Annotated in this window: 53 protein-coding genes and 2 tRNA genes (2 of these 55 only partly in view); 38 read left to right on the top strand and 17 right to left on the bottom strand. The window is 63.3% G+C overall.

The genetic code is table 11. The features are described from left to right. Positions 1-202 carry the 3' portion of a MaoC family dehydratase gene (locus X730_RS158555; RefSeq protein ID WP_023681725.1) on the top strand. 296 nt of this gene lie to the left of the window's left edge, so 202 of the gene's 498 nt are visible here — the last part of the coding sequence; its start codon lies off the left edge, out of view; it ends in the stop codon at positions 200-202. A 15-nt stretch (positions 203-217) separates the two neighbouring features. On the opposite strand, the gene X730_RS158560 is transcribed toward X730_RS158555, so the two are convergent. Further along, complete coding sequence (locus X730_RS158560; RefSeq protein ID WP_023706044.1) at positions 218-1,687, bottom strand: MFS transporter; 1,470 nt, start codon at positions 1,685-1,687, stop codon at positions 218-220. A 131-nt stretch (positions 1,688-1,818) separates the two neighbouring features. Here X730_RS158560 and X730_RS158565 point away from each other — a divergent pair, with 131 nt between their 5' ends. Beyond that, a complete protein-coding gene (locus X730_RS158565; RefSeq protein WP_023691058.1) occupies positions 1,819-2,712 on the top strand; it encodes a LysR family transcriptional regulator in 894 nt (297 codons plus the stop codon). 4 nt (positions 2,713-2,716) lie between these two features. Here X730_RS158565 and X730_RS158570 read toward each other — a convergent pair whose 3' ends face one another. Then, positions 2,717-4,135 (bottom strand): PLP-dependent aminotransferase family protein, encoded by a 1,419-nt coding sequence (locus tag X730_RS158570; protein ID WP_023739060.1) that lies wholly within the window; start codon positions 4,133-4,135, stop codon positions 2,717-2,719. 106 nt (positions 4,136-4,241) lie between these two features. On the opposite strand from X730_RS158570, the gene X730_RS158575 reads away from it, so the two are divergent. Then, positions 4,242-5,105 (top strand): DMT family transporter, encoded by an 864-nt coding sequence (locus X730_RS158575; protein WP_023706042.1) that lies wholly within the window; start codon positions 4,242-4,244, stop codon positions 5,103-5,105. Between the two features lie 28 nt (positions 5,106-5,133). Here X730_RS158575 and X730_RS158580 read toward each other — a convergent pair whose 3' ends face one another. From X730_RS158580 to X730_RS158590, 3 genes are read right to left on the bottom strand one after another with little or no spacing between them, the layout of a single operon-like run. Continuing rightward, the gene (locus tag X730_RS158580) at positions 5,134-6,174 is read right to left on the bottom strand and encodes a zinc-dependent alcohol dehydrogenase family protein (protein ID WP_023825747.1); all 1,041 of its coding nucleotides are present in this window, start codon (positions 6,172-6,174) and stop codon (positions 5,134-5,136) included. A gap of 36 nt (positions 6,175-6,210) precedes the next feature. Further along, a complete protein-coding gene (gene maiA / locus X730_RS158585) occupies positions 6,211-6,861 on the bottom strand; it encodes a maleylacetoacetate isomerase (RefSeq protein ID WP_023710731.1) in 651 nt (216 codons plus the stop codon). A gap of 4 nt (positions 6,862-6,865) precedes the next feature. Continuing rightward, positions 6,866-7,585 carry a fumarylacetoacetate hydrolase family protein gene (locus tag X730_RS158590; protein ID WP_023825746.1) on the bottom strand — a complete coding sequence of 240 codons (720 nt, stop codon included), beginning with the start codon at positions 7,583-7,585 and terminating at the stop codon, positions 6,866-6,868. A gap of 210 nt (positions 7,586-7,795) precedes the next feature. Here X730_RS158590 and X730_RS158595 point away from each other — a divergent pair, with 210 nt between their 5' ends. Then, complete coding sequence (locus tag X730_RS158595; protein WP_023672627.1) at positions 7,796-8,479, top strand: response regulator transcription factor; 684 nt, start codon at positions 7,796-7,798, stop codon at positions 8,477-8,479. A gap of 124 nt (positions 8,480-8,603) precedes the next feature. On the opposite strand, the gene X730_RS158600 is transcribed toward X730_RS158595, so the two are convergent. Beyond that, the gene (locus X730_RS158600) at positions 8,604-9,947 is read right to left on the bottom strand and encodes a hybrid sensor histidine kinase/response regulator (RefSeq protein ID WP_023688174.1); all 1,344 of its coding nucleotides are present in this window, start codon (positions 9,945-9,947) and stop codon (positions 8,604-8,606) included. A 3-nt stretch (positions 9,948-9,950) separates the two neighbouring features. Continuing rightward, the gene (locus tag X730_RS0133270; protein WP_245261311.1) at positions 9,951-11,042 is read right to left on the bottom strand and encodes an FIST signal transduction protein; all 1,092 of its coding nucleotides are present in this window, start codon (positions 11,040-11,042) and stop codon (positions 9,951-9,953) included. Between the two features lie 342 nt (positions 11,043-11,384). On the opposite strand from X730_RS0133270, the gene X730_RS158605 reads away from it, so the two are divergent. From X730_RS158605 to X730_RS158620, 4 genes are all read left to right on the top strand, one after another. Further along, positions 11,385-11,885 carry a (2Fe-2S)-binding protein gene (locus X730_RS158605; protein WP_023681712.1) on the top strand — a complete coding sequence of 167 codons (501 nt, stop codon included), beginning with the start codon at positions 11,385-11,387 and terminating at the stop codon, positions 11,883-11,885. A 123-nt stretch (positions 11,886-12,008) separates the two neighbouring features. Then, entirely contained in the window at positions 12,009-14,354 is a 2,346-nt protein-coding gene (locus tag X730_RS158610) for a xanthine dehydrogenase family protein molybdopterin-binding subunit (protein ID WP_023688177.1), read from the top strand. Positions 14,355-14,480: 126 nt separating this feature from the next. Further along, a complete protein-coding gene (locus X730_RS158615) occupies positions 14,481-15,278 on the top strand; it encodes a xanthine dehydrogenase family protein subunit M (RefSeq protein WP_023825743.1) in 798 nt (265 codons plus the stop codon). 288 nt (positions 15,279-15,566) lie between these two features. Continuing rightward, positions 15,567-16,589 carry an acyltransferase gene (locus X730_RS158620; RefSeq protein ID WP_023825742.1) on the top strand — a complete coding sequence of 341 codons (1,023 nt, stop codon included), beginning with the start codon at positions 15,567-15,569 and terminating at the stop codon, positions 16,587-16,589. 66 nt (positions 16,590-16,655) lie between these two features. On the opposite strand, the gene X730_RS158625 is transcribed toward X730_RS158620, so the two are convergent. The 5 genes from X730_RS158625 to X730_RS158645 all read right to left on the bottom strand — a co-directional run bounded on the left by X730_RS158625 (position 16,656) and on the right by X730_RS158645 (position 19,589). Beyond that, the gene (locus X730_RS158625; protein ID WP_023825741.1) at positions 16,656-17,162 is read right to left on the bottom strand and encodes a GNAT family N-acetyltransferase; all 507 of its coding nucleotides are present in this window, start codon (positions 17,160-17,162) and stop codon (positions 16,656-16,658) included. Further along, a complete protein-coding gene (locus X730_RS158630; protein ID WP_023825740.1) occupies positions 17,162-17,917 on the bottom strand; it encodes a copper homeostasis protein CutC in 756 nt (251 codons plus the stop codon). The genes X730_RS158625 and X730_RS158630 overlap by 1 nt, the downstream gene beginning before the upstream one ends. A gap of 114 nt (positions 17,918-18,031) precedes the next feature. Further along, positions 18,032-18,463, bottom strand: coding sequence for a cupin domain-containing protein (locus tag X730_RS158635; RefSeq protein ID WP_023825739.1), 432 nt, complete (start codon positions 18,461-18,463; stop codon positions 18,032-18,034). 78 nt (positions 18,464-18,541) lie between these two features. Then, on the bottom strand, positions 18,542-18,928 hold the full coding sequence (locus X730_RS158640; RefSeq protein WP_023730737.1) for a hypothetical protein: 387 nt from the start codon (positions 18,926-18,928) through the stop codon (positions 18,542-18,544). Positions 18,929-18,992: 64 nt separating this feature from the next. Further along, entirely contained in the window at positions 18,993-19,589 is a 597-nt protein-coding gene (locus X730_RS158645) for an alpha-ketoglutarate-dependent dioxygenase AlkB (RefSeq protein ID WP_023672616.1), read from the bottom strand. Positions 19,590-19,737: 148 nt separating this feature from the next. Here X730_RS158645 and X730_RS158650 point away from each other — a divergent pair, with 148 nt between their 5' ends. From X730_RS158650 to X730_RS158690, 9 genes are all read left to right on the top strand, one after another. Continuing rightward, the gene (locus X730_RS158650; protein WP_023805420.1) at positions 19,738-19,965 is read left to right on the top strand and encodes a KTSC domain-containing protein; all 228 of its coding nucleotides are present in this window, start codon (positions 19,738-19,740) and stop codon (positions 19,963-19,965) included. A 136-nt stretch (positions 19,966-20,101) separates the two neighbouring features. Next, a complete protein-coding gene (locus X730_RS158655) occupies positions 20,102-20,482 on the top strand; it encodes a hypothetical protein (protein ID WP_023805419.1) in 381 nt (126 codons plus the stop codon). A gap of 416 nt (positions 20,483-20,898) precedes the next feature. Further along, positions 20,899-21,726: a phosphogluconate dehydrogenase C-terminal domain-containing protein gene (locus tag X730_RS158660; RefSeq protein ID WP_023825738.1), complete on the top strand. Its 828-nt coding sequence runs from the start codon at positions 20,899-20,901 to the stop codon at positions 21,724-21,726. A gap of 323 nt (positions 21,727-22,049) precedes the next feature. Then, positions 22,050-22,991, top strand: a complete 942-nt coding sequence (locus X730_RS158665) for a D-ribose ABC transporter substrate-binding protein (protein WP_023825737.1) — start codon at positions 22,050-22,052, stop codon at positions 22,989-22,991. 90 nt (positions 22,992-23,081) lie between these two features. Next, positions 23,082-23,726: a DUF2291 family protein gene (locus X730_RS158670; RefSeq protein ID WP_023825736.1), complete on the top strand. Its 645-nt coding sequence runs from the start codon at positions 23,082-23,084 to the stop codon at positions 23,724-23,726. Then, on the top strand, positions 23,723-25,270 hold the full coding sequence (locus X730_RS158675; RefSeq protein WP_023825735.1) for a sugar ABC transporter ATP-binding protein: 1,548 nt from the start codon (positions 23,723-23,725) through the stop codon (positions 25,268-25,270). Before X730_RS158670 ends, X730_RS158675 begins: the two co-directional genes overlap by 4 nt. Next, positions 25,267-26,331, top strand: coding sequence for an ABC transporter permease (locus tag X730_RS158680; protein ID WP_023730743.1), 1,065 nt, complete (start codon positions 25,267-25,269; stop codon positions 26,329-26,331). The genes X730_RS158675 and X730_RS158680 overlap by 4 nt, the downstream gene beginning before the upstream one ends. A gap of 2 nt (positions 26,332-26,333) precedes the next feature. Then, a complete protein-coding gene (locus X730_RS158685; RefSeq protein WP_023697641.1) occupies positions 26,334-27,368 on the top strand; it encodes a Gfo/Idh/MocA family oxidoreductase in 1,035 nt (344 codons plus the stop codon). Further along, positions 27,365-29,203: a hypothetical protein gene (locus X730_RS158690; protein WP_023825734.1), complete on the top strand. Its 1,839-nt coding sequence runs from the start codon at positions 27,365-27,367 to the stop codon at positions 29,201-29,203. The genes X730_RS158685 and X730_RS158690 overlap by 4 nt, the downstream gene beginning before the upstream one ends. A gap of 2 nt (positions 29,204-29,205) precedes the next feature. Here the strand turns inward: X730_RS158690 and X730_RS158695 are convergent, their stop codons facing one another. Then, the gene (locus X730_RS158695; protein WP_023672607.1) at positions 29,206-29,919 is read right to left on the bottom strand and encodes a transcriptional regulator NanR; all 714 of its coding nucleotides are present in this window, start codon (positions 29,917-29,919) and stop codon (positions 29,206-29,208) included. A 187-nt stretch (positions 29,920-30,106) separates the two neighbouring features. Between X730_RS158695 and oiaX the strand changes: the two genes are divergently transcribed. From oiaX to X730_RS158770, 15 genes are all read left to right on the top strand, one after another. After that, positions 30,107-31,357, top strand: coding sequence for a 3-oxo-isoapionate-4-phosphate decarboxylase OiaX (oiaX, locus tag X730_RS158700; RefSeq protein WP_023825733.1), 1,251 nt, complete (start codon positions 30,107-30,109; stop codon positions 31,355-31,357). A gap of 4 nt (positions 31,358-31,361) precedes the next feature. Beyond that, positions 31,362-32,696, top strand: a complete 1,335-nt coding sequence (locus tag X730_RS158705; protein ID WP_023825732.1) for a four-carbon acid sugar kinase family protein — start codon at positions 31,362-31,364, stop codon at positions 32,694-32,696. A gap of 235 nt (positions 32,697-32,931) precedes the next feature. Next, positions 32,932-34,455, top strand: coding sequence for an FGGY-family carbohydrate kinase (locus X730_RS158710; protein WP_023825731.1), 1,524 nt, complete (start codon positions 32,932-32,934; stop codon positions 34,453-34,455). Further along, positions 34,452-35,228, top strand: coding sequence for a DeoR/GlpR family DNA-binding transcription regulator (locus X730_RS158715; protein ID WP_031196642.1), 777 nt, complete (start codon positions 34,452-34,454; stop codon positions 35,226-35,228). The genes X730_RS158710 and X730_RS158715 overlap by 4 nt, the downstream gene beginning before the upstream one ends. A gap of 50 nt (positions 35,229-35,278) precedes the next feature. Further along, entirely contained in the window at positions 35,279-36,937 is a 1,659-nt protein-coding gene (locus X730_RS158720) for a glycerol-3-phosphate dehydrogenase/oxidase (RefSeq protein ID WP_245261310.1), read from the top strand. Positions 36,938-37,262: 325 nt separating this feature from the next. Continuing rightward, on the top strand, positions 37,263-38,276 hold the full coding sequence (locus X730_RS158725) for a sugar-binding transcriptional regulator (RefSeq protein WP_023825728.1): 1,014 nt from the start codon (positions 37,263-37,265) through the stop codon (positions 38,274-38,276). 118 nt (positions 38,277-38,394) lie between these two features. Then, positions 38,395-38,955, top strand: coding sequence for a DUF2291 domain-containing protein (locus X730_RS158730; RefSeq protein ID WP_245261309.1), 561 nt, complete (start codon positions 38,395-38,397; stop codon positions 38,953-38,955). Next, positions 38,952-40,490: a sugar ABC transporter ATP-binding protein gene (locus X730_RS158735; protein WP_023825726.1), complete on the top strand. Its 1,539-nt coding sequence runs from the start codon at positions 38,952-38,954 to the stop codon at positions 40,488-40,490. The genes X730_RS158730 and X730_RS158735 overlap by 4 nt, the downstream gene beginning before the upstream one ends. Positions 40,491-40,513: 23 nt before the next feature. Continuing rightward, a complete protein-coding gene (locus X730_RS158740; protein WP_023725668.1) occupies positions 40,514-41,647 on the top strand; it encodes an ABC transporter permease in 1,134 nt (377 codons plus the stop codon). Between the two features lie 33 nt (positions 41,648-41,680). Further along, positions 41,681-42,628, top strand: coding sequence for a D-ribose ABC transporter substrate-binding protein (locus X730_RS158745; protein ID WP_023672597.1), 948 nt, complete (start codon positions 41,681-41,683; stop codon positions 42,626-42,628). Between the two features lie 108 nt (positions 42,629-42,736). Beyond that, positions 42,737-44,296, top strand: a complete 1,560-nt coding sequence (locus X730_RS158750) for an FGGY-family carbohydrate kinase (RefSeq protein WP_023825725.1) — start codon at positions 42,737-42,739, stop codon at positions 44,294-44,296. Further along, entirely contained in the window at positions 44,293-45,810 is a 1,518-nt protein-coding gene (locus X730_RS158755) for a glycerol-3-phosphate dehydrogenase (RefSeq protein WP_023825724.1), read from the top strand. The genes X730_RS158750 and X730_RS158755 overlap by 4 nt, the downstream gene beginning before the upstream one ends. Continuing rightward, positions 45,810-46,748 carry a TIM barrel protein gene (locus X730_RS158760; protein ID WP_023691090.1) on the top strand — a complete coding sequence of 313 codons (939 nt, stop codon included), beginning with the start codon at positions 45,810-45,812 and terminating at the stop codon, positions 46,746-46,748. The genes X730_RS158755 and X730_RS158760 overlap by 1 nt, the downstream gene beginning before the upstream one ends. A gap of 70 nt (positions 46,749-46,818) precedes the next feature. After that, entirely contained in the window at positions 46,819-47,586 is a 768-nt protein-coding gene (locus tag X730_RS158765; protein ID WP_023701685.1) for a triose-phosphate isomerase, read from the top strand. Positions 47,587-47,612: 26 nt separating this feature from the next. After that, positions 47,613-48,050 carry an RpiB/LacA/LacB family sugar-phosphate isomerase gene (locus X730_RS158770; RefSeq protein ID WP_023672592.1) on the top strand — a complete coding sequence of 146 codons (438 nt, stop codon included), beginning with the start codon at positions 47,613-47,615 and terminating at the stop codon, positions 48,048-48,050. Between the two features lie 15 nt (positions 48,051-48,065). On the opposite strand, the gene dhaL is transcribed toward X730_RS158770, so the two are convergent. From dhaL to X730_RS158785, 3 genes are all read right to left on the bottom strand, one after another. Further along, the gene (dhaL, locus tag X730_RS158775; protein ID WP_023714405.1) at positions 48,066-48,707 is read right to left on the bottom strand and encodes a dihydroxyacetone kinase subunit DhaL; all 642 of its coding nucleotides are present in this window, start codon (positions 48,705-48,707) and stop codon (positions 48,066-48,068) included. Positions 48,708-48,731: 24 nt separating this feature from the next. Next, complete coding sequence (locus X730_RS158780; protein ID WP_023667709.1) at positions 48,732-49,739, bottom strand: dihydroxyacetone kinase subunit DhaK; 1,008 nt, start codon at positions 49,737-49,739, stop codon at positions 48,732-48,734. 207 nt (positions 49,740-49,946) lie between these two features. After that, a tRNA-Asn gene (locus tag X730_RS158785) sits at positions 49,947-50,021 on the bottom strand. 231 nt (positions 50,022-50,252) lie between these two features. On the opposite strand from X730_RS158785, the gene X730_RS158790 reads away from it, so the two are divergent. From X730_RS158790 to X730_RS158805, 4 genes are all read left to right on the top strand, one after another. Further along, positions 50,253-50,513, top strand: coding sequence for a PGPGW domain-containing protein (locus tag X730_RS158790; RefSeq protein WP_023667708.1), 261 nt, complete (start codon positions 50,253-50,255; stop codon positions 50,511-50,513). Between the two features lie 335 nt (positions 50,514-50,848). Next, positions 50,849-50,922: transfer RNA gene (locus X730_RS158795), tRNA-Cys, on the top strand. A 103-nt stretch (positions 50,923-51,025) separates the two neighbouring features. Further along, a complete protein-coding gene (locus tag X730_RS158800; protein WP_023825723.1) occupies positions 51,026-51,700 on the top strand; it encodes a protein-L-isoaspartate O-methyltransferase in 675 nt (224 codons plus the stop codon). Positions 51,701-51,885: 185 nt separating this feature from the next. After that, positions 51,886-53,271, top strand: coding sequence for a TolC family outer membrane protein (locus X730_RS158805; RefSeq protein WP_023667706.1), 1,386 nt, complete (start codon positions 51,886-51,888; stop codon positions 53,269-53,271). A gap of 146 nt (positions 53,272-53,417) precedes the next feature. Here the strand turns inward: X730_RS158805 and X730_RS1000000168075 are convergent, their stop codons facing one another. Next, positions 53,418-53,657, bottom strand: a complete 240-nt coding sequence (locus X730_RS1000000168075) for a hypothetical protein (protein WP_196814801.1) — start codon at positions 53,655-53,657, stop codon at positions 53,418-53,420. Between X730_RS1000000168075 and X730_RS158810 the strand changes: the two genes are divergently transcribed. Together X730_RS158810 and X730_RS158815 are read left to right on the top strand one after the other, a co-directional pair. Next, positions 53,599-54,495, top strand: coding sequence for a PopZ family protein (locus tag X730_RS158810; protein WP_023825722.1), 897 nt, complete (start codon positions 53,599-53,601; stop codon positions 54,493-54,495). The two genes, X730_RS1000000168075 and X730_RS158810, sit on opposite strands and share 59 nt — an antisense overlap. A gap of 268 nt (positions 54,496-54,763) precedes the next feature. Next, positions 54,764-56,779 carry the 5' portion of a valine--tRNA ligase gene (locus tag X730_RS158815; RefSeq protein ID WP_023825721.1) on the top strand. 768 nt of this gene lie beyond the right edge of the window, so 2,016 of the gene's 2,784 nt are visible here — the first part of the coding sequence; it begins with the start codon at positions 54,764-54,766; its stop codon lies off the right edge, out of view.

Genomic DNA, 56,779 nt, shown 5'->3' with positions numbered 1-56,779 from the left:
CAAGGTGCGGTTCCTGGCGCCCGTCAGGGTCGGCGCACGCATCCGGCTGCGCACGACGCTGTTGTCGGTGGAGGACAAGGGGCCGGGCCAGTATCTGATGAAGGCCGCCAATACGGTCGAGATCGAGGGCGAACAGAGGCCGGCGCTGACCGCCGAAACGCTGGTCATGCTTTATGAGCGGCGCAAGCGGGCGGGAGCGTAAGCTCCCTGTCTTCGGTCATGATGGCTGTTGCCGCACCGACAGCCTGCCGCCGGCGCGGGTCGAGAGCAGTGCCAGCAACAGCGCAGCCACCGCCAGGACCGTTGCCGTCTGAAAGGTAACCTGCATGCCGTGCGCGGCTGCCGCTGAGGTCAGCATGTCCTGGCTTTGCCGTTCTCCCGTCGAGGCAGCCGCAAAAATGGCGCCCATAAGCGATGCGCCGGTGATCAGGCCGAGATTGCGCGACAGATTGAGCAGGCCGGACACCACGCCGCGCTCGCCGGCAGCGACACCGCTCATGACGGCGGCATTGTTGGATGTCTGGAACAGGGCGTACCCGAAGCAGGTGACGGCGATCGGCACGATATAGCTGGCAATGCCGAGTTTTGTTGCGGCGAGCGACAAAAGCAAGGTGCCGTTGACCAGGCCGAATAGTCCGGCGATCATCATCCTGTTGGTACCGAAGCGATCGGTGAGGCGGCCGGCGATAAGTGCCGAGAGCGCGGAGACCAGCGGACCTGTCGACAGGACCACGCCGACCATCGCAGCATTGAGCCCCAGCCCTCGCGACAAATAGAACGGAGCGACCACCAGGGTCGCCATCATCACTGTGGCGACAACGAGGTTCGTGGCGAGGCTGGCGCTGAGCCGGATGTCGTACAACCGGGCAAGCCGGATCAAGGGATTCTTCGCCCTCTTCTGCGCGACGCCGAACAGAACGACGCCGATGCCGGCGGCAACCAGCAGGCCGGTGTTGAGGGCGCCGAAATGGCCGTGGCCGAGCGTCATGGCCAGTGCATAGGCGGCGAGCGTCAGGCCTAGCAAGACCGTCCCGATCGCGTCGAACCCGCCTTGAACGCCCGCAGCCTTGCCGCGGGCAGGCAGGGCCAGCCAGGCGAGGGCAAAGGTCAGGAGGCCGAGCGGCACATTGACGAGGAAGAGCGCCCGCCAGCCAAAGCCGGCGATCAGCAAGCCGCCGAGCGAGGGTCCGAGCGTCGTGCCGATCGCCGACATGGCGCCGAGCAGGCCCATGGCGCTGCCGGTTCTCTCCTTGGTCACGGTCTCCGCGACAAAGGCCAGCGTCAACGCCATCATCAGCGCGGCACCCAGCCCTTGCACGGCGCGCGCCGCAATCAGCAGCCAGAGCGTCGGCGCCAGGCCGCAGAGCACCGAGGCCAGTGTGAACAGCGCGATGCCGCCGAGCAGCAACGGCCGGCGGCCGACCATATCGGCCAGCCGGCCGGCGCTGACGATCAGGGCCGTGATGGCGAGCAGATAGGCGAGAACCACCCATTGCACGGACTGGAACGGCGCACCGAACGCCTGCATGAGGGAAGGCAGTCCGACGCTGGCAATGCTGGTTCCAAGCGACGACAGCAGCGTGGCGAGCGACAGGCTGGCCAATGCCAAGACAGGAGAGTGGGCCAGGCCTGCGGACCGGGTGTTCTGCGGCGCCGATGCGCACTCGTTCTGCTCGGCAGTTGCCATGGCGATTTCCTCCTTGTCAGTCCCGCAACCGGACCTGTCGGAGATCTAGTCGTCAGGGTGGAATGGCGGAAGGCGCAGCATTTGCATCTTATTCGTGCACCAAACGCCATGGCATGTGCTACAATCCGCCAATGACATCGCCCGACCTCAATCTGCTGTTCGCTCTCGACGTCCTGCTGACCGAAGGTAGCGTGGCTCGCGCGGCAACCCGGCTGCGGCTCAGCCCTTCGGCGATGAGTCGCACCCTGGCGCGACTGCGCGAAGCGACCGGCGACCCGCTGCTGGTTCGGGCCGGTCGAGGCCTTGTGCCGACGCCGCGCGCGGAGGCATTGCGGCAGCAGACCGGCCGTGTCGTCCAGGAAGCAGAAACGTTGCTGCGCCCTGCCAGGCCTCTCGATCTCGCGAAGCTGAACCAGATCTTCACGCTGCGCACCAATGAAGGGTTCGTCGAGGAGTTCGGGCCGCGTCTTGTCGCTCGCATCCAGGCCGAGGCGCCGGGCGTGCGGCTGCGATTTGCGCCGAAAGCCGACAAGGATGTCGCCTCGTTGCGCGACGCAGCGATCGATCTGGAAATCGGCGTTGCCGGCGAGACCGGACCTGAAGTGCTGATACAGGCGCTGTTCCGTGACCGGTTCGTCGGCGCCGTAGGAGCCGGCCATCCCTTGAGCGAAGGCGCGGTGACGCCTGAACGCTACGCGGCCGGCCGCCACATCAGCGTTTCACGGCGGGGTCGGGAAAGAGGGCCGATCGATCAGACTTTGGCGCTGCTCGGGCTGCAGCGAACCGTGGCGTGCATGGTCTCCGGCTTTTCAGCTGCACTCGCCATGGCGCGCGCTTCGGACCTTATTGCCAGCGTGCCCGAACGGCACACGCAAGGCGCACGCGCCGGCATGGTCAGCTTTCTGCTGCCGGTCGCCACGGTGGAGGTCACCATCTCGATGCTCTGGCATCCACGGCTCGATGCCGATCCGGCGCAACGCTGGCTGCGAGATTGCGTTCGGAAGGTCTGCGCGGCCTCCCGCTGAGCGCTCAGCGCGCCATTGCCGCCTTGAGCACCCTGAAAATCCGCTCGTCTTGGCATTGGGCAACGTTGAAGCGCAGGAACCGGCTGGCGGTTCCCGACAGGCTGAATGCATTGCCGGGCGCCAGCACGATGTTGTCGGCCAATGCACGGCGAGCAATTTCAGCCGCATCCACGCCATCCGGCAGGCTGCACCACAGGAACAAGCCGGCCGGTTGGTCGATCCAGGGCGTGATGCCGATCGCCTTCAGGCGCGCGCCCGTCTCACCCATGGCGCGGGAAAGCCGCGCGCGCAGCAATTCCATGTGCTTGCGGTAGCTGCCGTCCCTAAGCAGCGTCAGCACCAGTTCGGCCGCCAGCCGGCCGCCGCCGAAGGTGGTGGCAATCTTGAGGTCGGTGAGTTGCTCGATCCAGTCGCGCGGTGCCGCGATGAAGCCGCAGCGAACCGATGCCGATAGCGTCTTGGAGAAGCTACCGATATGGACGACGCGGTTGAGGCCGTCGAACGCCGCCAGCCGGGGCGCGGGACTGTGCTCGAAATCGGCGAAGATGTCGTCCTCGACGATGGTCAGGTCCGACTGGTCGGCGAGCTTCAGCAGCCGGTGCGCGGTGACCGGCGACAGGATCGCGCCGGTCGGGTTGTGGATGGCGGAATTGGTGATGTAGAGGCGCGGCCTGTGCTCGGCGAGCGCCTGCGCGAACAGCTCGATATCAGGCCCCGATGGCGTGTAGGGCACGCTGACGACCTTGGCGCGGTGGGCGCGCAGCAGCGCGTGAAAATTGAAATAGCAGGGGTCGTCGACCAGCACGGTATCGCCCGGTTCGATCAGGAAGCGGCACAGAAGATCGATGGCCTGCGTGCCCGATTCGGTCAGCATGATCTGTTCGGGCGAGACCTCGATGCCGTGGCCAGCCATGCGCCGCGCGAGCAATTGCCTGAGCGGCGGCAGGCCGAGCGGCGTGCCGTAATCGGCTAGGTCGACATCGTCGGCGCGCGCCACGGTGCGCAGCGCCCGGCGCAAGGCCCCCTGCGGCATCCATGAGGCCGGCATCCAGCCGCAGCCGGGTTTCAGCATCTCGTCGCCGGCTTCCAGTGACTGGCGCGAAACCCAAAGCGGATCGACAGCGCGGTCGAGCCGCGGGCCTATCTCGGCCAGCGACAGTGGCGCCAGCGATCCGGCGGCATAAAAACCCGAACCCGGCCGTGAGCGTATCGCGCCTTCGGCAGCGAGCCGCTCATAGGCTTCGACCACGGTCGACTTGGACACCTGCATGGCCTTGGCAAAGGCGCGGATCGAAGGTAGCCGCGCGCCTGGCGTCAGGCTGCGCGCCGATATCCGCTGGCGGATGGTCGCCATTACAGTTTCCACAAGCGTGGTCGCGACAGGAGGGTGCGCATTGCCGGTTTCCAAAATGAGTTCGGTCATCTGTATTGCTCTGATAGCCATTACAGTTTTGCGGAATTGTACTGCATTGTCTCTGGCTGCACCATAGGCACTTGCCCGATAGAGGGCGAAAGCAATGGAGCCTGGAATGGACAAAACCGCGAGCGGCTGGATGAACGGATTCATCGGCGTGCTGATCTTCTCAGGCTCGCTGCCGGCAACGCGCGTGGCCGTGGCCGATTTCGATCCCATATTCCTGACCTCGGCCCGCGCCGCGATTGCCGGACTTCTCGGTCTCGCCATGCTGATGCTGTTTCGGCAGAAACGCCCGGAGCGCGGCGATTTTCTGTCGCTGGTGATCGTCGCCCTTGGCGTGGTTGTCGGCTTTCCCTTGCTCACCGCGCTGGCGCTGAAGCACGTCACCTCCGCCCATTCCATCATCTTCGTCGGCCTGCTGCCGCTGGCCACCGCGATCTTCGGCGTGCTGCGCGGTGGCGAGCGTCCGCGCCCGGCCTTCTGGCTGTTTTCCTGCATCGGCAGCGCGCTGGTCGCCGGTTTTGCCCTGATGCAAGGCGTGACGGCCTCACCTGTCGGCGACGGCCTGATGCTGGCCGCCATCATCGTCTGCGGCCTGGGCTATGCCGAGGGGGCGGCATTGTCGCGCAGGCTGGGCGGCTGGCAGGTGATCTGCTGGGCGCTGGCGATCTCGCTGCCGATCATGCTGGTTCTGACCTTTGCGACGCTGCCGTCGTCCTTCGCCGGCATCGGCTCTCACGCCTGGATGGGTCTCGCCTATGTCTCGCTGTTCAGCATGCTGATCGGCTTCGTGTTCTGGTATCGCGGCCTGGCCCAAGGCGGCATCGCTGCCGTCGGGCAGTTGCAGTTGCTGCAGCCCTTTTTCGGCCTGGCGCTGGCAGCGTCGCTGCTGCACGAGCAGGTCAGCCCGCTGATGGTGGTCGTGACGCTCGGCGTGGTGGCTTGCGTGTTCGGGGCGAAGAAATTTGCGCGCTAGGAGTTTGGTGGTGGAGGGCGACTCCGCCCTAGAACTTCGTCACCACCCCAATGCCAATCCCCTCGAACCCGCCCATTGCCACCAGCGCCGCAGGCGCCTCATCAAGGCTGATCTTCTTGCCGACCAGCAGTTCGGGCTTGAGCTTGCCGGTGCGGATCATCTCCATCATGGCGGGGTAGCGGTGGGCCTGCATGCCGTGGCTGCCGAGGATTTCCAGCTCGAAGGCGATCACCTTGTCCATCGGCACTTGCGGGCGGGCGTGTTCGCCCAGCATCAGGCCGACCTGCACATGGCGGCCGCGCCGGCGCAGATTGGCAATCGAGTTGAACGATGTCGTGGGGTGGCCGAGCGCGTCCATCGACATATGCGCGCCGCCATTGGTGATCTGCTTGATCGCCTTGACCACGTTCGGCGTGGTCGAGGCGTTGATGGTCGCCACGGCGCCGATCTTTCTGGCGAAGTCCAGTTTCTCGTCGGTGAGGTCGATGGCGATGACATTGGCGCCCATGGAACTGGCGATCATGATCGCCGACAGGCCGACGCCGCCGCAGCCATGCACCGCCACCCATTCGCCCGGCGTCACCCGGCCCTGGTCGACAATGGCGCGAAACGAGGTGACGAAGCGGCATCCGAGGCTGGCGGCGGTGGCGAACTCCATCTCCTCGGGCAGGCGCACGAGATTGGTGTCGGCATGCTCGATGGCGACATATTCGGCAAACGATCCCCAGGCGGTGAAGCCGGGCTGCGTCTGGTGTTCGCAGACCTGATGATTGCCCGAATTGCATTCGAAGCAGCGGCCGCAGCCGACGCAGAACGGCACGGTGACGCGCTCGCCGGCCTTCCAGCGGGTCACCCGCTTGCCGACGGCGACGACGATGCCGGCCAGTTCATGGCCCGGCACATGCGGCAGCGTGATGCCGTCATCATGACCCATCCAGCCATGCCAGTCGCTGCGGCAGAGCCCGGTCGCCTCGACCTTGATGACCACACCGTCCGCGGCCGGTTTCGGATCCGGCACGGTCTGGATTCTCGGCGCCTCGCCGAATCTTTCGAAGACGACGGCTTTCATCGGCAACTCTCCGTGCTCTGCTCCGGCATTGTGAGCCTATTCGGCATCTATCTGATTCTCCGGCGCCGCCTTCTGAAAGGCCGGCAGCGCCATGCAGGCGGCGTGGATGCGCGAGATCTCGGGGTAGGGTGTCAGGTCGACGCCGAAGCGGGCGTTGCTGGCGATCTGGGCGACCAGGCAGATGTCGGCGAGGCCCGGTGCGTCGCCATGGCAAAATGTGCCGGTCTCATCCGATGAAGCCAGAATCTTTTCAAGCGGCTGGAAGCCTTCGTTCACCCAGTGGCGGAACCAGTTGACGACATCCTGGTCGCCTGCGCCGAACAAAGTGCGCAGCGAGGTCAGCACGCGCAGATTGTTCACCGGGTGGATGTCGCAGGCGATCATCTGCGCCAGCATTCGCACGCGCGCCCGGCCGAGCGCGTCCTTCGGCAGCAGCGGCGGTTCGGGATGGGTCTCGTCGAGATATTCGATGATCGCCAGCGACTGCGTCAAAAGCGTGCCGTCGCCCAGGATCAGCGCCGGTACCAGCCCCTGCGGATTGACCGCCAGGTAAGCCGGCTCCAGATGGTCGCCATGACGCAGATGATGCGGCACGTAATCGTAGGTCAGGCCCTTCATCTCGAGCGCAATGCGTGCGCGATAGGAGGTGGAAGAGCGGTAGTAGTTGTGGAGGACGAGGTCGCTCATTGGATCACGGCTTGTCGGAATCTTGGCCGACGGAATCTTGGCCGATGGTGATCTCGATGGTGCCGATGCCGTCGACGCCGCCGGTCATCGTCTGGCCCGGCGCCACCGCGCCGACGCCGGCCGGCGTGCCGGTGAAGATCAGGTCGCCCGGTTGTAGTACAACCGCACTGCTGCAGATCGAAACGATATCGGCGATCGGCCAGATCAGTTCGGCGAGGTCGCCCTCCTGTTTCACCGCGCCGTCGACGGCGAGCCAGATACGGCCCTTTTGCGGGTGGCCGGATTTGGCGGCTGATACCAACGGGCCGCAAGGCGCCGAGCGGTCGAAGGCCTTCGACCAGTCCCACGGCCGCGCCGCTTTCTTGGCCTCGTCCTGCAGGTCGCGGCGGGTGAGGTCGATACCGGCGCCGTAGCCCCAGACATGGTCGAGCGCTTGCGCGCGCGGGATGCGGAAGCCGGCCTTGCCGATCGCCGCGACCAGCTCGATCTCGTGGTGCAGGTTCTTGGTCAAGGGCGGGTAGGGGATCGTGGTGCCGGAACCGACCACCGCATCGGCCGGCTTGGTGAAGAAGAAGGGCGGGTCGCGCTCGTCATTGCCGAGTTCGCGGGCATGCGCGGCGTAGTTGCGGCCGACGCAGAAGATGCGGCGCACCGCAAAACGCTCGGCAGAGCCGGCGACGGCCACCGACGGGGTTGCGGGCAGGGGAAGGACGAAGTCTGTCATGCGCGGGTCTCTGCCTGGGTTGTTGCCGGCACATTCGACCGATTTGGACGGCCGGGCAAGGCGTCAGCGCCAGCAAAAGCATCGGCTGCGCCTTGATTGTCGGATAAAGTCGGCTTCGCCTCCGGGGGTTAAGATGGCGATAGACTATTTGCCAATAAGCTGGCCATACCAGCGGGAGTATCGTGCCCACGGAGAACTGAAACGAACACCATGACCGCAATTAACGATCGCGCCCGGTTTCTGATCATCGACGACCATCCGCTGTTTCGCGAGGCGCTGCACAGCGCCGTGCAGATGGCCTATCCGGAAGTCGACACCGTGGAGGCGCGCTCGATCGCCGAGGCGCTCGATCTCCTGGGTGGGATAAAACCGTTCGATCTGGCGCTGCTCGATCTCAACATGCCTGATGTCCATGGCTTCGATGGACTGCTGCAACTCAGGACCCGCCATCCGCGGCTGCCGGTGGTCGTCGTCTCGGGCTATGAGGAGCCGAAGATCATCTCCGAGGCGTTGTCCTATGGCGCTGCCGGCTTCATCCCGAAATCGGCGCGCAAAAGCGATCTTGCGGCCGCAATCCGCTCGGTGATGGAGGGCGCGATCTATGTGCCGGAGACATATGAGGGACAGCCGCCCGACGCCGACAGCGCCGACCGCGCCGATATGGTGCAGCGGCTGGCCAAACTGACGCCGCAGCAGCTGCGCGTGCTGCAGATGCTGCGCCAGGGCCTGCTGAACAAGCAGATCGCCTACGAGCTGCAGGTCGGCGAGACCACGGTCAAGGCGCATGTCTCGGAGATCCTGCGCAAGCTCAACGTCTACAGCCGCACGCAAGCGGTGATTGAGGTGTCGAAGCTGGACAATGCGGAGCTGTTTCGCGATCAGGCCGGGTTTTGATCTTTACCCTCCCCCTTTGTGGGGAGGGTCGATCCGCGAAGCGGAGCGGGGTGGGGGAGCTTGGCGCTGCACCCCGCCCCGGCGCTGCGCGCCGACCCTCCCCATCGAGGGGAGGGTATGGGGCTCAAGCCAGCAAATGCGCCAGCAGCGCCCTTAGCTGCGCCGGCTTTAGCGGCTTCCGCATCAGCTCTATGCCTGCGGCGCGGGCTGCCTTGGCGACGGCCTCCGATCCGTCGGCGGTGACGATCAGCGCCGGCACGGCGCGGCCGAGATAGTCGCGGACTTCGGCTATTGTTGCGGTGCCGAGGTCGCCGTCGTCGAGATGCTGGTCGGCAATGACGATGTCGGGCACCCAGTCGGTGTCGCCAAGCAGGCTGATCGCAGCCTCGGTCGAAGTCGCGGCGCGCACCAGGCACTGCCAGCGCTCGAGCAGGAAGGTCATCGCCTGCAACACGTCGGCGTCATTTTCGACCAGCAGGACCTTGGTGCCGAACAGGCCGTAGCCGCGCGGCCGCTCCATCTCGGCAAGGCTGGCGATGGCGTCGGCGCTGGCGCCGATGCCGACCGGCACGTCGATGTGGAAGATGGTGCCGCGCCCAACCCTCGAGGAGAACGTCACGGGATGACCGAGCGCGGCGGCCATGCGCCGCACGATGGCAAGGCCCAGGCCCAGCCCGCCGCCGGAGATCCCGGTGTCGGCTGGAATGGCGGAGCCGCGATGGAACTCCTCGAACACCGCCTCGCGCTGGTCGTCGGGAATGCCGCAGCCGGTGTCGGCGACATCGATGCGGATGGTATCGCCGCGATGCCTTGTGCCGACAAGCACGCCGCCCGAAGGGGTATAGCGCAGCGCATTGGACAGGATGTTTTGCAGGATGCGGCGCAAGAGCGTGCGGTCCGAACGCACCACGGCGCTGACCGGGCGGAACTTCAGCGCCAGCCCCTTCATCTCGGCCACGGGCAGGAAATCCGACCGCAGCGAGGAAAACAGCGTCTCCAGATTGACATCGCCGATGTCGGGCTGCACCACACCGGCATCGAGCTTGGAAATGTCGAGCAGCGTGCGCAACAGGTCTTCCATGGTCTCCAGAGAGCGCTCGACCTGACGGACGAGCTTCTTGCCCTCGTCGCTGGTCTGCACTTCGGCCAGCGCCGAGACGGAGAGGTGGGCGGCGTTCAGCGGCTGCAGCACGTCATGGCTGGCGGCGGCCAGGAACCTGGTCTTGGACAGGTTTGCCAGCTCGGCGTTTTCCTTGGCGGCGCTGAGGTCGATGTTCGACTGTTCCAGCCGGCGCAAGGTCGAGTGCAGTTCCTCGGTGCGCATGCGCACGCGGTTTTCCAGTGAAATTGCGGTCTGGAACAGCGAGAAGGCGTTGCCCTGCTGGTCCATCGAGCGCTCGACGCGGCTGACCAGAGCGGCGTTGATCTTCTTCAGCCTGTCGACGTCGTTGATGTCCCTGAGCGGCATGCGCTATTCCGCCGCCTGGCGTTCGCCGAAGGCGATGCCGGTGAAGGTTTGGTTCAGATGCATCGAACGGTACTGTTCGCCATAGGTGCCGAAGCCGATGACATTGTTGACCCGGTAGAGCTCCGAAATGTCGCGGAACACCTGGCGGTTGCGGGCGTCGAGCCGGCGCAGCACGCAATCGAAGCCGAGGATCATGTCGATGCCGCCGAGCCGTTGCTCGACGTCGCGCAGTGCGGCGCGCGTGGATTCCACCATGTCCTTGGGCTGGGCGATGGACAGCACGACGCCGTCGTCTATGGCGCAAAAGAATGACAGGGAACCGTCGGCATGCATCTTCTGGATCGAGCGGCAGTAATATTCGCCGCCCACTTTCACCACCACCGGGTGCGAGGCGAAGCTCATCGGCGTCAGGTTCTGCGCAACGATGCCGACCGAGGCTGCATATTCCTCAGCCGCGTTGGTGGCGTTGAATTCGCGCACGGTGCGGTGGTCCGGATCGGATGCCGTCACCACCAGCTTCTCGTCGGTTGGGATGAAATTGTCGGTCTTGAAGACATGGAACGGGATCTCGGTGGCGATCAGCACAATGATGGCGCTGTCGGACGCAACCTTGCCGTTCGAAATCAGCCTGGTGGTTTCGAATTTCAAATCGTCGCCCGCCGAACCGCCTATCAGCGGGATGTCGTCCAGCCCCCAATGGATGGCCGAGGTTACAGCTTCCTCGGCAAAGGACAGGCCGTCGATGAAGCAGAGCGCGAAGGTGCTTTTGGCATGGCAACTGCCGGTGCGTCCGCGCAGCAACCGCCGCAAGCCCTCGACTTCATCAGTGATCCTGTCCATGCCCGACGAGGAGAGATTGTCGACCATGGTGCTGACCGCCGAAAACGACGCGGAGGGAAAGAGCATGGCGAGCACATGACCTTCCTCCAGGCCTTGCGGGGTTATCTCGCCGGCGGTCGAGCAGGCGGCGTAGGCCAGCGTCGGCGCGTGGGTCTTCAGCGCTTGCGAAAGGACGCTCGCATCAAGCAGGCTCTGGGAAAAGAACAGCAGGGCAAAGCCGGCATCGATGGCTGCGGCCTCGACGGCGAACGCCAGGGCGAATGCATCGGCGTCGGGCTCGTCGGTGGTGAGCGCCGACAGACCGGATGCATAGCTCGTCCGTGAACTGGCCAGAGGCTTCCTCCCGATATCCTCCGACGCTTCCTGCGCGCGCCCGTTTTATGTCTCTCGGCGCGTTGGCGTCGAGGGCATTGTTGCCCCCTATTCGCTCTTTGGCAATGGGGCGGACAGGCCCATGATTTTCGTTTTCTCCATGACCGAAAGTACAATGAGCGCCGTGTGTTTTTTGCGCTTTTTGCAGTGTACCAATAGCGCATGGCCGAGCGCCAAAGCCGCATCGGCAGCATGACTACCAAGGTCGATACCCAGGGAGGATGCATGTCGGACGTTTCGTTTGTCGTGAACGGAAAACGGATCAGCGGCGCTGCCGAGGACCGAACGCTTCTGGTTCATTTCCTGCGCGAAAATCTTGGTCTCACCGGAACGCATGTCGGTTGTGACACCTCTCAATGCGGCGCCTGCGTCGTGCATGTCGACGGCAAGGCGGTGAAGTCCTGTTCGATGCTGGCCGTGCAGGCCTCCGGGTCGACCGTGGTGACGATCGAAGGGCTTGCCAATGGCGGCGACCTGCATCCGATGCAGGCCGCGTTCAAGGAACATCATGGGCTGCAATGCGGCTTCTGCACGCCGGGCATGATCATGACGGCGACCGACATGATCGCGCGCCATCCCGAAGGCCTTGACGAGGCGACGGTGCGCGCCGAGCTCGAAGGCAACATCTGCCGCTGCACCGGCTACCACAACATCGTCAAGGCGATCCTTGCCGCATCGCAGACGATGGCGAAGGTGCCGAAGGGCAGGGCGAAACAGGCAGCGTAAGAAAGAAGCGAGTAGTGAATAGTGAATAGCGAGTAGTCGGTTTAGCCGAACCGCTCCGAGCACAATTCCCTACTCACTGTTCACTATTCGCTACTCACTATTCGCTATTCCGGAGGAATTCCTATGGGCATTGAAGGCATCGGCGCTCGGGTCGTGCGCAAGGAAGACAAACGGTTCATCACCGGCGCCGGCCGCTATGTCGACGACATGGTGGTTCCCGGCATGAAGCATGCCGCTTTCGTGCGCAGCCCGCACGCGCATGCTCAGATCAAGAAGATCGACGTCAGACGAGCGCAGGCGATGCCCGGCGTCATCGGCGTCTTGACCGGCAAGGAGCTCAAGGCCGACGGCATCGGCAACCTGATCTGCGGCTGGATGATCCATTCCAAGGACGGCTCGCCGATGAAGATGGGCGCGTGGTCGCCGCTGGCCGTCGACAAGGTGCGCTATGTCGGCGACGCGGTCGTCATCGTGGTGGCGGAAACCAAGGGCCAGGCCCGCGACGCGGCCGAAGCGGTCGAGATCACCTACAAGGAATTGAAGGCGGTGGTCGATGCCACCAAGGCGCTGCAAAAAGGTGCGCCGCAGGTCCATGCCGAAGCCGAGGACAATCTTATCTTCGACTGGGAGATCGGCGATGCCAAGGCGACCGACGCGGCGATCCAGGCGGCGGCCCATGTCACCCGCATGAAGATCGTCAACAACCGGCTGGTTCCCAACGCCATGGAGCCGCGCGCGGCCCTTGGCCATTACGACAAGGCCGAGGACCATTTTACCTGCTGGACGACGTCGCAGAACCCGCATGTCGCGCGGCTGGTGATGAGCGCCTTCTACAATGTCGCGCCGGAAAACAAGCTGCGCGTCATTGCGCCCGATGTCGGCGGCGGCTTCGGCTCGAAGATCTACATCTATCCCGAAGAGATCGTCTGCCTGTGGGCGTCCAAGAAAACCGGCGTCCCGGTCAAATGGGTCGCCGACCGCACCGAAAGCTTCCTCACCGACGCACATGGCCGCGACCATGTCTCGACGGTCGAAATGGCGTTCGACAAGAACAACAAGATCACCGGCTTCAAAGTCGACACCATCGCCAATCTCGGCGCCTACATGTCGCTGTTCTCGTCTTGCGTGCCGACCTATCTCTACGCGACGCTGCTGTCGGGCCAGTACAACATCCCGACGATCCACGCCAATGTGCGCACCGTCTACACCAACACGGCACCCGTCGATGCCTATCGCGGGGCAGGGCGGCCGGAAGCCACGTATCTGCTCGAACGGACAATGGAGACCGCCGCGCGTGAACTTGGGGTCTCTCCGGCGGAGTTGCGGCGCATCAATTTCATCACCGAGTTTCCGCACCAGACGCCGGTCATCATGAACTATGACGCCGGCGACTATGGAGCTTCACTCGATGCGGCGACACAGGCGTCCGACTATGCCGGCTTTGCCAAGCGCAAAGCGGCGGCCGCCAGCCAGGGCAGACTGCGCGGCATCGGCATGAGCTGCTATATCGAGGCCTGCGGCATCGCGCCGTCGGCGGCGGTCGGTTCGCTCGGCGCCGGCGTCGGTCTGTGGGAATCGGCCGAGGTGCGGGTCAATGCCGTCGGCACGATCGAGGTGCTGACCGGCTCGCACAGCCACGGCCAGGGCCATGAGACGACCTTCGCGCAACTCGTCAACCAGCGTTTTGGCGTGCCACTGGACTCGGTCTCGATCGTCCATGGAGATACCGACAAGGTGCAGATGGGTATGGGCACCTACGGCTCGCGCTCGGGCGCGGTCGGCATGTCGGCAATTGCCAAGGCGCTCGACAAGGTCGAGGCCAAGGCCAAGAAAATCGCCGCCCATCTGCTCGAGGCCGACGAGGGCGACATCGTCATCGAGAATGGCGAGGTCAAGGTTGCCGGCACCGACAAGAGCCTGCCCTGGTTCCAGGTGGCTCTTGCCGCCTACACCGCTCACAATCTGCCGGCAGGCATGGAGCCGGGACTGAAGGAAACCGCCTTCTACGATCCGGCGAACTTCACTTTCCCGGCCGGCTGCTACATCTGCGAGGTCGAGATCGATCCGGAAACCGGCACGACCGAGATCGTCCAGTTCGTCGCCGCGGACGATTTCGGCAACATCATCAACCCGATGATCGTCGAGGGCCAGGTGCATGGCGGCATCGCCCAGGGCATCGGCCAGGCGCTGCTGGAAGGCGCTCACTATGACGATAGCGGGCAGCTTTTGACGGCGAGCTACATGGACTACACCATGCCCCGCGCGGACGACCTGCCGTCATTCAAGGTGTCGACCTCGAACACGCCGTGTCCGAGCAATCCGCTCGGCATCAAGGGCTGTGGCGAGGCCGGCGCCATCGGCTCGCCGCCGGCGGTCATCAACGCCATCACCGACGCTTTGGGGATTGTGGACATCGCCATGCCGGCCTCGCCGTCGACGGTGTGGGCGGCGATACGGGCGAAGAAATGAGTGAGTAGGGAGTAGTGAGTAGGGAATTGGCATTACCGGAGATGACAGCGTCCTTATTCCCTACTCCCTACTCCCTACTCCCTACTCACTACTCACTACTGCCTAACCACTTCAGGGGAGGATCCCATGTACGCAGTCAACTACCACCGCGCCGCCTCGGTCGTCGACGCCGCCAAGCTGGTGAAGAGCGGCGACGCCAGGCTTTTGTCAGGCGGCATGACGCTGATCCCGGCGATGAAGACGCGGCTCGCCGCACCGTCCGACCTGATCGACCTGTCGCGGATCAGGGAGCTGCAAGGCGTCAAGGTGTCGGGCAAGACCGTCACCATCGGCGCCGCCACAACCCATTACGACGTCGCCAATGACGAGAAGCTGCGGAAGGCCTGTCCGGCGCTTGCGCACCTTGCGTCGCTGATTGGCGATCCGGCGGTGCGCCACAAGGGCACGATCGGCGGCTCGGTCGCCAACAACGACCCAGCCGCCGATTATCCGGCGGCGCTCTTGGCGCTGGGCGCCACCATCGTCACCAACAAGCGCGAGATTTCAGCCGCGAAATTCTTCACCGGCCTGTTCGAAACGGCGCTGAAAGAAGGCGAGATCATCACCGCGGTGAGTTTTACCGCGCCGGCCAAGGCTGCTTACGAAAAATTCCGCAACCCGGCCTCGCGCTATGCGATCGTCGGCGTGTTCGTGGCCAAGGGCAAGGACGGGGTCAGCGTTGCCGTCACCGGTGCCGGCGATGACGGTGTGTTCCGCTCGAAGGAGATCGAAGCCGCACTGGCGAAGAATTTTGCCGCATCGGCGCTCGACGGCGTGAAAGTGCCGGCTAAGAATTTGATGACCGACCTCCACGCTTCGGCCGAATACCGCGCCAATTTGGTCGCCGTGATGGCCAAGCGCGCGGTGGCGGCAGCCAACGCCTGACATCATAAAGCTACTGACAAGGAAAGGGGCCATCGCGGCCCCTTTGTTCGTCTGCGGCGGGCTGTAACTGCCCAGTCCTTGCGGGTTCGCTGCCACGCGCAAATCCGTTGTTTCAGGTAATTCCCGTGCAAGAACAGGCGCATACTTCCCAAGGGACTGCCCAGCCCCATTCTCGCACTTGCACAATCTGATATTGCACTGCAATATGTATAGCTCGGCGGAACACGGGGTGGATTCTGCGCGCGGCGGTGTGAGCTGCGCCAAGATCTTGCGTCGTAGAGGATCGGCATGGCCGACATCTCCGCAGCGTCTGTTGCCCTGCCGCGGGCCACAGCCGACAAAGCAGCCAGAGCAAGACTGGCCTATCTCGATGGCTGGCGCGGGCTTTCGATCGCACTGGTGCTGATCGGCCATTTCTTCCCCGTTCCCGGGATCAATCTAGGCGTGCTCGGCGTCGAGTTCTTCTTCGTGCTCTCAGGCCGGCTGATGGGCGAAATCCTGTTCATCGAACGCTTTCCGCTGAAAAAATTCTTCAAGCGCCGCTTTTCGCGCATCTATCCCGCGCTTTTGGTGTTCGTGATATCAGCGATGATCGGGCTCTCCGGCAGCTTTATCGCCTTCAAATGGAAGGCGGCGCTGACGGCGCTGACATTCACCTACAACTATGCCGGAATTCTCATCACCCGCGCCGGCGCGCTCGACCACATCTGGTCGCTATGCGTGGAAGAGCATGCCTACATCATCCTGGCGCTGATCAGCGTGGTGGTGACCGGGCGGGGTAATGTCGTTCGGCTGCTGGTGACGCTGTCGCTGCTGGCGATGGCCAATGGCGCCATTTCGTACTGGGCACTCGGCATGGATTACGAGCACAGCTATTGGCGCACCGATGTGCATATCGCCTCGATCCTGCTGTCGGCATCGATCTGCCTGCTCAAGCACGATGACCGGCTGCCGGCATTCCTGACGAGCCCCTATGTCAGCCTCGTGTCGGCGGCGGCGGCTATATTGCTGTTCCTCGATCCGGTGCCGACGCCGATCCATTACCTACTGGCGGTGCCGTTGCTGGCGCTTGCCGTCAATACGCTGGACACCAGCAACTGGCATCTTACCGGCCTGCTTTCATCCAGGCCGATGGTGATGATCGGGCTATGGTCGTACTCGCTCTATCTCTGGCAACAGCCCTTCTACAAATTCGTCGCCGAGCAGGGCAGTGCGCCGATCCCGATGCTGGCGGCTGTCTTCGCCTGTGCACTATGCAGCTACTATCTGGTCGAGAAGCCCGCGCGGGCCTGGCTGAACCGGAATTGGTGAGGGCTACGGACTCCTAATCTTATGCTGCCGTGGCGATCTGCTTGCCGATCATCAGCCAGCGATGCGTCAGCCCGCAATCTGCCTGAGGTAGTAGCGCACGGTCTTCTGGCCGCCATGGATCGCCGCTTCGCCGACTTGCGCAAAGCCAAGCGCGGCATGGAAGGCGTCCGAAGCCGGATTGGGAGGTTCGGCATTCACCTCGCAGGTGACGATGCTGTGGCCCGCGCGGGCGACTTCCCCGAACAGATCCTCGTAGAGCCGGCGGGCATGGCCGCGGCCGCGCGCTTGCGCCGCGACGACGACGCGGTCGACATAGACGAAGCGTGGATAGCGCTCGCGGAACCAGAGGAAATTCGGGCTGTCGTAGCGCGCATCCTGGTCGAAGGTCATGATGAAGGCTTCGAGCGTGCCGATGCGCCTGACGTAAAACGCTTCGCCAAGCAGGAAGGACAGCCGTTCCGGCTCGAGCCATGACAGTTCGGCGGCGTGCTCATTGTTGAGTGCGAGGATGGCCGCTTCGTCCTGAGGCGAGACACGGCTGATCGGCGACGGCCCAGTCACGGCTTCGCTCATCATGCTCTGGCCGCCGCAATCGTCGCGGCAACCAGCGCCCCATCGGTGACTGTGGTGCGGTATTCGCGGTCGAGATCGCCGCCGCCCATGCCGACTTGCGGGTTGCGGTAGGCCATGGCGCTCGGTACATCCTTGAGCGCGGCGAAGTGCATTTCCGTCAGCCCGGTTGATGCCAGCACCCCGGCGATGTTTTCGGGGTCCAGCGCGCCACAGCCGAGGATGATGATGCGGCCGTCGGCCTGGCGGACGAGATCCGCCAACAGGCCGGCGCCTTCCACCGCGGTGTCCCTCTGGCCGCTGGTCAGCACGCGGCCGACCTTGCAGCGGATCAGCGCTTCCAGCGCCTCGGCCGGGTCGCGCGTCATGTCGAAGGCGCGGTGGCAGGTGACGGCGAGCGGACCGGCGGCATCGACCAGCGCGCCCATGCGGGTTTCGTCGATGGTGCCGTCGGCATTGAGGCAACCGACAACGACGCCGGCGACGCCGAGGTCACGAAGCGCTGCGACATCGGCGAGCATCGAGCTGTATTCGGCCTCGCTGTAGAGGAAATCGCCGCCGCGCGGCCGCACGATGACATGGAAGGGAATTGTCGCGCTCTCGAGTGCGGCGCGCACCGTGCCGAGGCTGGGCGTGATGCCGCCTTCGACCAGGCTGGCGCAGAGCTCGACCCGGTCGGCGCCGGCGGCCTGCGCAGCCAGCAGTCCATCGATGCCTTCGACGCAGATTTCGATCAGGGGGCGAGCATTTCCGGCCAAGGGGCGATCCTTCATGATAGCATGACGGCCAGCCCTAGCATCGGCTCGGTTGGTGGGGAAGCCGGAACAGCCAGTCGCTGCTTGGGCCAGCCCGGCAACCCGGCCGATCCGCTATTACTGGCGCAGCAGCGTGTTCTTGGCGCCTCGTTCGGCCTGGTCGATGACCAGCAGCTTGACCGGGGCGTCGCCGATGTTGGTGGCCTGGTGCCATTGGCCGATCATCTCGATGATGAAATCGCCCGTCTTGTAGGTGTTGCTGTTGCCGGTCTCGACATTCGTCACTTTGAGTGTCCCGGCCCCGACATAGGCGTAGCGGGCAAACGGGTGCTTGTGCACCGGCAGAGTGGCGCCGACCGCAATGTCATAGGTTGAAACCAGCACTTGGACATTTTTCTGCGGCAGCACGATCGGCTGGCCGGACGCCGTCTGGCTGCGATCGGCAAGCGGCGTGACGACAACCGGCGGGCTGGTACTGTCCAGCGCCCGAGCGGGGTTTGCAGAGAGCGCCGCCGCGAACAGCAGCATCGATGCCAGGATCTTTCGCATGGTTCCTCCAGGTTTTACCGCCACCGCGCGGGCGCGACGCCAAACTTCTATCTCTCGTCAGTTACTGGAGACACAACGTCATCCGCCGGTGCCGTCGTCCATCATCGTATTCGTGAGCGCTTCATAGATGTTGCTGCATACCTGGGACCGCGGACAGTGTTTTACGATGAATACCGGCACGACAGTCAGTGCGGCGGCGATCAGGATTTGCAGGAAGAGAGGAGCAGGCTCGAAGCGTTTGCCAAACAAGGCTCGGCAAGCGAAGTAGAGACTTTGAGCCAGGCATGCCCAGACAAGGACATGCAACAGCGTGCTCGTTGCTCGGGCATAGGGCGTTATGTATCCGTCGGGAAAGCCGACCATGCCAAGGTCGACGAGCCACTGCAGAGCCAGAACGCAGGACAGGCATGCCCACAGAAAGAGCGCCACGCGGGTAACCAAAACTCTGCTGCGATCCACGCTCATGTGCGATCGAAGCACAACTGCGCTCGGTCTTCCAGAGCGGCTGCTGCGTGGCTTGGAGTGTGGCCTATTTCAGAGTGCGCAGCGTGATCGAATAGCGGTGCCCGGCGACCGGCGGAATGCTGTGCTCCCACTCGTGGCGCGCCGGGCCGTCAATGAGATAGACAGATCTCGGCTGAACCTCGATCGTCTTGCGATCCCATTTCGAGCCGTTTTTTCGGCGCAGCCGAAAGCTGCAGGGCGCCAGCAGCGAGACGCCGGCGACGAGATCGAAATGCGGCTTGTCGCGATGCCAACCTATGCCCGCGCCCGGCCGATACTCGTTGATGAGCACTTGCGCGAATTCCGTGGCCTGCCTGCCGGCAAAATCCGCGACCTTGTCGCGAAGCGGCAGCAGGAATTTCGGGATGGGCGGCGCTTCGACGACCTGGCGCCGGTCGTAGTCGTAGCGCCAGCCGAAGCCGGCGACCTGCCGGTTGGCAAGGTGGCCGTGGAAATCGAACGGCTTGAAGGACAGTTCATTGAGGTGACGGACCAGTTCCGCCTCTTCGTCCGTTGTGATCAGGCTAGGCCGGTAAGAAAATCCTTCCGGCAGCGTGTCGGCCGCGCCGAAGAGATCGCCCTGGCTGGCATACGCTGTTGTACTGGATTTCGTCTGTGCCATCTGACGGAGAGATAGGAAGCCTCGCCACCCGGGCAAGATTCGGCGTTGTGGTGCGCCTCCCTGTCGGAACCTCCGCATCGTTGCGGCATTACGCATGTTCGAAGCAGGATTTGGGGCGAAAGATTTGGGGACGAAGCAGGATTTCGACATGCCGTCCACCGCCATCCGCAACACCCATTACGACCCGTCGACGAAAATCCTCTCGGTCTGGTTCGTCCCGAGCGGAGCCCGCTACGACTATGAAGAGGTCGAGCCCGAGACCTATGCGGCGTTCCGGGCCGCCTTCTCGAAAGGGCAATTTTTCAACGAGTTCGTGCGCGACCGCTACCGGTTTCAATTGGTTGAAGAAGGGCGTCCGCGAGCAACCGGGTTCTGAAGGTGCGGTGATCCGTATAAGGTCGCGAACCCCAATTGCTTTTCGAATTGACTTGTTTCAACCTGCTTTGTGGGGACGGACAATGCCGTGGTCGAGATGGCCATAACATTGGGGGAGGCAGCTTTTGAAATGCATATTGATTATACTCGGCGTGGTAGGTGTCCTGTCTTCCGCTGCGTCTGCAAAAGATAATCGACAACACATCGACCCTGCCTATCAAAAAAACATCAACTATCTGGCCGGGCTGTCCGACGCCCAGTTGAAATTGGTCGTAACATGGTCAGCCAACGTCATCGCCGTTACGACGCGATGCCCGGCGCTGCAGCTGACTCCAGACGGAAAATCCAAAATAACGGCGATATACATCTTGTACGATGTGCAAGATAAACACCTGATGCCCAATCCCCCCAAATTCAAGAGAGCCATCAGGTTTTATGAAGGCGCTTTCCGCACGGCGGCGCAACGCACGGACAGCTGTAGGGCGGAGAAAGCCAAGGACCCGGGAAGCTACCGGTAAATAATTGTCGGCATGATCGACTAGAAGTGATTTGGCTCGCCGGAACCCCGGCGAAGCGCTCTCTATAGCCCTTCGCCAAATCGCCGCGAGAACTCACGGCCCGAAAACGCGACCGGACCGCGCGGACGCGCTTCGCCTTGCTGGTGGCCCCCCACCGTCACCTCGCGACCGAGCCCCGCAAAAATGGACCTGGAGGCTTCTAACGCGGGCATCGAACGTCTGGAAAGGCAACGGCGCTCTGGCTTGGTTGAATTCTCGACCGCCACTGCGGAAATCGTGCGGACGGAATCCAAACGGGCGCCCGTATAGCCGCTCATCAAAGCCCTGTTCAACTCCTCAATTCGTGGTAAGGTGATTATACCAGTTAATAACATGACGATCGGCGCGGCCGTCGTTTAATGCGGGAGTAGGGATAGATGACGACGATTGCGCTGTTCGGTGCCGGCGGCAAAATGGGTTACCGCCTGTCGACCAATTTTCGCGGATCGCCCTACACGGTACGCCATGTCGAGGTCAGCGAGGCCGGCCGCGAGCGGCTGAAGACCGGACTGGGCTTCGACGCGGTCAGTGCCGATGCGGCGCTCGACGGGGCGGATGTCGTCATCCTGGCCGTTCCCGACACGCATATCGGCAAGGTGGCGGCTGATATCGAGAGCAAGCTCGCGCCTGGCACGATGGTGATAGTGCTCGACGCGGCCGCACCCTTCGCCGGCCATCTGCCCAACCGGCCGGACCTGACCTATTTCGTCACCCATCCCTGTCATCCGCCGATCTTCAACGACGAGACCGACATGGCGGCCAAGAAGGATTATTTTGGCGGCGTCAAGGCCAAGCAGCATATGGTCAGCGCGCTGATGCAGGGGCCGGAAGCGGACTACGCCAAGGGCGAGGCGGTCGCAAAAATCATCTGGGCGCCGGTCATGCGCTCGCACCGTGTCACCGTCGAACAGATGGCGCTGCTGGAGCCCGGTCTATCGGAGACGGTGTGCGCGTCACTGCTTGTCGTCATGAAGGAAGCCGTCGACGAGGTCGTCGCGCGAGGCGTCGACCAACAGGCGGCGCTCGACTTCCTGCTCGGCCACATGAACGTGCTCGGCGCCGTGATTTTCGGCGAGACCAAGGGCGTATTCTCGGATGCCTGCAACAAGGCGATCGAATTCGGCAAGCCGGTGCTGATGCGCGACGACTGGAAGCGGGTGTTCGAGCCCGAAGAGATCGCCGCGAGCATTCGGCGCATTACCTGAGACAGGCCGAGTCGGGCGCTTGCCGGAGCGCCTCGATGGCTCGACACACCCGCCATGACGAACAGATGTTTTGCTCAGTGGGAACATGTCACCTCAATTAGTGATTGACTCATCATACCAGTTGGCTTAGCTGTTGATGGCTTGGGCAAGGGTTCGCGGGAAGTACGAAGCCTGGGCGAGTGGAGGGACGGCGGGGGAGAACCGATCGTTTGGGAAGCCGGCACCGGCATTCAGCCTGAACCGATCGGCGGCCCGCGTTGCGCGATGAATTCGAATGCAGAGGCCTTGATTTATCAAGGCAATTTTTCAAACGGGAGGACATCATGAAACTCACACGCAGAATGACACTTGCGGCGTTCGCCGGCATGCTGGCGCTTGGCACGGCGGTACCCGCCTATGCGGCCGACCTCATTGCCATCATCACGCCCTCGCACGACAATCCGTTCTTCAAGGCGGAAGCCGTCGGCGCCGAAGCCAAGGCCAAGGAACTCGGCTACGAAGCGCTTGTGCTCGTCCATGATGACGACGCCAACAAGCAATCCGAATTGATCGATACGGCGATCGGTCGCGGCGCCAAGGCGATCATCCTCGACAATGCCGGCGCCGACGCCACTGTCGCTGCCGTGCAGAAGGCCAAGGACGCAGGCGTGCCGTCGTTCCTGATCGATCGCGAGATCAACGCCACCGGCGTCGCCGTGGCGCAGATCGTCTCCAACAACTACCAGGGCGCCCAGCTCGGCGCGCAGGAGTTCGTCAAGCTGATGGGCGAGAAGGGCAATTTCGTCGAGCTGGTCGGCAAGGAATCCGATACCAATGCCGGCATTCGCTCGAAGGGCTATCATGACGTCATCGACGATTATCCGGACCTGAAGATGGTCGCCCAGCAATCGGCCAACTGGAGCCAGACGGAAGCCTATTCCAAGATGGAATCGATCCTGCAGGCCAACCCGGATATCAAGGGCGTCATCTCCGGCAACGACACGATGGCCATGGGCGCGTATGCGGCGCTGGTTGCGGCGAACCGCAAGGAAGTCATCGTCGTCGGTTTCGACGGATCCAACGACGTGCGCGATTCGATCACCGCGGGCGGCATCAAGGCAACCGTGCTGCAGCCGGCCTATGCGCAGGCGCAGATGGCGGTCGAGCAGGCCAACGACTTCATCAAGAACAAGAAGTCGCCCGAGAAGGAAAAGCAGCTGATGGACTGCGTGTTGGTCAATGGCGACAATGCTTCCAAGCTGGAAACGTTTGCGCTGACCAACTGAGCCGGCGTGACATGAATAGCGAGGGGCGATCAAGGTCGTCCCTCGCCGCCATTTTCCGTGGGTGCCAATCACCATGCTCAACAGGCCATCATGCTGAACAACAAGCCGATCTGGCCGATGCTTGTCGTTGCAGTCGGCATCAGCCTGACCGCCTGCAAGATTTTGCCGACTCCCTCGGGGGATAGCGGCAATGCCGCCGTCTTCAACCCGGACAAGATGGTCGAGGAGATCTGGGCCGCGAAGGTCGTGCCTTACCTCCAGCAGAAGGCCGGGCCTTTTGCCGAGGTCCACGCTCTGGCAAAAACCGATCCTGCTTCCGCCGGCGCCAAATATGGCAATCCGAACAAGCAGGCGAATTCGCCCTGGACCTTCGCGGTTCGCGTCGAGGGCAAGATCATCGCCGCCAACACGCAGTCGCGGGCCGCGACCATGGATATCGATGTCGACGGCGACGGCAAGGCCGATGCGCGGGTACAGATCGGACCGGCGATGCGTGGAACCGCGCTGCGCGACAGTCTCGATTTCATCCAGTTCAACGATTTTACCAACCAGATCGACTTCGCCCAGTTCGGCAAGGCGTTCAACGCCTATGCCGTCAAGGCCGTGCTTGCCAAACTGCCACGTGACGCGCTGGAAGGCCGGACCGCCAAGGTCCTCGGCGCCTATACGCTCGAAAACGGCCAGGACCTGCCGCTGGTGACGCCGGCGGAGGCAGAAATCGGGCCGAAGCCATGAGCGCTGCGGTTGCTCACGATGTCGTCTTGAAGCTGGAGGACGTCTCCAAGGTCTATTCCGGCACCGTCGCGGTCAAGCGCGCGAATTTCGAGGTGCGCAAGGGCGCCGTCAATGTGCTGGTCGGCGAAAACGGCGCCGGCAAATCGACGCTGATGAAGATTATCGCCGGCGTCGAACAGCCGACGCTCGGCCGGATCCTCCTGGAAGGGGAGGAGGTCTCCTTCTCGTCATCGGGCGACGCGGTGAACCGCGGCATCGGCATGGTGTTCCAAGAGCTGAACCTGTTTGGCAATATGACCGTCGCCGAGAACATCTTCGCCACGCGCGAGATCACCAACCGGTTTCGCAAGATCGACCGCAAGGAGCAGGAGCGCCGTGCGGCCCAATTTCTCGAACGCCTGCAGGCCGGGATAAGGCCCGACATGCTGGTCGAGGATCTGCGCATCGGCCAGCAGCAGCTGGTCGAGATCGCCAAGGCGGTTTCGCTCGATGCACGCATCCTGATCATGGACGAGCCGACCTCGGCGCTGAGTGCGGCGGAAGTCGAGATCCTGTTCAAGGTGATCGCCGACCTCAAGGCGCGCGGCGTGGCGATCGTCTACATCTCGCACCGGCTGGAAGAGCTGATCCGCATTGGCGACTACATCACGGTGCTGCGCGATGGACAGATCACCGGCCAGGAAGAGATGAAAAACGTCGACACGCGGTGGATCGTGCGGCAGATGATCGGCTCCGACGCCAAGGATTTCGCCAAGGCCGACGGCCATGTACCCGGCGAAGAAATATTCCGCGCCGAGGACATCTGCCTGCCGCGCGCGACCGGCGGGCTGGCAGTCGATCACGTCTCCCTGTCGCTGCGCGCCGGCGAGATCCTCGGCATCTATGGCCTGATGGGCGCCGGGCGCAGCGAACTGTTCGACTGCATCATGGGCCGCCATGGCCAGGCGACCGGCGCGATCTTCATCGCCGGCAAGAAGGTCAAGGAGCGGGACACGACGCGGCGCATCCGGCGCGGGCTGGCGCTGATCCCCGAAGACCGCCAACGCGAAGGGCTGGTGTCGATCCTCTCCGTCGCCAGCAATCTGACACTGGCCAGCCTGTCGCGCTTTGTCCGCCTGTTCCACATCAGTGGCGGCCAGGAGAAGCAGGCGGTCACGCAGATGGTGCGGGAACTGGCGATCAAAGTCGCCGACCCGGCGCAGGAGGTCTCGTCGCTGTCGGGCGGCAACCAGCAAAAGGTGGTGATCGGCAAGGCGCTGCTCACCGGGCCGAAGGTGCTGCTGATGGACGAGCCGAGCCGTGGCATCGATGTCGGCGCCAAGGCCGACGTCTTCCGCACCATGCGCAAACTGTCGCGCGATGGGCTCGGTATTCTGTTCGCCACCTCGGATCTCGATGAGGTGATGGCGCTGTCCGACCGCATCGCGGTGATGAGCAACGGAAAACTGACCGGCATGTTCGATCGCGCCGAGGCGACGGAGGCAGCCCTTGTCGCCGCCTCGGCACTTGGCCACGGACCGGCCCCGCACACGGAGAACCCATGACTGACATCCCGGCCAAGGCGGCTGCCCCCTCCGTCTCGAGCGGCTCGCTGCTGCTGACGCTGATGAAGGCGAGGACCTTCATCGCGCTGATCGCCGTCTTGGTCTTCTTCTCGATCGCGGCGCCGAATTTCCTGTCGACCGCCAACCTGATCCTGATGTCGAAACATGTGGCGCTGAACGCCTTCCTCGCCATGGGCATGACCTTCGTCATCATCACCGGCGGCATCGATCTCTCAGTCGGCTCGATCGTCGGCCTGTGCGGCATGGTCGCCGGCTATCTCGTGCTCAACGGCATCGACCTGCAATTCGGCTACACCATCTATTTCAACGTCGTCGAGATCGCGCTGATCACGCTGGCGGTTGGCATATTGATCGGCGCCGTCAACGGATTGCTGATCACCAGGCTGAACGTCGCGCCGTTCATCGCCACACTCGGCGTGCTCTATGTCGCGCGCGGCCTGGCGTTGCTGTCGTCGGACGGCCGCACCTTCCCCAACCTCGTCGGCAAGCCGGAGCTTGGCACCACCGGGTTTGGTTTCCTCGGCGCCGGGCGGCTGCTCGGCCTGCCGGTGGCGATCTGGATCCTGATCGTTGTTGCGCTGGTTGCGGCATATCTCGCCAAATACACGCCGCTCGGCCGCCACATCTTCGCCGTCGGCGGCAATGAACGGGCGTCGCGAATTTCGGGCGTTCGTGTCAACATGGTGAAAATGTTCGTCTACATGTTCTCCGGCTTCTGCGCGGCGATCGTCGGCCTGATCATCTCGTCGGAACTGATGGCCTCGCACCCGGCAACGGGCGAAAGTTTCGAGCTCAACGCCATCGCGGCGGCAGTGCTCGGCGGCACCTCGATGTCGGGTGGGCGCGGCACGATCGGCGGCACCATTGTCGGCGCCTTCGTCATCGGCATTCTTTCGGACGGGTTGGTGATGATGGGCGTGAGTTCCTTCTGGCAGATGGTGATCAAGGGCCTTGTCATCATCGTCGCCGTCGTCGTCGACCAAGCGCAGCGCCGGCTGCAGAGCCGGGTGACGCTGATGCAGATGGCAAAGGCAGGCTGAGCATGGCGGAGTTGCGGGGAGGGCTCATCGGCTGCGGCTTCTTTGCCATCAACCAGATGCATGCCTGGCGCGACATTGAAGGCGCCGCGATGGTCGCCATTTGCGACCGCGACCCGGAGCGGCTGCGCATCATCGGCGACCAGTTCGGCATTGCGAAGCGCTACACCGACGCGGCAGAGATGTTTGCAAGCGAAAGCCTCGACTTCGTCGATATCGCCACCACCGTTCCCAGCCATCGTCCGCTGGTCGAGATGGCGGCGCTGCACCGTGTGCCGGTGATTTGCCAAAAGCCGTTCGCGCCGACGCTTGCCGACGCCAAGGCGATGGTGAGGGCCTGCGTGGAAGCCGGCGTACCGCTGATGGTGCATGAGAATTTTCGCTGGCAGTCGGCGATCCAGGCGGTGCGTGCCGTGCTGGACAGCGGCGAGATCGGCACGCCGTTCTTCGGGCGCATCTCCTTCCGCTCCGCCTATGACGTGTTTTCCGGCCAGCCCTATCTCGCCAAGGGAAAGCGCTTCATCATCGAAGACCTCGGTATCCACATCCTCGACATCGCCCGTTTTCTACTCGGCGACGTATCGACGATCACGACGCGAACGGCGCGCATCAACCCCGATATCGCCGGCGAGGACGTCGTAACGATGCTGATGGATCACAAGAGCGGCGCCACCTCAGTCGTCGACTGCAGCTACGCGACGAAGCTTGCCGTGGAGCCGTTTCCCGAAACGCTTATCGAGATCGACGGCAGCGACGGCACAATCCGCCTGGCGCAGGGATATCGGCTCACCGTGACCGGCAGGAGCGGCACGAAGATCACCGACGTTTCGCCGCCCGTACTCGCCTGGGCATCGCGCCCATGGCACAACATCCAGGAGAGTGTCGTCGCCATCCAGCAGCACTGGGTCGACTGCCTGGCAAAGGGAACCGAGCCGGCGACCTCGGGCGCCGACAATCTCAAGACATTCGCGCTGGTCGAGGCGGCCTATCTGGGCGCCGCGAGCCACGAACCTGTCCACCTGGATGGCTTGCTGACATGACAGCCGACGCCTTCCTCCTATACGGCACACGCGTGGTCGAGGCCGAGCCGGTCAGGCTGAGTGCGGGCCTGCTCAGCGCCGACTTTGTCAACGGCAATCTGCGCACCATCCGTTACGGCGGCATCGAAGTGCTGCGCGCCATCGCCTACATCGTGCGCGACCGCGACTGGGGCACTTACGAGCCTGAACTGACCGACCTTGCCGTCGATCAGGACGCCGACAGCTTCTCCGTCAGCTACTCCGCAAGTTGCTTAGCGCCGGGCGGAAGCCGGCTCGACCTTCGCGCTACGATCAAGGGCTCCGCCAACGGTCACCTGGTCTTCGACGTCAGCGCGGTCCCTGAAAGCGATTTCGAGACCAATCGCTGCGGCTTCTGCATCCTGCATCCGATCGCCGGCCTCTCCGGAAGCCCGGTGACGGTCGAGCATACGGACGGCAGCTTGGTGGCGGCGAAGCTGCCGCTGTTGATCGATCCCTGGCAGCCTTTCAAGGATTTGCGCGCGATCACCCATGAAGTCCGGCCGGGCATCACTGCCGAATGCCGGATGGAAGGCGACACTTTCGAGATGGAGGACCAGCGCAACTGGTCGGACGCGTCATACAAGACCTATGTGCGGCCGCTGGCGCTGCCATGGCCCTATGTGCTGCCGGCCGGCCAAACTGTAAGCCAGACGGTCAGCCTTCGCATCACCGGCGAGGGGGGAATGCCGGCCGCAGCATCTGCCGCCGAACCGGTCAGCGTCGAACTCGGCGAGACCGGGCAGAGGCTGCCGGATCTCGGCGTGATCATCTACCCGGATGAGGTCGAAGCAGCGCTCGCAAATCTTTCGACATTGACCAAGCTCGGCCCGCAGCAACTTGTCTTCCACTACGATCCGACGCGCGGCCACGGTCTCGAAGCATTGCAGTCTTATGCAAGGCTCACCGCCGCCTATCCGGTGCAGACGACGCTGGAATGCGTCGTTGCCTGCGCGGGCGATCTCGACGCTGAACTTTCAGCCGTCGCGAACCTGGTGCGGCAGGCCGGACTAAAACTCTCGGCCATTGCCGTCTCGCCTTCGGTCGACCGGCAGTCGACGCCGCCGGGCAGCGCGTGGCCGGACTGTCCGCCGCTGGAAGACGTCTATGCCGCTGCCCGTCGCGCCTTTCCGGGTATCAAGCTTGGCGGCGGCATGTTCAGCTATTTCACCGAGCTCAACCGCAAGCGCGTGCCGGCGGGCCTGCTCGATTTCATCACTCACTGCACGTGCCCGATCGTGCACGCCGCCGACGATCTCAGCGTCATGCAGTCGCTGGAGGCGCTGCCCTTCATCACCGCGTCGGCGCGGGCAATCTTCGGGGCAAAGCCTTACCGCATCGGTCCGTCGACGATCGCCATGCGCCAGAACCCCTACGGGGGCGCGACCAAACCCAATCCCGAGGGACAGCGCATCGCCATGGCCGATCGCGACCCTCGCCATGCCGGCCTCTTCGCAGCCGCATGGGCGATCGGCTATGCCGCGCGTGTCGCGTCGGCCGGGCTGGAACTGCTCACGCTCTCCGGCTTCGCCGGACCGTTCGGCGTGCTCGCAGCGTCCGGCGAACCCGTCGCCGAAGGCGCACCCCGGCCGATCTTCGATGCCATCAAGGGTCTTTGCGAAATGGCCGGCCTTGCGTATGTGGCGGCAAGGACGAGCGATCAGACGAAGGTGCTGGCGCTGGCCGGCCGCTCCGCTTCGGGCAAGACCGTGGCGTGGCTGGCGAACCTGACGGCGGACGACGTGACGGTCGACATCTCAGCGTTTGGCCGAGGCCAACTGGTGATGACCCCTTACGCGATCACGCGGATCGGCTGAAATCAGTTGCCGGAGTTCATCACATAAAGCGCGCGCGAGCGCTCGAGGTGCTTGATCATCGCCTTCTCGGCGCCGTCGGCATCCTTCTTCTCAATGCGGCCGATGATCTCTTCATGCTCGGTCAGCGTGAACTGTTCCTTGCCGGTCCAGATCAGCATTTCGGTGTGATATTCCTTCAGCCAACCGAGCATCGCCTCGCTGACGGCGATATAGATCGGGTTGCCTGAAATGGCCGCGATCTGGGTGTGAAACTTCATGTCGGCTGAAATGAAAGCCTCGGAATCGCCACGAAAGCCACGCTGTTCGGCAATTGTGGCCCGCAGCTGCTCAACGTCCTCGGCAGTGGCGTTTTCGGCGGCTTCCCTGACCATACCGCGCTCGAAGAAGATGCGCGCCGTTTTCAGGTGTTCCAACGTGTCCTTCGACGACGACAGGATGATCTTGGCTGCGCCATCGACCTGCTTGATGATCGACTTGGCGGTCAGCTGCAGCACCTTGGCGCGTTCCCCATGCGAGATCGCGACGAGGCCCATATTGCTCAGCGCCTGCATCGCCTCGCGGATCGCGGGACGGCCGACCTCGAAGCGCTCCATCAACTCGCGCTCCGACGGCATGTCGTCGCCCGGCGTCAATTCTCCGCTGGTGATCAGGCGCTTCAGCCGCAAAAACACTTCGTCGGAAAGTTTGCGCCGGACGATCGGCTCCGAACGGTTCATCGTCGCGAATCACTCCCTTGACCTGTGTCTATCTAGCACTGCCGCAGCTGTTCCCGGAATGGCTGTCGCCCCGATCGCCCATAGCCGCCAGACAGGATATTGCTTGCAAAGCTTATGTACTCATTATACCAGATTCCGACGATCAAGGAACTCTTTTCGAACCCCCTGCGGCCTCAGACAACGAACCATGATCACGCTCACCTACCGCATCGAGACATCAGGCAGCATCGAGACGCTGGCAGCCAAGATCGCCAGCGACCAGTCGACTGGAACCTTCGTCGCGCTGCCCGGCGAGACCGAGGAACTGAAAGCCCGGGTGGCCGCGCGTGTCCTGGCCATTCGGCACCTGCCGGACGCACTTCGCCCCTCCATTCCCGAGGCCGGCAACGGGCCGTTCAAGCGCGCGGATGTCGACATCGCCTTTCCATTCGATGCCATCGGCCACGACCTGTCGGCTCTGATGACCATTGCCATCGGCGGCGCCTATTCGATCAAGGGCCTAACCGGCATTCGCGTTGTCGACATGAAGCTGCCGGAGCAATTCCGCGGCGCGCATCCAGGTCCGCAATTCGGCGTCGCCGGCAGCCGCAGGCTGACAGGTGTCACGGATCGGCCGATCATCGGCACCATCGTCAAGCCGGCGCTGGGGCTGCGGCCCCCCGAAACCGCCGCGATGGTGGGCGAGCTGATCGCCGCCGGTGTCGATTTCATCAAGGACGATGAGAAGCTGATGAGCCCAGCCTATTCGCCGCTGGCGGAGCGGGTAAAGGCAATCATGCCGCTGATCCTCGACCACGAGCAGAGGACCGGCAAGAAGGTGATGTACGCCTTCGGCATCTCGCATGCCGACCCGGACGAGATGATGCGCAATCACGATCTGGTGGCCAAGGCCGGCGGAAATTGCGCGGTGGTCAACATCAACTCCGTCGGTTTCGGTGGCCTGGCCTTCTTGAGAAAACGCTCCAGCCTGGTGCTTCACGCTCATCGCAACGGCTGGGACATCCTCACCCGCCATCCCGGCCTCGGTATGGATTTCAAGGTCTGGCAACAGTTCTGGCGGCTGCTCGGCGTCGACCAGTTCCAGATCAACGGCATCCAATCGAAATACTGGGAGCCGGACGCGTCTTTCGTCGAGTCCTTCAAGGCGGTGACGACGCCGATTTTTGCCCCTGAGGATTGCGCCTTGCCTGTGGCGGGCTCCGGCCAATGGGGCGGGCAAGCGCCCGAGACCTATGAACGGACCGGCCGGACGGTCGATCTGCTCTATCTGTGCGGCGGCGGCATCGTCAGCCATCCGGATGGACCGGGCGCCGGGGTGCGTGCCGTGCAGCAAGCCTGGCAGGCGGCGGTCGACGGCATTCCGCTGGCGGATTTCGCCTTGAGCCATCCGGAGCTGGCGCGGTCGATCGAAAAATTCGGCGACGGCAAAGCGGCCTGAAGCAATGCAAGACCTGCTTCTCAGCTATTATGGCGACGACCTCACCGGCTCGACCGACGTCATGGAAGCGCTCGAACTCGGCGGCGTGCCGACCGTGCTATTTATGCGCCAGCCGGACGCGGCCATGCTTGCGCAGTTCAGCCACTGCCGCGCCATTGGATTGGCCGGCACCAGCCGCAGCGAGACGCCACAATGGATGGACACGCATCTGAGCGATGCCTTCGCTTGGCTGAAGACGCTGAATGCCGCGATCTGTCACTACAAGGTCTGCTCGACCTTCGATTCCAGTCCGACGATCGGCAGCATCGGTCGCGCCATCGAGATCGGCCGCTCGGTCTTCGCGCAGGACAGCGTGCCGCTGCTGGTCGGGGCGCCGCAGCTCAAGCGTTACACCGCCTTCGGTCATTTGTTCGCGGTCTATCGTGAAAAGTATTTCCGCATCGACCGCCATCCGGTGATGAGCCGCCACCCGACGACGCCGATGGATGAATCCGACCTGCTGATCCATCTGTCGCGGCAGACGGAGCTCACATCGGGGCTGGTCGATCTCGCGACGTTGCAGTCGGCGTCGCGCTCGGAAGCCTTCGACCGCTTGCTCGCAAAGGGCACCGACATCGTACTTGTCGATGTCGACAGCCTCGAGACGCAGGCGCTTGCCGGCAAGGAGATATGGCGCGCCCGCAAGCCGGGCGGTTCGTTCGTCGTCGGCTCGTCGGGGATCGAATATGCGCTGCTGGCCGAATGGGTGTCGAACGGGACAGTCAGAGCTGAACCAGAATTTTCGCCGCCGGGTGCCGCCGACCGGATCGCGGTCGTCTCGGGCAGTTGTTCGTCGACGACCGAACGACAGATCCGTCACGCTTTGACTGACGGCTTCGACGGCATCGAGGTCGATCCCGTCGAACTGATCTCCGAAGCTTCCGGAGATGCGATCGCACGCGCGACGGCAGCCGGTCGCGCCAGTCTGGAAGCCGGGCGCAGCGTCGTTCTCTACACGGCCCTTGGACCCGCGGCCGATAGGGGGGGCGAAATCGACCGCCAGGAAGGCGCCCGCCACAAGCTCGGGCGGGGCCTCGGCGAACTGCTTCGCGCGCTGACCATCGAGCAGAAGTTGCAGCGCGTGGTCGTTGCCGGCGGCGATACGTCGAGCCACGCGCTCGGCCAGATGGGTGTCGATGCGCTGACCGTGCGGATGCCGTTGCCGGCGTCGCCGGGCTCGCCGCTTTGCGTCGCTCACTCGCGCGTCAAGGCGATCGATGGGCTGGAGGTGGCACTCAAGGGCGGGCAGGTTGGAACCGACCGCTATTTCAGCGCCATCCGTGACGGCCTTAGCAGCTGATTACGCGTCGCCTGGCAACCGCGAGATCCATTCATGCCCTCTAACGGCGCGGTAGCGGTTTTTGTCGCGCATGTTGACGTTAAATTCACATAAAGATATGGGTGTTTTGTCGGGGCAAGGTACTTTTGCCATTTATCCGCCTTGCTCTATCGGGGTTGTCGCCATGTGTTTCGCCCTTGCATCAGACTGCAGGATCGCCCTGTAGCAATCGCCAATGCTGAAAGAGGCGGTGATCATGCCCAGCCTGCTCGGAATCGATAACGGCCTCACGGTCACCAAGGCGGTCATCTTCGATGCCGACGGCACGCAATTGTCCGTGGCGCGTCGCCGGGTGCCGCAATCGATGCCCCACGCGCGCTGGGTGGAGCGCGACATGTCAGGCCTGTGGCAAGCAACAGCCGACGCCATCAAGGAGGCGATCGCGCTCTCCGGCAGGCCGGCGGAAGACATCAAGGCGGTGGCGGCGACCGCGCATGGCGATGGTCTCTATGTGCTCGATCATGATCGTCAGCCTTTGGGACCAGGCATCCTGTCGCTCGACAGCCGCGCCGGCGACATTGTCGACAGGTGGTCCGCCGGTACCGTTTTCACCGATGCGCTGGCGACGACAGGCCAGACGCCGCATGTTTCGGCGCCGTCGGCGCTGCTGGCGTGGCTTAAGCAGAACGATCCTGATCGCTATGGCCGCATCGGCCGTGTGCTGGCCTGCAAGGACTGGTTGCGCTTTTGCCTGACCGGCACGATCGGGACCGACCGCACGGAGGCCAGCACTTCATTCACGGATTTTCGCACGCAAGCCTATGCGCCTGAAGCGCTGCGCATCTTCGGGTTGGAGGATCTGTTCAACGCGCTGCCGCCGGTGGGGCATTCGGCTGACGTCGCCGGTCAAGTCACAGCCGATGCCGCCGAAAGGACCGGCCTTCGCAAGGGAACACCGGTCGCCTGCGGCCTGCACGACGTGGCCGCCTCGGCGCTTGGCATGGGCGGCCATGAAGACGGCGTGCTCGCCATCGTCGCCGGCACGTATTCCATCAACGAAGTCGTCTCTTCGCAACCGCGCGTCGACCGACGTTGGTTCTGCCGCAACGCCATCGATGCGGGGCGTTGGAACAACATGTCGATCTCGCCGGCCTCGACCGCGAACTACGACTGGTTTCTCGACACTTTCTGTCGCTTGGAGCAAGACAGGACAAACGCGGATGGCGGCTCGCTCCACGAATTGCTGGCGGGAGAGATCGACGCGGCGTTGAAGAAGCCTTCGACCATCCTGTTTCATCCCTATCTGTTCGGCTCTCCCTATGGCGATTTGGCCAGCGGCAGCTTTGTCGGCCTGCATGGCTGGCACAATCGCGGCGACATGCTGAAGGCGGTTCTGGAAGGCATCGCCTTCAATCACCGCACCCATGTCGAGGCTTTGCGCGACGGCTTTGCCGTCAGCGAGATCCGCCTGACCGGCGGCGGTTCGCGCAATCCTGCTTTCGTCCAGATGTTTGCCGACGTGCTGAACGCCCCGGTCACCGTCACCTCGACGGATGAGACCGCGGCCCTCGGTGCCGCGCTTTGCGCAGGTGCTGCGGTCGGCTTGTTCAAGACGCCGCAAGAGGGCGCCAGGCAGGTCGGCATGACGGAGCGGACATATCAGCCAGCGCCGGCCTCCAGTGCTGTGTTCAACGAGCGGTTTTCGCTCTACTGCCGCATCGCCGAGCAGATGAAGTCGCATTGGCCTGATATCGAAAGGCTGGCGGGGGGAGAAGCATGATCAAGGCCGACGAACGACGCGAGGAGATCGCCGACTATGTGATCAAGCTCGGCCAGGTGCGCATCGACGATCTGGTCGAGCATTTCGGGGTGTCGCGCATGACCATCCACCGGCACATCGACCGGCTGGCGCAACAGGGCGTGCTGCGCAAGCTGCATGGCGCGGTGACGGTTCAGCCGTCCGGTCTCTACGAGAGCGCGTTTCGCTATCGGGTGACGGTCAACAGGGCGGAGAAGGATGCGCTGGCGCGGGCAGCACTGGATTATATCGAGGCCGGCCAGGTGGTGATGCTCGACGATTCATCGACAGCAAACGCGGTCGCCACGCTGCTGCTCGACGTCAAGCCGTTGACGGTCGTCACCAACAGCGTGTCGACGGCGGCGCTGATGATCAATGTCGACGACCTCGACTTCATCTGTCTCGGCGGCCAGTATCACGGCACCTACAATGCCTATATCGGCATCGTCTGCGAGAACGCCGTGGCGCAATTGCGCGCCAATGTGCTGATCTGTTCGGCTTCGGCCGTCACCGGAACCACGGCTTTCATCCAGGATCCGAATGTCGTGCGGGTCAAGCAGGCGATGATGACCGCCTCCGTGAAGCGCATCCTTTTGGTCGACCACGCAAAATTCGACCGGATCGCGCTGCATGTCTTCGACGATTTGACCAGTTTCGACGCCGTGCTGGTGACCGAGGGCCTCGGCGATGCGCAGGCGCAGAGCCTCGAGCGGGCCGGCGTGAAACTGCGCATCGTCAAGACGAAAGCGCCATGAGCCGAACAGACGGAGCAGGGGCGGACAATCGCGCCGGACGTCTCGCAGCTATGGCTGCGACCGGCGAGGTCGACGTCGTCATTCTTGGCGCCGGCATCAACGGGGCAGGGTTGTTTCGCGATCTGTGCGCGCAAGGTGTCAACTGCCTGATCGTCGACAAGGCGGATTTCGGCTCGGGCACCAGTGCCGCGCCGTCGCGGCTCATCCACGGCGGCCTGAAATATCTCGAGACCGGCGAGTTCGGGCTGGTGGCGCAGTCGACGCTCGAACGCAATCTGCTTCTGCAAAACGCGCCGCACTATGTCAGCCCGCTGCCGACCGTCATCCCGATCTTCTCGTGGGGCAAGGGCATGCTGGCGGCGTTGCGAACGCTGTTCGGCTCGATCAGCGCGCCGCGCAGCCGCGGCGCCATACTGATCAAGATCGGGCTGATGATCTACGACTTCTATGGTTCGCGAAACCAGGTCATGCCGCGCCACCGCATGGTCGCGCGGCGGCAGGCGCTTGGCGAGATGCCGGCGCTCAATCCGGCGATCGTCGCCACCGGGACCTACTACGACGCCAAGATAAGTCACCCGGAAAGGCTGGTGCTGGAACTGATCCTCGACGGCTTGCAGGCTCACGCGGCGTCTGCCGGTGCCAACTACACGACACTGGCGGCTTCAGCCAATGGCGTGCTCACCTTCCAGCCGGAAAACGGCGCGGCCTTTTCGGTGCGGCCGAAGCTGGTGGTGAACGCCGCCGGTCCGTGGATCGACGACGTCAACGCGCTGCTTGGTGCTCCATCGAAGATGATCGGCGGCACCAAGGGCTCGCATATCCTGTTAAGGCATGACGAACTGGTCAAAAGCCTCGCCGGGCGCATGCTCTATTTCGAGACCGATGACGGCCGCATCTGCCTGGTCTACGACTATCTCGGCCTGGCGCTGGTCGGCTCGACCGACATCAAGGCCGACAATCCGGACGCGGTCCGCTGCGAACCCGAAGAAGTCGACTATCTGCTCGACAGCGTGCGAACGCTGCTGCCGGGCATGGCGTTCGAGCGCGACCAGATCGTCTACGCCTATAGCGGCATCCGGCCGCTGCCGACGTCTGAAGCAGCGACGCCCGGACTGATCAGCCGCGATCATTCGGCGCCCGTTGCCGAGCCGGACGGCAACAGGCCCTTTGCAGTCATTTCGCTGGTCGGCGGCAAATGGACGACGTTCCGCGGCTTTGCCGAGGAAGTCGCTGACACGGTACTCAAGCGCCTGCAGCGCAGCCGCAAGGTGACGACGCGAGCCATGCCGATCGGCGGCGGGAGGAATTTTCCGGCCAATGCCGCCGCGCGCGCGGACTGGCTGGCTGAGGCACAGCAGGCAACGGGCGCCGGGGAAGGGCGCCTTGATCAATTGCTGTCGCGCTACGGGACCAGAGCCGTTGAGATCGCCAGGCACGGGTCGGATGATGAGGGTTGCCTGCCGGACTCCGGCGGCTACGGCAAGGCGGAAATCGACTACATCGCGCGCAACGAGTTCGTCGAACATCTGGCCGATGTCGTTATGCGCCGCAGCACGTTGGCGATAGGCGGCTCGCTGACGAGCCGCGACCTGCAGGAGATTGCCGCGATCGCGGGGCGGGCGTTGGGGTGGAGCACCGAGCGCCTCACGCGGGAGGTCGAAGCCGCTGTTGTCGAGCTCGAAGGCAGGAACCTGATGCGGCTGGACTGATCGCTTGATCGCCGACGCCTAGCTTTTCCTGAGGCAATCCGATCGATTTGCCCTTGTTGCGCCCTGTGCATCAACCTTCCCATTTTGCACCCGGATTGGGATTTGCCGGCGCCTACGGGCTCATGCCGTCACTGGATACGGTAACACAAATTGACGTTAAATTAACGTTACCGTATGGTCATATTGTATGCTTACCTTCTAATAGGCTCGCGTTGGCTGCCGAACGTCGGCTGAGGCAACCATCTGCGGAGGGATTGACAGCGGTGCAAAGGTATGAAAATTTTTGCACACAAAGATAATATTATCACCCTGGGGAGGGGATGGCTTGAATTCCGGCGGAAGCGCAAACCGCGACCATGAATCCAGCCTCGCCACGCGCGCGGCCTGGCTGCACTATGCCGGTGGTCTGACCCAGGCCCAGGTGGCCAAGCGGCTTGGCCTGACCAGCCTCAAGGCGCATAGGCTGATCACCAAGGCCAACCAGGAAGGTCTGGTCAGGGTCTTCATCGACGGCGACGTCGCCGAATGCGTCGACCTGGAACAGCGCCTGATCGCCGCCTATGGGCTCCACTATTGCGAGGTGGTTCCCGATCTCGATCAGGACGAACTGCCGCTCAAGGGGCTGGGCATTGCCGGCGCCCAGTTCCTGAAGCGCGAAATCGATCGCGGCGAAGACATGCTGATCGGCGTCGGCCATGGCCGCACGCTTGCCGCCAGCGTCGAATATCTGACGCGCGCAACTGCTGCTCACATCCGTTTCGTCTCGCTGCTTGGCGGCGTGACGCGCAAATTCGCCGCCAACCCGCACGACGTCATGCATCGCCTGGCAGAGCGGACCGGCGCGCAGGCTTTCGTCATGCCGGTGCCTTTTGTCGCCAATACCGCCGAGGACCGCGAAGTGCTGCTTGGCCAGCGCGGCATCAGCGATGTGTTCGCTCTCGCCAGCCGGTCCGACCTGATGTTCGTCGGAATAGGCACGGCCGAGCGGGAGGCGTCGCTGGTCGCCACCGGCATGATCGAGCCTTCCGAAATCGACGAGGTCAAGCGTGACGGCGGCGTTGGTGAATTGCTGGCGCATTTCTTCGACGACAAGGGGCGTCCGGTCGAAACGGCGCTGTCGGAAAGAATACTGGCGCTTCCGCGCGATCAGTTGAAGGGCCGCAGGATCGTTGCCGTCGCCGGCGGCAAGGTGAAGGTGCGCGCCATCAAGGCAGTACTCGAAAGCCGTTATCTCAGCGGCCTGATCACCGACGAATGCACGGCCCGCGCGCTGGTCGAGCTCGACGATGCAGCCGGGACCGCGAAGCGCTGCCTGAACGGAGGAACTTCGAATGCGTGACAACGGACAATCCGCACCGCTGGTGGTTGCATCAAGCGCGAAGGCCACCGCCCGGCAAGCTTCGCCCGGCCTGCGCCGGGTGCTTGCCGGCGCCGCGGTTGTGGTTCTGCTCGGCGCCATGGCGCTCGATACCAAGGTGATCAAGATCGGCTCTGCCGGCGATGTTCGCAACGCGGTGTTTTCGGCCGCCGACTACGGCAAGTCTGAATTTCCCAAGGTGCAGGCCGATGTCGAAGCGCGTGCCGCCGACGCCGCGACGGTGGCGGCGGCGATCGCCAAGGACAGGGCGACGGCCGAAAAGGAATATGGCGTGCCGGCGGGAGTCGGACCGGTCATCTCGGTCAAGTTCACCGGCGTCGTCGACGAGGGAAAATCGGGCATCTACAAGGTCGCCGTCGACGGTTTGCCGGACACGTTGACCGTCCGCGTACAGACTGGGCCGGCGATCAACGGAACCGAGCTTCGCGACGCCACCGGCAAGATCACCTTTGGTCAGTTCACCAACCAGATCGAGTATCAGGACGCCGGCTCGGCGCTGAACAACGAGATGAAGAAGGAGGTGCTGGCGAAAGTCGATACCAGTGCCTTGACCGGCAAGACAATAGCGGTGGTCGGCGTCTTCAAGCTGGTCAATCCGAAGAGCTGGCTGGTCACACCGGTGAGGCTGGACGTCAAATGACAATGACTGCCGGCACAGAACCCGCGACTGGCGATGCCGTGCTTTCGGCGCGCAATGTCGTCATGTCGTATGGCGGCGTCCACGCGCTCAAGGGCGTCAACTTCGACATCCATCGCGGCAAGGTCACCACCCTGTTCGGAGAGAATGGCGCCGGCAAATCGACGCTGATGAAGATCCTGTCCGGCGTGGTGACGCCGACATCCGGCGACATCGTGCTCGACGGCAATCTCGTCAGCTTTGCCTCGTCTTCGGACGCGCGCGATCGCGGCATTTCGATCATCCACCAGGAGCTCAGCCTGGCGCCGAATCTGAGCGTTCGCGACAACATCTTCATGGGCCGCGAACTGCGCACCAGAACCGGCCTCGACTTCGCCGAGGAGGCGCGCCAGGCGCGGGCGCTGATGGCCGACCTCGAAGAAGACATCGATCCGATGACCCTGGTCGAGGACCTGCGCCTGGGGCAGCAACAGATCGTCGAGATCGCACGCGCGCTGTCGGTCGATTCCCGCATCCTGATCATGGACGAGCCGACCTCCGCGCTGAGCGCCACGGAGGTCGAAGTGCTGTTCAAGGTGATCCGCGATCTGACCAGCCGCGGTGTCTCCATCGTCTACATCTCGCATCACCTCGAAGAGGCGCTGCAGATCACCGACTACGCCGTCGTGCTGCGTGACGGGGCGATCACGGCGACGGCCGAGGCCAAGGACATCGACCTCGAATGGATCGTCCGCAACATGGTGGGTGAGAATTTCGACCTCGGCTCGCCGCCGACCGGCCATGCGTTTGGTGAGGTCGCGCTGTCGATCGAGGATGTCAGCGTCACCGACGCTTCGGGTTCAGGCTACGTCGTCGATCATCTGTCGCTGGATGTCAAAGCGGGCGAGATCGTCTGCATCTATGGGCTGATGGGCGCGGGCCGCACGGAATTGCTGGAGGCCGTCGCCGGCCGTGTGCCCATGGCGGGCGGGCGGGCGCTGCTGGAGGGTGAGGACGTTTCGGGGCTGAGCATTGCCCAGCGCATCGCCCGAGGTCTGGTTCTGGTCCCCGAGGATCGCCAGCGCGACGGCCTGGTTCAGACCATGACCGTCGGCCGCAATCTGTCGCTTGCCAGCATCGAGGCGTTCGCGAAAGGCCTGTTCCTCTCCCGGCCGAGGGAACGCGCACTGATCGACGATTCGATCCGCAAGGTGACCATCAAGACCGCGGGCGGCAACGCCATGATCGGATCGCTGTCGGGCGGCAACCAGCAGAAGGTCGTCATCGGCAAGATGCTGACGACAGATCCCAAGGTCATCCTTCTCGACGAGCCGAGCCGCGGCATCGATGTCGGCGCCAAGGCCGAAGTCTTTCGCTTGCTCAGCGAGCGTGCCGCGCAAGGCCTGGCGGTCGTCTTCTCGACCTCGGAGGTCAATGAGTGCCTCAGCATCGCTCACCGCATCGTCGTCATGCGGCGCGGCAAGATTTCCGCCGAATTCGGCGCCAACGCCACCAAAGAGCAGATCATGGCCGCCTCCGGCGAAGCCGTGGTCGCCTGATCATAGATTCCGGAGCCCCGATCATGAGCGATGTCAGCCAGGCCAGCAAACAGTCCAGCCCCAATGCGGGCGGCGAGGGCTTCGACGTGGCCAAGCTGCTGCTCGAAGGCCGGGCCTTCTTTGCCCTGATCGTCATCATCGTCGTCTTCTCGATCCTGTCGCCCTATTACCTTTCGGTGGCGAATTTCCTGACCATGGCCTCGCATGTCGCCATCTTCGGGATTCTCGCCGTCGGCATGCTGCTCGTCATCCTCAATGGCGGCATCGATCTGTCGGTCGGCTCCACGCTCGGGCTTGCGGGCGTCGTCGCCGGTTTTCTGATGCAGGGCGTGACGCTGACCTGGCTGGGCGTCGTTCTCTACCCGCCGGTCTGGGTGGTCGCGGTGCTGGCCTGCATGCTGGGTGCGGCCGTCGGGCTTATCAACGGCGTGCTGATCGCGCGGTTCAAGGTTCCGGCCTTCGTCGCCACGCTCGGCGTCATGTACATGGCGCGCGGCCTGGCACTGCTGATGACCAGCGGCCTGACCTACAACAATCTCGGCGGCAAGCCGGAGTTGGGCAACACCGGTTTCGATGCTCTCGGCTTCAACCGCCTGTTCGGCGTGCCGACCGGCGTGGTGGTGCTGGCGGTCATCGCGCTGATCGGCAGCATCGTCCTGAACCGCACCGCCTTTGGACGCTGGCTCTACGCCTCGGGCGGCAATGAGCGCGCCGCCGAACTCTCCGGCGTTCCGGTCAAGACCGTGCAGATTTCGGTCTATGTGCTGTCGGGCATCTGCGCCGCCATTGCCGGCCTGATCCTGTCCTCGCAGCTGACCTCGGCCGGACCGACCGCGGGCACCACCTACGAATTGACGGCCATCGCCGCAGTCGTCATCGGCGGCGCCGCACTCACCGGCGGGCGCGGCAACATTCGTGGCACCCTGCTCGGAGCCTTCGTCATCGGCTTCCTGTCCGACGGTCTGGTGATCATCGGCATCTCATCCTACTGGCAGACAGTGTTCACCGGCGCCGTCATCGTACTCGCCGTGCTCCTCAATGCCGTTCAGTATCGCCGCCGTAGCAAGCTTCCAGCTTCGACGGGCGGCCAACCGACTTCTCAGAAACGGGGGAAGGCCGAACCGGCCAATCCTGCCCAAGGGAAGACTGCCAGATGAACTGGCAGCAACACCGCGTAAATCATTGGAGGAATGTACATGAAAATCGTGCTTAGAAGTTTGCTTGCCGCCGCGATGGTGGTCGGGTTTAGCGCAGCCGCATCGGCCGCAGGCCTGATCTCGATCATCGTCAACGATCCGGCCAACCCGTACTGGCTGACCGAGGGCAACGTCGCCAAGGCGGAAGCCGAGAAGCTTGGCTATACGGCCAACGTCGCCGCCCACAAGGGCGACACCAACACGGAAAGCAATCTGATCGACACCGCCATCACCAACAAGTCGGTGGCGATCATCCTCGACCCGGCCAATGCCGATGGTTCGGTCGGCGCGGTGAAGAAGGCGATTGCCGCCAACATCCCGGTTTTCCTCGTCAATGCCGAGATCAACCAGGAAGGCCTCGCCAAGGGACAGCTCGTCTCCAACAACGCGCAAGGAGCGGCTCTCGGTGCCCAGCAGTGGGTGCAGGCGGTTGGTGAAAAGGGCAAATATGTCGAACTGCTCGGCGCTCCGTCGGACAACAACGCCGCCACGCGCTCGAACGGCTACGCGACCGTGCTCAGCCAGTATCCGGATCTCGAAAAGGCCGCTTCGCAGGTCGCCAACTGGGATCGTACCCAGGGCCACGACAAGATGCAGAGCATGCTGCAGGCCAATCCAGACATCATCGCCGTGATCAGCGGCAATGATGAAATGGCGCTCGGCGCGGTTGCGGCACTGAAGGAAGCCGGCAAGCTGGCCGGCATCAAGGTCGGCGGCTTCGACGGCTCGCCGGATGCGGTTGCGGCGATCAAGTCCGGCGAACTGCAGTACACCGTGCTGCAGCCGGTTGCCATCTTCTCCGCCAAGGCCGTGCAGCAGGCCGACTCGTTCATCAAGACGGGCGCCACCGGCGCCACCAGCGAGAAGCAGCTGTTCGATTGCCTTCTCATCACCAAGGACAATGTGGACAAGTACACCGCGCCCTTCGTGCTGTCGGAATAAACCTGCACAGGGGGTGTCCTTGCGGACACTCCCTGCCTCTTCTACGGCTTCCAGACAACAAAGACTGCTCCTTGTGAATTGCCTTCATAACCATTCGGAACTTGCGGCATGAAAGACCTGCTGATCGGGGTCGACGCGGGAACGTCCGTGATCAAATCCGTCGCTTTCGATCTGTCGGGGCGGCAGCTTGCCATGGCGTCGGTGACCAACAGCTTCGTCACGCTGGAAGGCGGCGGCGCCGAGCAGGACCTCGATCAAACCTGGCGCGACATGGCGCTGACGGTTCGCGAATTGGCGACGAAAGTTCCCGACCTAGCGCGGCGCACCGCTTCTGTCGCAATCACCGGACAGGGCGATGGCACCTGGCTGATCGATGGCGACGGTATGCCGGTCGGGCGCGCCTGGCTCTGGCTCGATGCGCGCGCCGGACATCTGGTGGACGAGATGCGCGGCGATCCCCGGGATCGCACGCGGTTCGAGATCACCGGAACCGGGCTCAACGCTTGCCAGCAAGGCGCTCAGCTCAGCTGGATAAAACGGAACAGCCCGGAAATTTTGGAGCGCGCCGCCACTGCCTTTCACTGCAAGGACTGGCTCTATTTCAAGATGACCGGCGAGCGCGCCACCGATCCCTCGGAAGGCACCTTCACCTTCGGCGATTTCCGCTCGCGCAGCTATTCCGACGAGGTGCTCGACATTCTCGATCTGACGTCGCACCGCCGCCTACTGCCGCCCATGCTCGAAGGCACGACCGACCATCATCCGCTTTCTGCGTCGGCAGCAAATGAGACCGGCCTGCTTGAGGGCACGCCGGTGGTGCTGGGCTACGTCGACATGGTCAGCACCGCGCTTGGCGCCGGCCTCTATGATCCAAGCGGCAATGTCGGCTGCACGGTCATCGGCTCGACCGGCATCCACACACGCCTGGCGCGCACAGCCGACGATGTCGTCCTCAACGACAATGCATCAGGCTACACGATCGCCATGCCGGTTCCTGGCGCCTATGCGCAGCTGCAATCCAACATGGCGGCGACGCTCAACATCGACTGGCTGCTTGGCCTGGCACGCGACGTGCTGACCGCCAGCGGCGCCAAGCCTTCGCGCGACGAATTGCTGAAAGCGCTCGATGTCTGGGTCGAAGGATCGGAGCCGGGATCGCTGATCTATCAGCCCTATATCTCTCTCGCCGGCGAACGCGGACCGTTCGTTGACCCCGACGCACGCGCGGGCTTCATCGGCCTCTCGGTCAAGCACGGTTTTGGCGATCTGGCGCGCGCCGTTCTCGAGGGATTGGCCTTCGCGGCCCGCGATTGCTACCAGGCCATGGGCAGCATGCCCAGCGAGATCCGCCTGTCTGGCGGCGCGGCGCGCAGTCCGTCGCTGCGCCGTATTATCGCCGCGGCGACCCGCGCGCAGGTCAGAACCAGCAGCCGCCAGGAAGCAGGTGCTGCGGGTGCGGCGATGATGGCCGCGGTCGGGCTCGGCTTTTATCGCTCGATGGATGATTGCAGCGCCGAATGGGTGACGCCGCTTCTGGGCGAATGCGACGCCTATGACGAGGCGCTTTCGCAAACCTACGATGCGCTGTTTCCGTCTTTTGTCGCGGCGCGTCAGGCGCTGCATCCGGTGTGGAAATCGATGGCGCACCGCACAGGAGCTAAGTCTTGAGCGATACAACGGATATTGTCGATCTCTTCGTGATCGGCGGTGGCGTCAACGGCGCCGGCATAGCGCGCGATGCCGCGGGTCGCGGGCTGTCGGTCATCCTGTGCGAGAAGGACGATCTGGCGCAAGGCACCAGCTCGCGTTCCGGCAAGCTGGTGCATGGCGGCCTGCGCTATCTCGAATATTACGAGTTCCGGCTGGTGCGCGAAGCGCTGATCGAGCGCGAGGTGCTGCTTGAGGCGGCGCCGCACATCATCTGGCCAATGCGTTTCGTGCTGCCGCACAGCCCCGACGACCGGCCGGCATGGCTGGTGCGGCTCGGGCTGTTTCTCTACGACCATCTTGGCGGCCGCAAGCGGCTGCCGGGAACGAGGACACTGAACCTGAGAACGGCGCCGGAAGGGGCGCCGATCAGGGACGAATTCAAGCGTGGCTTCGAATATTCCGACTGCTGGGTCGATGACGCCAGGCTGGTGCTGCTCAATGCGCTCGATGCCAGTCAGCGCGGCGCAAAAGTCTTCACTCGCACTGCCTGTATTGCTGCCTGGCGCGAAGACGGCCTGTGGTCGATCGACATGCAGGACGGCCGCACGGGCGCTGTGACGAGGGTCCGCGCACGCGGGTTGGTCAACGCGGCCGGGCCATGGGTGAATGACATCGTCAGCCGCGTCGCCGGACAGAATTCCACCCGCAACGTTCGCCTGGTAAAAGGAAGCCATATCGTCGTGCCAAAATTCTGGGAGGGACGGCAGGCCTATCTGATCCAGAACAACGACAAGCGGGTGATTTTCGTCAATCCGTATGAGAACGATCTGGCGCTGATCGGCACCACCGACATACCCTATGAAGGCAGGCCTGAGCTAGTGGCGGCCGAAGCCAGCGAAATCGATTATCTGATCAAGGTGGTCAACCGCTACTTCAAGCGCCAACTCACCGCGCAGGACGTGGTCTACAGTTTCTCGGGCGTGCGTCCGCTCTATGACGACAATGCCGACAACCCGAGCGCGGTGACGCGCGACTACATCTTCGAACTCGACGCCCCGAACGGTGGCGCGCCGCTGCTTTCTGTGTTCGGCGGCAAGATCACCACCTTCCGCAAACTGTCCGAACATGCGCTGGAAAAGATCCAGCCCTTCTTTCCGACCATGAAGAAGGCCTGGACAGCCAAAATTCCCCTGCCGGGAGGCGACCTGCCCAACGCGGATTTCGAGCAGTTCCTGGGCGATCTGCACGCCGAGTTTTCGTGGCTTAGCCCGTCGCTGGTGAAGCACTATGCCCGCAGCTACGGCACGCGCACGCGCGCCTTGCTGAAAGGCGTAAAAGGCGAAGCCGATCTCGGCCGTCGTTTCGGCCCGGATTTCTATGAGCTCGAAGCTGTCTTCCTGTTCGAGACCGAATGGGCGATGACCGCCGCCGACGTTCTCGAACGCCGGACCAAACACGGGCTGCATATCAATGCGGCCGAGCGGAAAACATTCGAAGACTGGTGCACAAAGACAATGGCGGCGGTGAACTGATGGCCTTCACGCTTTCGCTGAACACCAACCCGCTGGTCAATCGCTTCGCCGATCCCGACGATCTGATCGACGCCATTGCCTATGGCATCGGCATCCGCGACGTGCAACTGACGCATGAATTCGTCAATCCGGGCTGGCCGGCGGCAACGATCGCCAAGTTCGTTCGCCTGTTCAACAGCGCCCTGGCGCGGACCGGCGTGCGGATCACTTCGGGTATGACCGGTCCCTATGGCCGGCTCAATCATTTCGGCCATCCGGACGCGGATGTGCGCCGCTATTATGTCGATTGGTTCAAGACCTTCGCCGACATCTCCGCCGAACTCGGCGCGTCGGGCATGGGCACGCAGTTCGCCATATTCACCTACAAGGATTTTGACGATCCGCAGCGGCGCGCGGCGCTTCTCGGCATCGCGCTCGAATGCTGGCGCGAAGTGGCCGAGCACGCCAAAGCGGCGGGCCTGACCTACCTTTTCTGGGAACCGATGTCGGTCGGCCGCGAGTTTGGCCACACGATCGAAAGCTGCGTCGAATTGCAGGGCGCCATCGATGCGGCCAAGCTGCCGATCCCGATGCAGATGATGGTCGACATCGACCATGGCGACGTGACCTCGCCCAATCCTGACGACACTGATCCCTATGCCTGGGCGAAAGCGTTCCCGTTGCAATCGCCGATCATCCACATCAAGCAATCGTCGATGAACAAGGGCGGGCACTGGCCGTTCACCGCCGCCTACAACAAGGATGGCCGCATCATCCCGCAGAAGCTGCTCGACGCCGTGCGGGCGGGTGGCGGAACCGACAATGAAATCTGCCTTGAACTTTCCTTCCGGGAGAGGGAACCGGTCGATCATCAGGTTATTGCAATGATCCGTGAGTCGGTGGATTTCTGGGCGCCTTACATCGACAGCGGCCGCGAAAGTCTCAAGCCTCGCGCTTGAGGGAAAGCGCCGGCCCGTAGGCCGGCGCGCTGGCCGGAAACATCCGAATTTCGGATCGAAGGAGAGAAGAATGGCCCCATATTGGGTCGGCACGAGCTGGAAAATGAACAAGACGCTGGCGGAGGCGCTGCAGTTCGCCGAGGCATTGGCTGCCTTCGTGCCCGGCTTCGATCCGGCGATACAGCCTTTCGTCATTCCCCCCTTCACCGCGGTGCGGCAGGTCAAGGCGGCGCTCGCCAACACCCGCGTCAAGGTTGGCGCCCAGAACATGCATTGGGCCGACGCCGGTGCCTGGACGGGCGAGATTTCGCCGGTGATGCTGAGGGATTGCGGGCTCGACCTGATCGAACTCGGCCATAGCGAGCGCCGTGAGCATTTTGGCGAGACGGACAAGATCGTGGGACTGAAAACCGCAGCGGCAGTCAAGCACGGCTTCGTACCCTTGATTTGTGTCGGCGAGACGCTGGCCGAGCGCGAGGGCGGCCGCGCCGACGAAATCCTGACCGCGCAGGTTTTGGGCGCGCTGCAGGGTCTCGCAAACAATGAGTTGTCGGCAGAGATACTCTTTGCCTATGAACCGGTGTGGGCGATCGGCGAGAAAGGCATTCCGGCCAGCGCCGACTATGCCGACAAGCAGCAGGCGCTGATCAAGCAGGTCGCAGCAACCCGGTTGCCGACCGCCCCGCTTGTGCTCTACGGCGGCAGCGTCAATCCCGGCAACGCGGCCGAACTGATCGGCCAGCCGCATATCGATGGGCTGTTCATCGGCCGCTCGGCATGGCAAGCGGAAGGCTATATCGACATTCTCAAAAAGGCGTCGGCCGCCATTGCGCGCTGACCACGAAAACGAAGGAGTTAATTGCCATGAAGATCGCACTCGGAGCCGACAGCGCCGGCAAGCCGCTGCTCGATGTCATCGCCAAGCATCTCGCCACCAAGCCAGAACTGCAGGTCGTCGATCTCAGCCAGGCCGGATTCTACGCCGATATTGCCGCTGCGGTCGGCCACGAAATTGTCGACGGCAATTACGACCGCGCCATCCTGTTTTGCGGCACCGGCATCGGCGTCAGCATCTCGGCCAACAAGGTGCCCGGAATCCGTGCCGCGCTAACCCACGACACCTATTCGGCGGAACGCGCTGCGAAATCCAACAATGCCCAGATCATCACCATGGGTGCGCGCGTCATCGGCCCCGAACTGGCCAAATCGATCGCCGACGCCTGGCTGGCCTCGGAGTTCGATCCGAACGGTCCCTCTGCCGCCAACGTGCAGGCTGTCGACAAGCTCGACGCGAAGCGCTGAGGATCCGCTCCCGACCTAGCCGGTCAAGGCGATCCGCATCGCCTCGATCACAGTTACGGCGGACGCCGCGCCTGGATCCATATGGCCAAGCGAGCGTTCGCCGAGGCGGGAGGCCCGGCCCTTGGTGGCGATCATCGTCTTGGTCGCCTCCGCGCCGACCTTTGCCGCCTCGGCTGCAGCCGCGAGGCTGCCGGCCAGCCCCTTGCCGGCGGCCAGTGCCTCGCCCGCAGCCCTCGCGGCCGGCGCCCACGCATCGATCATCGTCTTTTCGCCAGGCTCGGCCTTGCCGCGATCCTGAATGCCTCTGGCCATCGCTTGGAACATAGCGACCGCGTCGGCGTCGTCGAGCGTCGCCTTGCCCTTGACGGCGGCCGCGCCGCGCATGAATGCCGTGGCATAGAGCGGGCCCGAGGAGGCGCCGACGGCGTTGAGGAACGACTTCGCCGCCGTGTTCAGCAAGATGGTCGGATCGGTGGTCCCGTCGTCCAATGCGGCCACCGCGTCGCGTGCCGCGGCAAATCCCAACTCCATGGCAATGCCGTGGTCGGCATCGCCGATCACCCCGTCAAGCGCGCACAACCGGTCCCGGTCGGCTGACATGGCGTCGGCGATGGCAACGAACATCGCGGCAAGGCGGGTGGTGTCGATTGTTGTCATCTGTTGTTCCTTGCCGTCCCCAGTTTACCCGGCGCGAAACATGGCGCAGTCGCAAGGGTGGTCGAGCATCGTTTGCAACTCGTCGTCGAGGTGGTGCAGCGTGATCGAAGCGCCGGCCATTTCGAGCGAGGTGCAGTAATTGCCGACCCAGCTTGCGTGAATGGATACACCGATATCGTCAAGCCGCTGCTTCACGCGCCGGTTCATGATGTAGAGTTCCATCAGCGGTGTCGAACCCAGCGAATTGACCAGCACGGCGACCTTCTCGCCGCGTGCCGGCGCCATCTCGGCGAGAATCCTGTCCAGCATTTCGTCGGTGATCTCGTCGGCCGTTTTGAGTTTTCCGCGTGCGATGCCGGGTTCGCCATGGATGCCCATGCCGATCTCCATCTCGTCGGGTCCGATTTCGAAATTCGGCCGGCGGGTTTGCGGCAACGAACAGGGCGCCAATGCGACGCCCATGGTAAAGGTGTGGTCGTTGGCTTTCCCGGCAATGCGTTCGCATTCATCGAAAGACAACATGCGGTCGCAGGCGGCGCCTGCCGCCTTGAAGATGAAGAAGTTCCCTGCGACACCGCGCCGCTTGTGCCTGTCACCAACGGGCGCGGAAGCGACGTCGTCGGTGCTCAGCACCGTGCGCACCTCGATGTCGTCCATCGCGGCCATCTCGGCCGCCATGTCGAAATTCATGACGTCGCCGGCATAGTTGCCGTACATGAACAGCACACCGGCGCCGCCGCTCGCCGCCTTGGCGCATTCGAGGATCGGGTCGGGCGGCGGAGAGGCGAAGACATTGCCGATCGCCGCCGCGTCGGCCAGCCCCTTGCCGACGAAGCCGAGAAAACTCGGCTCGTGGCCCGAGCCGCCACCAATGACGAGGCCTACCTTGCCTTGGCGCGGTCCATCGCGGGCGATGATCGAGCGCGGGCTTCCGTCAACGGCTTTGAGATGGCGGGGATGCGCAGCCAGGATGCCTTCCAGCATCTCGTCGACGGCCCGATTGCCGTCATTGATGATCTTCTTGGTTTGCACCAACGTCCTCCCGATTTGGTATTTTCATAGGTGATACCGGGCGTTATCAGGCTGCCTTCGGGCGAGGGCAGGGGCGCGATGCCCACCAAACTGCCTCGATCGGCTTCGTAGCTGTTACCAGCCGTTCTGGCAGAAGCTAAGCGGACCGAAGTGCGCGGACAATGGCGCTGTAGTGTACAAGATCGCACCACGGCTTAGAAAAGGCGGTGGCTCCCCGGGCCGGATTCGAACCAGCGACCAACCGGTTAACAGCCGGTTGCTCTACCACTGAGCTACCGGGGAATAGAGGCTCTCATGTGAGTGGCGCAGCCTATAGCAAACCCTTTTCGGCTTTGCAAAGAAGCATTTCGCATTTTTTAGCGCATTTTCACCCAATGGTTTCTGGCAATCGCCGGATGACACCACATATGAGCCGTCTTGGGCGCCGTCGGACCTTGGTCGGCGGAACCTGAAAGGCGATTGCAGCCTTTAGCGCATATGGCTTTATCGAAGGCAACCGGATCGACTTTCGACATGACTGCAGCAGACGAAAACCAGGCACCGGCGCGGAAAATCTCGGTGTTCGGGCGCGAGTTCACCATGCCGCGCTCGCGCGGGCTGAGGATCGCCATCGGTATCATGCTGGTGTTTTTCGGCCTTCTCGGTTTCCTGCCGATTCTCGGCTTCTGGATGATTCCGCTCGGCCTTTTGGTGCTTTCCTACGAATTTGCCGCGGTGCGCCGCCTGCGGCGCCGGTTCGTCGTCTGGTGGGAACGGCGTCGCCGGCCAAATTGAAAGCGATGGCGCGCGGTCCCGGTTCAGTGGACGCTTCGCTTCCAGCCCCCCGCAGACCTTCCCCTCGAATATCTCCTTGAGAACGGCAGCCCCTGGTGTCAGCCGCGCGTTTACGGTGAAAGCCAGTTTGCACCCGCTGCGTAAAGCTGCGGGTTCGAGTTTCGCCGGTCGCGCAGCCATGCTTGAGGAGCGGCCAATATGCCGGTGCGCCAAGCGCTGAAATCGCTCGGGAACCACGTTGCGGCGGCTGATGAGGAAAGCGCGCCGGAATGCCGCGCGGACGCTTGACGACCTTTCGCTGCCACCATATTGAGTTCGCTCGCCGGGAGCGATGAGGCCTCGTGGCGGAGTGGTTACGCAGAGGACTGCAAATCCTTGCACCCCGGTTCGATTCCGGGCGAGGCCTCCAATCGCTTCAACTCCCGCATGCCGGGGGCTTGAGTTCGAATGCGCCGCAGTGTCGGCGCGACAAGCGCATTCAGCGCATTGGCTTTTGACGGATTGGTTGGGACATGAGCGCTGATTTCTCCGAACTTCGCGTCAAGATGGTCGACGGCCAGGTCCGCACCACCGATGTGACCGACGCAGCATTGCTCGATGCCATGCTTGCCGTGCCGCGCGAGGCCTTTGTCGGCGCCGGCCAACAGGCTCTCGCCTATATCGACGAGGATATCCGCATCTCCGACGGCGCCGATGGCAGCGGTGCGCGCTACCTCATGGAGCCGTCGCCACTGGCCAAGCTTTTGCAGTTGGCCGAGATCGACGCCGGCGATTCGGTGCTCGATGTCGGCTGCGGCACCGGGTATTCCGCGGCGCTGCTGTCCAGGCTGGCCAAATCCGTCGTGGCGCTGGAAAGCGATACCACACTGGCGGAAGCAGCCAAAGCGGCGCTTTCGGCGCAGGGCTGCGATAACGTCACCGTGGTCACCGGCCCACTGCCGCAAGGTCATGCCGCCAAGGCGCCCTACAATGTGATTCTCATCGGCGGCAGCGTCGAGAAAGTGCCTGCGGCGCTGCTTGACCAGCTTGCCGAAGGCGGCCGGCTGGTGGCTGTGGAAGGGCAGGGCAATGCGGGCATAGCCCGGCTCTTTTTCAATGCAGGGGGGGTTGTAACCGGAAGACGGGCATTTAATGCGGCAATTAAGCCACTACCCGGATTTGAACGCATTCATGCCTTCGAGTTCTAAGTGATTTTGCCTTGCAGCAAAGACTCTGTCATGTTGGCTTGCGATTGAACAATCGTTGCTGATTGGTTAACCGGGGTTTCGGGAGGCTGTCAGCGGGGGAACGATACATCGACGCGGCGCTGGCCGATCCCTAGGGATGGGCTGGCGTGGCGTGGTTCCCGTGCAAAACGAATGAGGGATATAAAGTGCCGTCCTTAGCCAAGAGTTTGTTTGTTACTGTCCTCATTTCCGCGACAGCGCTTTCGCCGATAGCCGCCTCGGCGGAAACCATTCTCGGCGCGCTTTCCAAGGCCTACCAGAACAATTCCTCGCTGAATTCGGCCCGTGCCGGCGTGCGCGTCACCGATGAGGGCGTGGCGATCGCCAAGTCGGGCTATCGCCCGGTGATCACTGGTTCGGCTGATATCGATTACACCTCCAGGCACCTGAACGGCAGGAACGCGAGCCTGGCATTGACCACCGGCAGCTTCGGCGTTCGGATTGATCAGACGCTGTTCGACGGCTTCCAGACCAAGAACAGGGTCGCGTCGGCCGCTGCACAGGTGAGGGCCTCGGTCGAGGGCCTGCGCAACACCGAAGAGAACACGCTGTTCAACGCGGCGAGCGCCTATATGGACGTGATTCGCGACCGCCAGGTGGCGGTGCTGACCGAACAGAATCTGCAGTTCCTGACCGAGCAGGCGCGCGCGGCACGCTCGCGCTTCGAGGTCGGCGAGGGCACGCGCACCGATGTGGCGCAGGCCGACGCGTCGCGTTCGGCCGCGGTGGCGCAATTGAGTGCCGCCCGTGCGCAGGCTCTGGCCAGTGCGGCAACCTATCATCAGATCGTCGGTGACGAGCCGGGCAAGCTCAAGGCCGCGTCGCCGTTGGCGAAGCTGTTGCCGAGGAGTCTCGAGGCGGCGATCGGTATTGCATCGAACGAGCATCCGGCCATCCTGGCCGCCCTACATTCCGTCGATGCAGCGGGATTTGATGTAAAGACGCAGGAAGGTGCGTTGCTGCCGCAGTTGACTGCCAGTGCCGGCCTTTCCCATGCCTATCAAAATACTGTACCTGGCGCGGGGAATTCGGACGGCGACTCCAATGCCGCAACCGTCGGCGCGACGCTGACCGTTCCGATCTATTCGGGCGGCCGTACCTCCGCACTCGTTCGTCAGTCGAAGGAATCGCTCAGCCAGGCTCGCATCGAGGTGGATGTCAGCCGTGACTCGGTGCGCCAGGCCGTGACCTCGGCATGGACGCAATACATCGCAGCGCGGGAAAGCGTCGACGCTAATCGGCAGGTGATCGCGGCCGCACAGTTGGCGCTCAACGGCGTCATCGAGGAGCGCAATGTCGGACAGCGCACCACGCTCGACGTGTTGAACGCCCAGAACGCCGTCATCTCGGCAAAGATCGACCTCGCCAGCTCCGAGCGCGATGTGGTTGTAGCGAGCTACGCCATCCTTTCGGCAATGGGCCGCCTGTCGGCCGATCGCCTGGCGTTGAATGTGGTGAAGTACAAGCCTGAAGAGCACTACAGAGCCGTAAAGGACAAATGGATCGGGCTGCGTACGCCGGACGGTCGTTGAGCCCACCTGGGCGGCTCAAGTCCCGCCAGGGTTGAAGCATTTCACGCCGCGCTTCCCATGGATGCGCGGCGTTTGTCTTTTGTAGCCTAAATTGTTGAAATCCGGCGTCTTCCGAGATTGGGGATTCTCGGATGGCGATCCGTCGGCTACGCTGTCGCCATGATTCGTATCCGGCTTTGCCGGACAGGAATCCAGGAACGGGTCACTACAGCGCCACGCGTCCGATGGATGCGCAAAGGACGCTGTAGAATTTTGATTTGCGCCTGATCCTCTTCGAAAATCGAAGATCGATTTTCGGGATCATGCGCGGGGGCGGCGGATGTGACGATGGCGACGGCAAGCAGCGCACAGCGCGAACCTTCCATGGAAGAAATACTGGCTTCCATCAGGAGGATCATCGAAGACAGCGACACCGGCCGCAAGCTGCCGGGCGACGCCGATGAGTTGCGCCAGGACCTTGTGCCGGCCGCCGGGCCTGTTTCGGATGTTGAGGCCTTCCGCAGCGAATTGCACAGCTCGACCGAAAGCAAGAAGCCGGTGACGCTGGCCGAGGTGCAGGCCCAACTGGCCGAGCCGGTGGTTGCGCGGCTGGAGCCGCGCTCCGAGCCGTCGCCAGTGAAGCCTGCCATTGCGGCAAATGCCACGACCGCCGCGCCACCCGCGCATGCTCCGATGACATTGGCGGAAGTAAGCGCCAGGATAGCCAGTGAGCCAGCTCCCGCCGTCAGGGCAGAAGCTGCAGTGCGGGCAAAGGCGGAAACCACCGACTCGATCGTCACGGATTGGCGCCGCGAAATCGCGTCCGTTGGCAATCAGGCAAAACCGGCTGACACAGTACGGCGGCCCGAGATCAGGCAGCCGGAGATCAGGCAGCCGGAGACTGAAAATCGGCAGGCAGCAATCGCGGAGGTCGAGGCTTTCGAGGACGATCTCGCTGCCGAGCCGGCTTTCGAGCCTCGTCCTTCGAGCGGCGAGCGCGCGCGCCCGGCCGATACAACTCCGGTTCGGTCGGCGATCGTTTCGGAACATACGGGACGGCAGGTCGCAGCCGCCTTCGGCGAGCTCTCCGACGCCTTCGCCAGCCGCAGCAAGAAGACCTTCGACGAGATGGCCGAGGAGATGCTGCGGCCGATGTTGCAGGACTGGCTGGACAACAATCTGCCGACGCTGGTCGAGCGCCTGGTACGCGAAGAAATCGAGCGCGTCGCGCGCGGCGCGCAGTAGGCATCACCACAGCCCGTTCCGGATTAAGGCGCCGCCTTCCGGCCGTGCTTTCTCGCTCCATCTCAGCTTCCGGCCGATGTCGCGAACGCGATCAGGTTGCCGTCGGGATCGCTGACGATGAAGGTGACGGGTATGGCCTTCCCGTTGAAATGACCAGGGCCCCGCCTATTGCGTTGAAGGACTGAGGCCGCCCTCGCGGTTGACTTGGCCAAAACCTTCCGATTTACACCGGGTCAGCAAAACTCCCGACCGCGCGGACCACTTTCCCATGCTTGAAAAGACCTACGACGCCAAGACCGTCGAGCCCAGGATCGCCAAAATCTGGGAAGAGGCGGACGCATTTCGCGCCGGCGCCGGCGCCGAGGAGGGGGCGGAGGCCTTCACCATCGTCATCCCGCCGCCCAACGTCACCGGCTCGCTGCATATGGGCCACGCACTCAACAACACGCTACAGGACATACTCGTGCGCTTCGAGCGCATGCGCGGCAAGAACGTGCTGTGGCAGCCGGGCATGGACCATGCCGGCATCGCCACCCAGATGGTGGTCGAGCGCCAGCTGATGGAGGAGCAGATCCATCGCCGCGATCTCACCCGCGAGCAGTTCATCGAGAAGGTCTGGGAGTGGAAGGCCGAGTCCGGCGGCGCCATCTTCAACCAGCTGAAGCGGCTCGGCGCCTCGGCGGACTGGTCGCGCGAACGTTTTACCATGGATGAAGGCCTGTCCAAGGCCGTGCTCGAAGTATTCGTCAGCCTCTACAAGGAAGGGCTGATCTACAAGGACAAGCGCCTTGTGAACTGGGACCCGAAGCTGTTGACGGCGATCTCCGACCTGGAGGTCGAGCCCCAGGAGATCAACGGCAATCTCTGGCACTTCCGCTATCCGATCGAAGGCGAGACTTTCGATCCGGAAAATTCGGCGACCTTCATTACCGTGGCGACGACACGGCCCGAGACGATGCTTGGCGATACGGCGGTTGCCGTGCACCCGGACGACGAGCGCTACCGGCATCTGGTCGGGAAAAATGTCGTGCTGCCGATCGTCGGCCGGAAAATCCCGGTTGTGGCTGACGAGTATTCCGACCCGGAAAAGGGTTCCGGCGCGGTCAAGATCACGCCGGCGCACGACTTCAACGATTTCGAGGTCGGCAAGCGCCACAAGCTGCCGGCGATCAACATCCTGACCATCGAGGCGGCAATAACGCTCAGGGATAATGAGGATTTTCTCGCCGGGCTCGACGTGACGCCGGAGCGTCAGGCCGTCTGGGACGAGCTCGACGGTCTCGACCGTTTCGTCGCGCGCAAGAAAATCGTCGAGCTGATGGAGACCGGCGGCTTCCTCGACAAGATCGAGCCGCACCGCCACGCCGTGCCGCATGGCGACCGCGGCGGCGTGCCGATCGAGCCGTTTCTGACCGAGCAGTGGTATGCAAACGCCGCCGAGCTCGCCAAGCCGGCGATCGCATCGGTGCGTGAAGGCCGTACCAACTTCGTGCCGAAGAACTGGGAAAAGACCTATTTTGACTGGATGGAGAACATTCAGCCCTGGTGTATTTCACGCCAGCTGTGGTGGGGTCATCAGATCCCGGCCTGGTACGGGCCGGACGGCCGCGTCTTCGTCGAGAAGACCGAGGAAGAGGCGCTGGGCGCCGCGATTGAATATTATCTGGCGCTGGAAGGCCCGTGGAAGGCCTGGGTCGAGGACAAGCTCGAGACCTTCAAGCCGGGCGAAATCCTGAGCCGCGACGAGGATGTGCTCGACACCTGGTTCTCGTCCGCACTGTGGCCGTTCTCGACACTGGGCTGGCCGGATCACACGCCGGAGCTGAAGACCTATTACCAGACCGACGTGCTGGTGACCGGTTTCGACATCATCTTCTTCTGGGTCGCCCGGATGATGATGATGGGCCTGCATTTCATGCACGAGGAGCCGTTCCACACCGTCTATGTGCATGCGCTGGTGCGCGACAAGAACGGGCAGAAGATGTCGAAGTCGAAAGGCAACGTCATCGATCCGCTCGACCTCATCGACGAGTTTGGCGCCGATGCACTGCGCTTCACGCTGACGGTGATGGCGGCGCAGGGGCGCGACGTGAAACTCGATCCGGCGCGCATCGCCGGCTACCGCAATTTCGGCACCAAGCTGTGGAACGCGACACGCTTTGCCGAGATGAACGAGGTCGCGCGCAATGACGATTTTTGGCTGAACGACGCCAAGTTGCCGGTCAACCGCTGGATCCTGACCGAATTGACCCGGGCGTCGCACGCGATCACCGAGGGCATCACC

It is taken from the genome of Mesorhizobium sp. L103C131B0, assembly GCF_000502275.1.
Lineage (GTDB): Bacteria > Pseudomonadota > Alphaproteobacteria > Rhizobiales > Rhizobiaceae > Mesorhizobium.
The sequence above is the reverse complement of the archived record's forward strand: the minus strand, read 5'-3'. Positions and strand labels throughout refer to the sequence as shown.

Bases quoted from the DNA above. Each gene is read 5' to 3' on its own strand.
- X730_RS158690 (WP_023825734.1), top strand. From the start codon at position 27,365: ATGACAGCCGACGCCTTCCTCCTATACGGCACACGCGTGGTCGAGGCC.
- X730_RS158800 (WP_023825723.1), top strand. From the start codon at position 51,026: ATGAGCGCTGATTTCTCCGAACTTCGCGTCAAGATGGTCGACGGCCAG.
- X730_RS158685 (WP_023697641.1), top strand. From the start codon at position 26,334: ATGGCGGAGTTGCGGGGAGGGCTCATCGGCTGCGGCTTCTTTGCCATC.
- X730_RS158625 (WP_023825741.1), bottom strand. From the start codon at position 17,162: ATGAGCGAAGCCGTGACTGGGCCGTCGCCGATCAGCCGTGTCTCGCCT.
- maiA (WP_023710731.1), bottom strand. From the start codon at position 6,861: ATGAGCGACCTCGTCCTCCACAACTACTACCGCTCTTCCACCTCCTAT.
- X730_RS1000000168075 (WP_196814801.1), bottom strand. From the start codon at position 53,657: ATGGAAGCCAGTATTTCTTCCATGGAAGGTTCGCGCTGTGCGCTGCTT.
- X730_RS158720 (WP_245261310.1), top strand. From the start codon at position 35,279: ATGGCTGCGACCGGCGAGGTCGACGTCGTCATTCTTGGCGCCGGCATC.
- X730_RS158810 (WP_023825722.1), top strand. From the start codon at position 53,599: ATGGCGACGGCAAGCAGCGCACAGCGCGAACCTTCCATGGAAGAAATA.
- X730_RS158645 (WP_023672616.1), bottom strand. From the start codon at position 19,589: ATGGCACAGACGAAATCCAGTACAACAGCGTATGCCAGCCAGGGCGAT.
- X730_RS158710 (WP_023825731.1), top strand. From the start codon at position 32,932: ATGCCCAGCCTGCTCGGAATCGATAACGGCCTCACGGTCACCAAGGCG.
- X730_RS158580 (WP_023825747.1), bottom strand. From the start codon at position 6,174: ATGAAAGCCGTCGTCTTCGAAAGATTCGGCGAGGCGCCGAGAATCCAG.
- X730_RS158680 (WP_023730743.1), top strand. From the start codon at position 25,267: ATGACTGACATCCCGGCCAAGGCGGCTGCCCCCTCCGTCTCGAGCGGC.
- X730_RS158595 (WP_023672627.1), top strand. From the start codon at position 7,796: ATGACCGCAATTAACGATCGCGCCCGGTTTCTGATCATCGACGACCAT.
- X730_RS158575 (WP_023706042.1), top strand. From the start codon at position 4,242: ATGGACAAAACCGCGAGCGGCTGGATGAACGGATTCATCGGCGTGCTG.
- dhaL (WP_023714405.1), bottom strand. From the start codon at position 48,707: ATGACAACAATCGACACCACCCGCCTTGCCGCGATGTTCGTTGCCATC.
- X730_RS158765 (WP_023701685.1), top strand. From the start codon at position 46,819: ATGGCCCCATATTGGGTCGGCACGAGCTGGAAAATGAACAAGACGCTG.
- X730_RS158565 (WP_023691058.1), top strand. From the start codon at position 1,819: ATGACATCGCCCGACCTCAATCTGCTGTTCGCTCTCGACGTCCTGCTG.
- X730_RS158695 (WP_023672607.1), bottom strand. From the start codon at position 29,919: ATGAACCGTTCGGAGCCGATCGTCCGGCGCAAACTTTCCGACGAAGTG.
- X730_RS158650 (WP_023805420.1), top strand. From the start codon at position 19,738: ATGCCGTCCACCGCCATCCGCAACACCCATTACGACCCGTCGACGAAA.
- oiaX (WP_023825733.1), top strand. From the start codon at position 30,107: ATGATCACGCTCACCTACCGCATCGAGACATCAGGCAGCATCGAGACG.
- X730_RS158705 (WP_023825732.1), top strand. From the start codon at position 31,362: ATGCAAGACCTGCTTCTCAGCTATTATGGCGACGACCTCACCGGCTCG.
- X730_RS158730 (WP_245261309.1), top strand. From the start codon at position 38,395: ATGGCGCTCGATACCAAGGTGATCAAGATCGGCTCTGCCGGCGATGTT.
- X730_RS158620 (WP_023825742.1), top strand. From the start codon at position 15,567: ATGGCCGACATCTCCGCAGCGTCTGTTGCCCTGCCGCGGGCCACAGCC.
- X730_RS158750 (WP_023825725.1), top strand. From the start codon at position 42,737: ATGAAAGACCTGCTGATCGGGGTCGACGCGGGAACGTCCGTGATCAAA.
- X730_RS158790 (WP_023667708.1), top strand. From the start codon at position 50,253: ATGACTGCAGCAGACGAAAACCAGGCACCGGCGCGGAAAATCTCGGTG.
- X730_RS158635 (WP_023825739.1), bottom strand. From the start codon at position 18,463: ATGCGAAAGATCCTGGCATCGATGCTGCTGTTCGCGGCGGCGCTCTCT.
- X730_RS158605 (WP_023681712.1), top strand. From the start codon at position 11,385: ATGTCGGACGTTTCGTTTGTCGTGAACGGAAAACGGATCAGCGGCGCT.
- X730_RS158570 (WP_023739060.1), bottom strand. From the start codon at position 4,135: ATGACCGAACTCATTTTGGAAACCGGCAATGCGCACCCTCCTGTCGCG.
- X730_RS158740 (WP_023725668.1), top strand. From the start codon at position 40,514: ATGAGCGATGTCAGCCAGGCCAGCAAACAGTCCAGCCCCAATGCGGGC.
- X730_RS158590 (WP_023825746.1), bottom strand. From the start codon at position 7,585: ATGACAGACTTCGTCCTTCCCCTGCCCGCAACCCCGTCGGTGGCCGTC.
- X730_RS158670 (WP_023825736.1), top strand. From the start codon at position 23,082: ATGCTGAACAACAAGCCGATCTGGCCGATGCTTGTCGTTGCAGTCGGC.
- X730_RS158675 (WP_023825735.1), top strand. From the start codon at position 23,723: ATGAGCGCTGCGGTTGCTCACGATGTCGTCTTGAAGCTGGAGGACGTC.
- X730_RS158735 (WP_023825726.1), top strand. From the start codon at position 38,952: ATGACAATGACTGCCGGCACAGAACCCGCGACTGGCGATGCCGTGCTT.
- X730_RS158610 (WP_023688177.1), top strand. From the start codon at position 12,009: ATGGGCATTGAAGGCATCGGCGCTCGGGTCGTGCGCAAGGAAGACAAA.
- X730_RS158665 (WP_023825737.1), top strand. From the start codon at position 22,050: ATGAAACTCACACGCAGAATGACACTTGCGGCGTTCGCCGGCATGCTG.
- X730_RS158770 (WP_023672592.1), top strand. From the start codon at position 47,613: ATGAAGATCGCACTCGGAGCCGACAGCGCCGGCAAGCCGCTGCTCGAT.
- X730_RS158560 (WP_023706044.1), bottom strand. From the start codon at position 1,687: ATGGCAACTGCCGAGCAGAACGAGTGCGCATCGGCGCCGCAGAACACC.
- X730_RS158600 (WP_023688174.1), bottom strand. From the start codon at position 9,947: ATGCCGCTCAGGGACATCAACGACGTCGACAGGCTGAAGAAGATCAAC.
- X730_RS158745 (WP_023672597.1), top strand. From the start codon at position 41,681: ATGTACATGAAAATCGTGCTTAGAAGTTTGCTTGCCGCCGCGATGGTG.
- X730_RS158615 (WP_023825743.1), top strand. From the start codon at position 14,481: ATGTACGCAGTCAACTACCACCGCGCCGCCTCGGTCGTCGACGCCGCC.
- X730_RS158715 (WP_031196642.1), top strand. From the start codon at position 34,452: ATGATCAAGGCCGACGAACGACGCGAGGAGATCGCCGACTATGTGATC.
- X730_RS158660 (WP_023825738.1), top strand. From the start codon at position 20,899: ATGACGACGATTGCGCTGTTCGGTGCCGGCGGCAAAATGGGTTACCGC.
- X730_RS158760 (WP_023691090.1), top strand. From the start codon at position 45,810: ATGGCCTTCACGCTTTCGCTGAACACCAACCCGCTGGTCAATCGCTTC.
- X730_RS158640 (WP_023730737.1), bottom strand. From the start codon at position 18,928: ATGAGCGTGGATCGCAGCAGAGTTTTGGTTACCCGCGTGGCGCTCTTT.